The sequence below is a fragment of the Fibrobacter sp. HC4 genome (assembly GCF_023373925.1).
Classification (GTDB): Bacteria; Fibrobacterota; Fibrobacteria; order Fibrobacterales; family Fibrobacteraceae; genus Fibrobacter.
This window is the reverse complement of the sequence record NZ_JALCZV010000008.1, coordinates 1-57,671: the sequence shown is the minus strand read 5'-3', so window position 1 is coordinate 57,671 and position 57,671 is coordinate 1. Positions and strand designations below refer to the sequence as shown.

General features: G+C 49.9%; 43 protein-coding genes (1 of these 43 running past the window's edge). 18 read left to right on the top strand and 25 right to left on the bottom strand.

Going from position 1 to position 57,671, the window contains the following annotated elements; genetic code table 11:
* The 7 genes from MMG03_RS16070 to MMG03_RS06850 all read right to left on the bottom strand — a co-directional run.
* Positions 1–1,174, bottom strand: the 5' portion of a protein-coding gene (locus MMG03_RS16070; protein WP_249505951.1) for an RHS repeat-associated core domain-containing protein. The gene continues 599 nt to the left of window position 1, outside the view; the window shows 1,174 of its 1,773 coding nt (coding positions 1–1,174); it begins with the start codon at positions 1,172–1,174; the stop codon falls past the left edge of the window.
* Positions 1,175–1,411: 237 nt separating this feature from the next.
* On the bottom strand, positions 1,412–2,701 hold the full coding sequence (gene hisD / locus MMG03_RS06875) for a histidinol dehydrogenase (RefSeq protein WP_249505950.1): 1,290 nt from the start codon (positions 2,699–2,701) through the stop codon (positions 1,412–1,414).
* Positions 2,692–4,266, bottom strand: a complete 1,575-nt coding sequence (cimA, locus tag MMG03_RS06870) for a citramalate synthase (protein WP_249505949.1) — start codon at positions 4,264–4,266, stop codon at positions 2,692–2,694. Before cimA ends, hisD begins: the two co-directional genes overlap by 10 nt.
* Positions 4,267–4,419: 153 nt before the next feature.
* The gene (locus tag MMG03_RS06865; RefSeq protein ID WP_249505948.1) at positions 4,420–5,985 is read right to left on the bottom strand and encodes a peptide chain release factor 3; all 1,566 of its coding nucleotides are present in this window, start codon (positions 5,983–5,985) and stop codon (positions 4,420–4,422) included.
* Positions 5,986–6,128: 143 nt separating this feature from the next.
* Positions 6,129–7,238: a GGDEF domain-containing protein gene (locus MMG03_RS06860; protein ID WP_073238176.1), complete on the bottom strand. Its 1,110-nt coding sequence runs from the start codon at positions 7,236–7,238 to the stop codon at positions 6,129–6,131.
* 100 nt (positions 7,239–7,338) lie between these two features.
* Positions 7,339–7,800, bottom strand: a complete 462-nt coding sequence (locus MMG03_RS06855) for a 23S rRNA (pseudouridine(1915)-N(3))-methyltransferase RlmH (protein ID WP_073160870.1) — start codon at positions 7,798–7,800, stop codon at positions 7,339–7,341.
* A gap of 8 nt (positions 7,801–7,808) precedes the next feature.
* Positions 7,809–8,537 (bottom strand): metallophosphoesterase, encoded by a 729-nt coding sequence (locus tag MMG03_RS06850; RefSeq protein ID WP_073160872.1) that lies wholly within the window; start codon positions 8,535–8,537, stop codon positions 7,809–7,811.
* A 144-nt stretch (positions 8,538–8,681) separates the two neighbouring features.
* Between MMG03_RS06850 and MMG03_RS06845 the strand changes: the two genes are divergently transcribed.
* Both MMG03_RS06845 and rpiA read left to right on the top strand, forming a co-directional pair.
* Entirely contained in the window at positions 8,682–9,311 is a 630-nt protein-coding gene (locus tag MMG03_RS06845; protein WP_249505947.1) for a peptidylprolyl isomerase, read from the top strand.
* Positions 9,311–10,000: a ribose-5-phosphate isomerase RpiA gene (gene rpiA, locus MMG03_RS06840; protein ID WP_249269346.1), complete on the top strand. Its 690-nt coding sequence runs from the start codon at positions 9,311–9,313 to the stop codon at positions 9,998–10,000. The genes MMG03_RS06845 and rpiA overlap by 1 nt, the downstream gene beginning before the upstream one ends.
* Positions 10,001–10,331: 331 nt before the next feature.
* Here rpiA and MMG03_RS06835 read toward each other — a convergent pair whose 3' ends face one another.
* Both MMG03_RS06835 and MMG03_RS06830 read right to left on the bottom strand, forming a co-directional pair.
* Positions 10,332–11,036 carry a hypothetical protein gene (locus tag MMG03_RS06835; RefSeq protein WP_249505946.1) on the bottom strand — a complete coding sequence of 235 codons (705 nt, stop codon included), beginning with the start codon at positions 11,034–11,036 and terminating at the stop codon, positions 10,332–10,334.
* Between the two features lie 365 nt (positions 11,037–11,401).
* A complete protein-coding gene (locus MMG03_RS06830) occupies positions 11,402–11,581 on the bottom strand; it encodes a hypothetical protein (protein ID WP_139259155.1) in 180 nt (59 codons plus the stop codon).
* Positions 11,582–11,692: 111 nt separating this feature from the next.
* On the opposite strand from MMG03_RS06830, the gene MMG03_RS06825 reads away from it, so the two are divergent.
* A complete protein-coding gene (locus MMG03_RS06825; protein WP_249505945.1) occupies positions 11,693–14,344 on the top strand; it encodes a U32 family peptidase in 2,652 nt (883 codons plus the stop codon).
* A 9-nt stretch (positions 14,345–14,353) separates the two neighbouring features.
* Here MMG03_RS06825 and MMG03_RS06820 read toward each other — a convergent pair whose 3' ends face one another.
* From MMG03_RS06820 to MMG03_RS06810, 3 genes are read right to left on the bottom strand one after another with little or no spacing between them, the layout of a single operon-like run.
* A complete protein-coding gene (locus MMG03_RS06820) occupies positions 14,354–16,273 on the bottom strand; it encodes a nucleoside-diphosphate sugar epimerase/dehydratase (protein WP_073160882.1) in 1,920 nt (639 codons plus the stop codon).
* 52 nt (positions 16,274–16,325) lie between these two features.
* Entirely contained in the window at positions 16,326–17,945 is a 1,620-nt protein-coding gene (locus MMG03_RS06815; RefSeq protein ID WP_249269348.1) for a hypothetical protein, read from the bottom strand.
* Complete coding sequence (locus tag MMG03_RS06810; protein ID WP_249505944.1) at positions 17,905–20,049, bottom strand: polysaccharide biosynthesis tyrosine autokinase; 2,145 nt, start codon at positions 20,047–20,049, stop codon at positions 17,905–17,907. Before MMG03_RS06810 ends, MMG03_RS06815 begins: the two co-directional genes overlap by 41 nt.
* Before the next feature lie 164 nt (positions 20,050–20,213).
* Here MMG03_RS06810 and aqpZ point away from each other — a divergent pair, with 164 nt between their 5' ends.
* From aqpZ to MMG03_RS06770, 8 genes are all read left to right on the top strand, one after another.
* Complete coding sequence (gene aqpZ / locus MMG03_RS06805; protein WP_073160886.1) at positions 20,214–20,933, top strand: aquaporin Z; 720 nt, start codon at positions 20,214–20,216, stop codon at positions 20,931–20,933.
* Positions 20,934–21,139: 206 nt separating this feature from the next.
* Positions 21,140–23,425, top strand: coding sequence for a CotH kinase family protein (locus tag MMG03_RS06800; RefSeq protein ID WP_249505943.1), 2,286 nt, complete (start codon positions 21,140–21,142; stop codon positions 23,423–23,425).
* A 199-nt stretch (positions 23,426–23,624) separates the two neighbouring features.
* Positions 23,625–25,697 carry an FISUMP domain-containing protein gene (locus MMG03_RS06795; RefSeq protein WP_249505942.1) on the top strand — a complete coding sequence of 691 codons (2,073 nt, stop codon included), beginning with the start codon at positions 23,625–23,627 and terminating at the stop codon, positions 25,695–25,697.
* Between the two features lie 26 nt (positions 25,698–25,723).
* Positions 25,724–28,540 (top strand): FISUMP domain-containing protein, encoded by a 2,817-nt coding sequence (locus MMG03_RS06790; protein ID WP_249505941.1) that lies wholly within the window; start codon positions 25,724–25,726, stop codon positions 28,538–28,540.
* Between the two features lie 62 nt (positions 28,541–28,602).
* Positions 28,603–30,729: an FISUMP domain-containing protein gene (locus MMG03_RS06785; RefSeq protein ID WP_146741837.1), complete on the top strand. Its 2,127-nt coding sequence runs from the start codon at positions 28,603–28,605 to the stop codon at positions 30,727–30,729.
* 100 nt (positions 30,730–30,829) lie between these two features.
* The gene (locus MMG03_RS06780) at positions 30,830–32,524 is read left to right on the top strand and encodes a diphosphate--fructose-6-phosphate 1-phosphotransferase (RefSeq protein ID WP_088666310.1); all 1,695 of its coding nucleotides are present in this window, start codon (positions 30,830–30,832) and stop codon (positions 32,522–32,524) included.
* Positions 32,525–32,856: 332 nt separating this feature from the next.
* Positions 32,857–33,030 carry a hypothetical protein gene (locus tag MMG03_RS06775; RefSeq protein ID WP_249505940.1) on the top strand — a complete coding sequence of 58 codons (174 nt, stop codon included), beginning with the start codon at positions 32,857–32,859 and terminating at the stop codon, positions 33,028–33,030.
* A gap of 12 nt (positions 33,031–33,042) precedes the next feature.
* The gene (locus MMG03_RS06770) at positions 33,043–34,194 is read left to right on the top strand and encodes an acyltransferase (protein WP_112132465.1); all 1,152 of its coding nucleotides are present in this window, start codon (positions 33,043–33,045) and stop codon (positions 34,192–34,194) included.
* A gap of 69 nt (positions 34,195–34,263) precedes the next feature.
* On the opposite strand, the gene prfB is transcribed toward MMG03_RS06770, so the two are convergent.
* Positions 34,264–35,374 (bottom strand): peptide chain release factor 2 gene (gene prfB / locus MMG03_RS06765; protein ID WP_249505939.1). Its coding sequence is split into 2 segments (ribosomal slippage): positions 34,264–35,301 and positions 35,303–35,374, totalling 1,110 coding nucleotides; the frame shifts between segments, so codons are not numbered across the junction.
* Between the two features lie 129 nt (positions 35,375–35,503).
* On the bottom strand, positions 35,504–36,505 hold the full coding sequence (locus MMG03_RS06760; protein WP_073238204.1) for a peptidylprolyl isomerase: 1,002 nt from the start codon (positions 36,503–36,505) through the stop codon (positions 35,504–35,506).
* A gap of 165 nt (positions 36,506–36,670) precedes the next feature.
* Between MMG03_RS06760 and MMG03_RS06755 the strand changes: the two genes are divergently transcribed.
* A complete protein-coding gene (locus tag MMG03_RS06755) occupies positions 36,671–37,468 on the top strand; it encodes a hypothetical protein (protein WP_249505938.1) in 798 nt (265 codons plus the stop codon).
* 86 nt (positions 37,469–37,554) lie between these two features.
* On the opposite strand, the gene MMG03_RS06750 is transcribed toward MMG03_RS06755, so the two are convergent.
* Positions 37,555–38,166 (bottom strand): trimeric intracellular cation channel family protein, encoded by a 612-nt coding sequence (locus MMG03_RS06750; protein WP_073160969.1) that lies wholly within the window; start codon positions 38,164–38,166, stop codon positions 37,555–37,557.
* A 63-nt stretch (positions 38,167–38,229) separates the two neighbouring features.
* Here MMG03_RS06750 and MMG03_RS06745 point away from each other — a divergent pair, with 63 nt between their 5' ends.
* Complete coding sequence (locus MMG03_RS06745) at positions 38,230–39,297, top strand: hypothetical protein (protein ID WP_249505937.1); 1,068 nt, start codon at positions 38,230–38,232, stop codon at positions 39,295–39,297.
* A gap of 44 nt (positions 39,298–39,341) precedes the next feature.
* Here the strand turns inward: MMG03_RS06745 and MMG03_RS06740 are convergent, their stop codons facing one another.
* From MMG03_RS06740 to MMG03_RS06705, 8 genes are all read right to left on the bottom strand, one after another.
* Complete coding sequence (locus MMG03_RS06740) at positions 39,342–39,548, bottom strand: hypothetical protein (RefSeq protein ID WP_249505936.1); 207 nt, start codon at positions 39,546–39,548, stop codon at positions 39,342–39,344.
* Positions 39,549–39,583: 35 nt separating this feature from the next.
* Positions 39,584–40,321, bottom strand: coding sequence for an Rpn family recombination-promoting nuclease/putative transposase (locus MMG03_RS06735; protein ID WP_249505935.1), 738 nt, complete (start codon positions 40,319–40,321; stop codon positions 39,584–39,586).
* 376 nt (positions 40,322–40,697) lie between these two features.
* On the bottom strand, positions 40,698–41,993 hold the full coding sequence (locus MMG03_RS06730) for an FISUMP domain-containing protein (RefSeq protein WP_249505934.1): 1,296 nt from the start codon (positions 41,991–41,993) through the stop codon (positions 40,698–40,700).
* A gap of 141 nt (positions 41,994–42,134) precedes the next feature.
* Positions 42,135–44,648: a GH36-type glycosyl hydrolase domain-containing protein gene (locus tag MMG03_RS06725; protein ID WP_073160936.1), complete on the bottom strand. Its 2,514-nt coding sequence runs from the start codon at positions 44,646–44,648 to the stop codon at positions 42,135–42,137.
* 99 nt (positions 44,649–44,747) lie between these two features.
* On the bottom strand, positions 44,748–45,371 hold the full coding sequence (locus MMG03_RS06720) for a PadR family transcriptional regulator (protein ID WP_073160938.1): 624 nt from the start codon (positions 45,369–45,371) through the stop codon (positions 44,748–44,750).
* A gap of 184 nt (positions 45,372–45,555) precedes the next feature.
* A complete protein-coding gene (locus MMG03_RS06715; RefSeq protein WP_249505933.1) occupies positions 45,556–46,731 on the bottom strand; it encodes a multidrug effflux MFS transporter in 1,176 nt (391 codons plus the stop codon).
* 516 nt (positions 46,732–47,247) lie between these two features.
* Complete coding sequence (locus MMG03_RS06710; RefSeq protein WP_249505932.1) at positions 47,248–48,072, bottom strand: hypothetical protein; 825 nt, start codon at positions 48,070–48,072, stop codon at positions 47,248–47,250.
* 310 nt (positions 48,073–48,382) lie between these two features.
* Positions 48,383–50,245, bottom strand: coding sequence for a phosphoenolpyruvate carboxykinase (GTP) (locus tag MMG03_RS06705; protein WP_073160944.1), 1,863 nt, complete (start codon positions 50,243–50,245; stop codon positions 48,383–48,385).
* 333 nt (positions 50,246–50,578) lie between these two features.
* Between MMG03_RS06705 and glgC the strand changes: the two genes are divergently transcribed.
* From glgC to trmFO, 5 genes are all read left to right on the top strand, one after another.
* Positions 50,579–51,829, top strand: a complete 1,251-nt coding sequence (gene glgC, locus MMG03_RS06700) for a glucose-1-phosphate adenylyltransferase (protein WP_073160946.1) — start codon at positions 50,579–50,581, stop codon at positions 51,827–51,829.
* A 186-nt stretch (positions 51,830–52,015) separates the two neighbouring features.
* A complete protein-coding gene (locus MMG03_RS06695) occupies positions 52,016–52,822 on the top strand; it encodes a NifU family protein (RefSeq protein WP_249505931.1) in 807 nt (268 codons plus the stop codon).
* 129 nt (positions 52,823–52,951) lie between these two features.
* On the top strand, positions 52,952–54,004 hold the full coding sequence (locus tag MMG03_RS06690; protein ID WP_073160950.1) for an IMP cyclohydrolase: 1,053 nt from the start codon (positions 52,952–52,954) through the stop codon (positions 54,002–54,004).
* A 62-nt stretch (positions 54,005–54,066) separates the two neighbouring features.
* Positions 54,067–54,522 (top strand): hypothetical protein, encoded by a 456-nt coding sequence (locus MMG03_RS06685; protein WP_073160952.1) that lies wholly within the window; start codon positions 54,067–54,069, stop codon positions 54,520–54,522.
* The gene (gene trmFO, locus MMG03_RS06680) at positions 54,522–55,898 is read left to right on the top strand and encodes a methylenetetrahydrofolate--tRNA-(uracil(54)-C(5))-methyltransferase (FADH(2)-oxidizing) TrmFO (RefSeq protein ID WP_112132460.1); all 1,377 of its coding nucleotides are present in this window, start codon (positions 54,522–54,524) and stop codon (positions 55,896–55,898) included. Before MMG03_RS06685 ends, trmFO begins: the two co-directional genes overlap by 1 nt.
* Here the strand turns inward: trmFO and MMG03_RS06675 are convergent.
* Both MMG03_RS06675 and MMG03_RS06670 read right to left on the bottom strand, forming a co-directional pair.
* A complete protein-coding gene (locus tag MMG03_RS06675) occupies positions 55,864–56,940 on the bottom strand; it encodes an alpha-hydroxy-acid oxidizing protein (protein ID WP_101479230.1) in 1,077 nt (358 codons plus the stop codon). The genes trmFO and MMG03_RS06675 overlap by 35 nt on opposite strands.
* A 7-nt stretch (positions 56,941–56,947) precedes the next feature.
* Positions 56,948–57,454 carry a hypothetical protein gene (locus MMG03_RS06670; RefSeq protein WP_101479231.1) on the bottom strand — a complete coding sequence of 169 codons (507 nt, stop codon included), beginning with the start codon at positions 57,452–57,454 and terminating at the stop codon, positions 56,948–56,950.
* Between the last annotated feature and the right edge of the window lie 217 nt (positions 57,455–57,671).

Sequence of the window (57,671 nt, the reverse complement as noted above, 5' to 3'; positions counted from 1 at the left end):
TTTCGTCATCCAATTCCTTGCCTGTAAACGTTTCCGTCACCTTATCGGCGGGTTCCATGAGGGAGACCTGCTCGCCGAATGCACGGTAATCGTAGGCGGCCTGCACACCACCCTTGTAGCCAGAAAAATAGGTGTCGTTGTAGGCGGAGGTTCCGTATACGAGCATAGTGCTTCCGAGATGATTCTTGAGAAACCATTCGAATTTTGTGCTGGGGATGTATCCCGCGAGTTGCATCTTGTCGACACCATAGAAGGGATCCGTGGCATCTTCCACGCCGTAGCGGCCAAGACCCTGCGGCATATTAACAACAACCTTTGTTTCGCTGGGAGTGCCGTTGTGGAAACTTTCGCGGACCTCGGTGCCGATGCCTGTGTAGTGGGTCACGAGTTCACGTTCCCAGTCGGCGGCGTATGTTCGCTCGGATGTCGCGCCAGAGGATGTCTCGGAAATGCACGCCTTGCGCTCACGGGTCTTGGACACGCGCCTGCCGGAACCGTCGTATGCCATCAGCACCCTGACACTGTCCCTGCTGCAACTACGTGTATTCTCAAGCACGTTTCCTGATTTGCTTTCCATCCTAAATTCCACCGGCATTCCTCTCCAATCATAGGAAATTTTCAGGTTCTTGGAACGGTCCTCGATGAGATTGCCCTCGGAATCGTAGACAAAGTTACCGGCAGCACTCATATCGCGGTTTGCAGCAGACATTCCGCCCATGCCACCGGAGACCTTCTCGAGACGGTTCGTATTTGCATAGTAGCCGTACTCACCGCCGGTAGCGCCATCACCCCCGCGACCCTGGCCGCGGCGCTGGCTTACAATTCGGCCCTGTTCATCATACTTAAAGTATTCATTGAACATATCCTGTTCAGAATCCTCCACAGACGTGAGACGGTTCATGAAGTCGTACACGTACTTGCTACTACGTTTTTGTTCCCCATTAGCAGCAAGTTCATGAACCATGTAGCTGATGTTACCGTTGTACTGAGGAACACAATTGTGGTTGCCACAGTCTTCATAGTAGAGTTCTTCTTCAAATAGCTTCTTCCCGTCAGCATTTTTTGCAGTGGCTGTTTTTACAGCACCCGAGATATGGTAGGTATAATCAATTGTAACATTGTTGCCAAGCCTTACGGTCTTAACATTTCCTGTAGGGTAATATGCATAGGACACAAGTTCCGTAGACAGTGATGCACCATTCTTGACGAAAATAGATGAAATTCTTCCCAGACGATCATAGACATACTGGTCCGAAACGGCACGATTCTTGGCATAAATGTTTAAGCCGTAAGGATACTTTTCTGATTTTTGCGATTTTATTTAGTTATGCAACGAAAAAGCCGAGATGAACATCTCGGTTTTAAAGTTTTTCTTTATTCAAGAAATTTATTCTAAAGAAGCGGCGCTGAACTAAAGGCGCTTCAGCACAGCCTGTGCGTGATGGTAGAAGCCTTCTTCCATTGCAACAGCGGCAATTGCCTTGGCGTTCTTCTTGATGGCCTTTTCGCTGTAGCGGATGATGGACATACGCTTCAGGAAGTCGTATACGCCGAGAGGGCTGAAGAAGCGACCAGTGCCATTGGTAGGCAGCACATGGTTGGGGCCGGCAAAGTAGTCGCCTACAGGTTCAGAAGACCAGTGACCGATAAACACGGCGCCGGCGTTTTCAATCTGGGCAGCCATGGATTCCGCTTCGTCGGTCATGACTTCCAGATGTTCCGGAGCGATCTTGTTTGCAATGGCAACGCCATCGAACCAGTCCTTCACCACGAGAATTCGGCCGAAGTTGTCCAGTACCTTCTGAAGCAGTTCCTTCTTGGGGCTGTTTTCAACCTGGACGTCTACACAGGCAGAAATCATCTGGGCGGTTTCCATGTCGTCGGTAATGCAGATGGCGGCTTCGAAACCGGAACCGTGTTCAGCCTGGGAAAGCAGGTCTGCTGCAACGAAGTCAGGATCGGCAGTCTTGTCGGCCATGACGAGAACTTCAGAGGGGCCTGCCACCATGTCGATATCCACAACGCCGAAGACTTCCTTCTTGGCGACGGCAGCGAAAACGTTACCCGGGCCCACAATCTTGTCGACGCGTTCAACGATGGTCTTGCCCTTGGAATCCTTGGCACCGTAGGCCAACAGGCCGATAGCCTGTGCGCCACCGATGTGGTAGACTTCGGTAATGCCCAACTGCTGGAGCACGAAAGCCACGGCACGGTTGATTTCGCCCTTGATGGGAGTGACCACCACGATGTCTTCAACGCCAGCAACCAGAGCGGGTACAGCATTCATGATCACGGTGCTTGGGTAAATGCCTGCGCCACCGGGAACGTAGAGGCCTACACGCTTCATGGGACGGATACGCTGACCGAGGACAACGCCGTCCTTACCTTCCATGAGCCAGGATTCTTCCATCTGGTTCTGGTGGAAGTCGCGAACGTTCTTGATTGCCTGCTTGAGAGCCTTCTGCAAATCGGCAGGGCACTTGGCGGCAGACTTTGCAATTTCCTTTTCAGAAACGCGGATGTTCTTGCCCTTGAGGCCGTCGAACTTTTGGGCGTATTCCACAGCCTTGGCGTAGCCACCCTTCTTGATGTCAGCCAGGATGTCTACAACCTTGTTATAAATTTCGCGGCTGGGAGCAACTTCGCGACCGCAGATGCGTTCAATTTCCTTAGAGCTAGGAGTAGCCTTAATTATTTGCATTTCTTAGTTTCCTTCAAAATCTTGTAGCACAGACCGTCCATCAAGGCAAGCCAGCTGGCTTCGATGATGTTGGTGCTGACACCTGCCACATTCCAATGTTCCTTGTCATCGCCGAAGGTAGTCCACACGCGGACCAGAGCGTCGGAACCCACAGAAGAACCCAGAACGCGGACCTTAAAGTCGTCCAGGCGGACCTTGGCCATGTACGGGAAGAACGGCAGCAGAGCCTTACGCAACGCGGCATCCAGAGCGTTCACCGGACCGTCGCCTTCGCTTACCTGATGGCTGATCTTGTCGCCAATCTTAAGCTTTACAGAAGCTTGGGAAACAGAGAGTCCCTGAGGAGTCTTGTCTTCGGTGACGCGATAGTTCATGAATTCAAAAGGTTCAGTGAACATGCCCAGCTGGCGGTAGACCAGCATCTTGAAGCTGGCTTCGGCGGAGTCAAAGTGCCAGCCGGCGTTTTCCTTTTCCTTGATAGCCAGCAGGAGCTTTGCCACCATGGGATCCTTCTTGTCGATGCCCGGCTTGATAGCCTTCAGCTTTTCTACAACCAGAGAACCGCCAGCCTGATCGCTGGTGACGAACACGCGGTCGTTGCCCACGGAATGCGGGTCCACATGTTCAAAGCTGCGGGACACCTTCATGACGCCATCGATATGGGCACCGCCCTTATGAGCAAATGCAGCCTCGCCCACGTACGGTGCGCGAACGTCGCTGGCCAGATTCACAATCTGGTCTACGCTGAGGAACAGCTTACGGAGGCCGGAAATCTTCTTGGAGGCAAAGAACTTTGCGCCCATCTTGAAGACCAGGTCTGCCATGATGGTGGTGAGGTTGGCGTTACCGCAGCGTTCGCCGTAACCGTTAATGACACCCTGAATCATGGATGCGCCGGACTTCACGGCGTAGATGCTGTTAGCCACAGCAAGGCCGGAGTCGTTGTGAACATGGATGCCCAGAGGTACGTCTACATGTTCCTTGACGGCTTCAAAAATTTCTTCCAGTTCCCAAGGCATGGTACCGCCGTTGGTATCGCACAGAACGATAAAGTCTGCACCACCGAGAGCGGCAGCCTTCAAAGTTTCGATGGCATATTCCGGATTAGCCTTGTAGCCGTCGAAGAAATGTTCGGCATCGTAAATAACTTCCTTGGAATGTTCCTTCAGGAATTCGATGGAAGACTGGATCATGTCCAGGTTTTCTTCCAGAGTAGTATGAATGACTTCTGTAACGTGAAGGTCCCAGCTCTTACCGAAGATGGTCTTTACTGGAGCTTCGGACTTCACCAATGCCTGGAGCAGCGGATCCTTTTCGGGAAGAATCTTCGGGCGACGAGTACTACCGAAAGCAGCGATCTTGGCGTGCTTCAGCTTCAGCTTCTTTACTTCGCGGAAGTATTCTTCGTCGGTGGGGTTGCTCGGGTTGGGCCAGCCGCCTTCAATGTAATCAATACCGAAAGAGTCAAGAATTCGAGTAATCTGGATTTTATCGGCCAGAGAGAGACTAATCTTGCGATCTTGATTGCCGTCGCGCAGCGTGGTGTCATAGATAAAGCATTTCATAAGTGCCGTAAATTTAGCAAAAAACTTTGTTTTTTTTTCGATGTGTTCATACAATAAACAGTAAAGCAAGGTGTTTGCCTGATGTTTAAAAAAGAGATGCAGCGAATTTACTGCATCTCGTAATTTTTTTACCCGAAGGCCGATTCGTTGAAACTATCCCTGGGAGGTTTCTGCGAAGGTCAAGTTTTCGTAATTCTTGATAGCCTGATTCAGACGATATTCGTTGGGGAACAGACAAACTAAGTTGCGTTCCTTGTCCAGCATGCAGTCCATGGCATATTCTTCAGCGAACTTGTTCACGTCCTTTTCGGGGCCGGAGACCCAGCGGATACCGTGAGCGGGTACGCGATCCAAAGAAACGTCAGCGCCGTATTCACTCTGGAGACGGAACTTCAGCACGTCGAACTGCAGTTCACCCACCACACCGATCACCGGAATAGCGGACTTCATAGGTTCATAAAGCTGGGTAGCACCTTCTTCAGAAAGTTCAGCCAGGCCCTTGGCCATCTGCTTGGACTTCAGCGGGTTCAGGAGGGTGACACGGGCAAAATGTTCCGGAGCGAAGTCAGGAATGCCGGTGTAGCTCATCTTTTCACCATCGGTCAGAGTATCGCCGATGCGGAACAGACCGGGGTCGTTAATACCCACGATGTCGCCTGCCCAGGCATTGTCAATGACTTCCTTGTCCTTGGCCAGGAATGCGGTAGGAGCAGCCAGACGGATTTCTCGGCCGGTACGCACATGGAAAACTTTTTCGCCACGGGTAAAGCTACCGGAGCAGATACGCAGGAATGCGGTACGGTCACGGTGCTTGGGGTCCATGTTAGCCTGGATCTTAAACACAAATGCGCTAAAAGCATCTTCACCCGGATCCACAGGACGCTTGTCGGTATCGCGGATCATGGGAGGAGGAGCCAACTGAGCAAAGGCGTTCAACAGCTGACGTACACCGAAGTTGTTCACGGCACTGCCAAAGAACACGGGGCACATCTCCCCCTTCAGGAACTTTTCGTGGTCAAACGGGTCCATAGCGCCAGTGACCATTTCGTATTCTTCCTTGAACTGTTCCACCCAGTTCTCGCCGCACATTTCAACCAGGCGGGGATCATCGGGACCAGTCATCTGGATAAGCTGCTGCTCCCCTTCTTCCTTGTTAAAAGTATGGAAGGTATTGTCGGCGATGCAGTACACACCCTTGAAAAGCTTACCCACGCCAATGGGCAGAGTAAAGGGAGCCACCTTGATCTTCAGGACATTTTCGATTTCATCCAGCAGGTCCAGCACATGGCGACCATCAAGGTCCATCTTGTTGATGAAGGTGATAATCGGAGTGTGGCGCATGCGACACACGTTCATGAGGCGGATGGTCTGCTTTTCTACGCCGTTCACGCTATCGATAAGCACCAGGGCGGCGTCCACAGCGGTCAGGGCGCGGTAAGTATCTTCGCAGAAGTCCTGATGGCCCGGGGTATCGACCAGGTTGAACATGCAACCTTCGAAGGGAAAATTCAGAACGGAACTGGAAACAGAAATACCACGCTGCTGTTCGATCTTCATCCAGTCAGAAACCGTGTAGCTGCGGTTGGACTTGGCACGAACATGGCCTGCTTCACGGATTACGTTGCCGTACCACAGGAACTTTTCGGTAATGGTTGTCTTACCAGCGTCAGGATGGCTAACGATGGCGAAAGTGCGGCGTTTAGAAATTTCTTCGTTCATAAAAAAGGCTCTAGGTTCAAGGCAAAAGGTTTGAAGCCAGGAACTCAAGAATTAGGGTTCATTTTTTTGCGGCGGTAAAGATAGAAAAAACAGCCGACACCTCGACTGTTCTCCTTAAATTTGACAGGGCTTTTAACTGTTTATTACATCTCAGTGTAAATCTGGTAGCTGTTACGACCTGACTTTTTCACATCATAAAGGGCCTTGTCTGCGCGATCAAATAGGGCCTGATAGTTCATATCCAGGTCGTTTGCAAAGGCCGCCCCTATCGAAATATTGATGACATTCAATTTTTCGTCGTTGCAGAAAGCTTCGTCGGAATTAGAAATCAGATGGCTGATGCACAAGGTCAAATCGGCCATGCTCTTCACGTTGGGCAAGAGCACCACGAATTCATCACCGCCGAAACGGCAGATGGTCACAGATTCAGACTTGTCAAAAGTCTTCTGCAAGATGTTTGCAAACAACTTAATGGCCCTATCCCCTTCCAGATGTCCATAAGAGTCATTCACCACCTTCATATGGTCCATATCCACCACCAGCATGGCTCCGGAATTGTGCTGAACCACCATGAACTTGTCAAAGGCGCGTTCCATGTACCTGCGGTTCCACAATCCAGTTAGCTGATCTGTGTAGGCGGAATGCTCACTCTTATTGATATTCACTTCATTACTGTACATGGTCTTCAGGTGCTTAACCATGGCCTTGTTAATAAAGAAGCCACTTACGAACATCACCACGAACTCGATGGTCATTCCGTCAATGTGGGTAACAAACCATTCGACGGCATCCGGATTAGCAAGGGCGCTGGCCTCGAATTCTGAAATCTGCCAGTTGCTGACCAGCATCATCAAATAGCTGAGGATACTCATGGTGACGAAAGTCCTGCGCTTACAATACAGAAGGCTGGTCATGGGCACAAAGAAGTAGCTTAGCGAGATGTCCATGTGGCCAATACTCATGACGTAGATGGTCACCAAGGCACCTACCAGTCCAATGTACTTGATAATGGAACTTTCAGGCTTGAACTTATAAAGCACCGAATGGCCGATGGCGAAAACGAAAATCACCAAAAAAGACTGGAGACAGGCCCAATAAGTGACGCCAGGAAAGGCGGCAAAAAGAACGCCTAAGGCGATCGTCGGAGAAACAAGGCAGCAATACCAGAGGATTCGGCAAAAAATGCCATTCATCCTTTTTTCGTTGTTGTCTAGAAAATACGAGAAATGATTGTCATAATATTCGGAACCCATGGACAAGAATATAGATGATTACGTCGGGTTCAGAACATCTAACTATACAAAAACATCCCGAAAAACAGATATTTTTATTACAACCTGTATGGCCCAGCCACTATCTGTGGTGGTACGGGTGATTTTGCATCACCATCTGGGCCCGGTAGAGCTGTTCCGCAAAGATGATTCGGGCATGGTCGTGGGTAAAAGTCAGAGGAGACAGGCTCAACAGCATATCGGCGGTTTTCTTCAGATTCTCGTCTATACCGTATGCGGAACCGATCAGAAATACCACATTTCCCGGGAAGCGGTCACGGAGCGTGTCAGATAGTTTGACCGTGTCCATCAGCTTCCCCTCTTCAGAAAGAATGATCCGCTTGAAATCGCTCTTGGGGAATTTCTTCTCGAAAAGGGCAGCTTCCTGCGCCAGGGACTGGTTTCGGTCGTCCAGCTTCGATTCCTTGAGTTCCACGACTTCCAGAGGGATGGCTCCCCCACGGAGACGCTTGACGTACTTGTCGACTTCGTCGGCAACAAAAGGCGAACCTGCCTTACCAAAAACTGCGAGAACCCATTTCATGGAGGCTACTATCTTCCAACTGACAAGCGGTCGATCAGGAAGTTTGCCATTCCCTGCTTGCGCATGCGTTCCTGGGTCTTGGCGATGTCGTAATCCACGCGGATGATGCGCACGCACTTGGTTTCGGTATCCAGCAGGCACCAGCAGGAACGGGGATCGCGGTCACGAGGCTGCCCCACACTGCCGACGTTCACCAGCAGACGTTCCGTATTCTCGATGGTATATTCGTATTCATCCAGAATCTTGGGAATGGCCATGGGGCGGCTTGCCACGATAACCGGGCTATGGGTATGTCCCACAAAACAGTAGCGGCCAGAAAAATGATCGAAGGCGTCCAGAGCATCTTCCAGTTCTGTCACATAGACCCAGTCTGCAGGGCTCAGGGGCGATGCGTGAACGAAGCAAATATCGTTTTCTTCACGGATGTAGGTCAGGCTGCGCATGTATTCCACAGATTCCTTGGAAAGGTGGGTCTGGGTCCATTCGATAGCCTGCTTGGCATAGGGGTTAAAGCCTTCGCTGGATTCGTGCTTGATGGCGACACTATCGTGATTACCGATAATGCAGATGTCCATATTTTCACGAGCCAGGGCTACACATTCATCAGGGTCTGCGCCGTACCCCACCAAATCACCAAGACAAACCTTCCGATCTACACCATTATCTTCCATGGACTGGAGCACAGCCTTGAAAGCTTCGGCGTTAGAATGGATATCAGAGCAAATTCCGTAAAGCATGAGCCTAATTTAAATAAAAAAGAAGAAATATGAGAGAATTAGGTGGCGAGAAAAGCAAAAATTAAGTTTTCTTTTCTACAAAGCTAAGGCCTTAAACGTCATACGCATTTAAAAATACGGCTCTATTTACTATTTTTGCGTCGTATGGAAATTGTTCAAGACAAGCTGAAGGTCAGCATTGCCTACACTTTAATGGAAAGGTCCGGGAAGATTCTGGAAGAAGTGCCGGCATCCCACCCCTTCGTGTACATTCATGGGTTCAACAACATTATCCCCGGTCTGGAGAGTGCCTTGAATGGTCGCCGCGTTGGCGAGAAATTCACAATCGACATTGACGCGAATCTCGGCTACGGTCTTTTCCGCGATGACTTGATCCTGGAAGTCCCTAAGGACGAACTGAAAGAAATTGGTGAAATCTGGCTGGGCATGGAACTGGAAATGTATCAGGATGAAGACATCCGTGAGTTCCAGTTACCCGAAACGGCCGACGAATTTGTAGATGGACTGAACCTGGACAGCGACGACGATAACGAAGCTGACGGTATATACACCATCAAGGAAATCCGCAAGGAAACCGTAATCGTAGACGGCAACCACCCCTTTGCCGGTAAGGACCTGACCTTTGACGTGCAGGTCATCGCCGTAGAATCCCCCAGCTTTACCGAACTGGAATCAGGATTTCCCGATAAGGACGAATTTGACGAACAGGATGAGTTCGACGAATTCGGCGACGATCTTAACAACCCCGATAATTTCAACAGGAGATGGCGATAATGGCCAACATGGATGAACTGAAGAAAGCCGCAGGCGTACGCGCCGCTGACATGATCAAGGACGGCATGACCGTCGGTCTTGGCACTGGAAGCACCGCAGCCCACATGGTAAACCGCCTGGCAGAACGCATCAAGACCGAAGGTATCAAGGTGGTTGGCGTTTCTACTAGCTGGAGCACCACCCTGCAGTGCCGCGCTCTGGGCATCCCCCTGAAGGAAATGGGCGAAGTCTCTCACCTGGACATGGTCATTGACGGTGCCGACGAAATCGACGACAACCGCAACCTGATCAAGGGTCGCGGTGCAGCCCACCTGCTTGAAAAGATTGTGGCCTCCATGACCGACAACTACGTGATTATCGCAGACAGCGGCAAGAAGGTGAACCAGCTGGGTACCAAGTTCGCAGTTCCTCTGGAAATCATCCCGGGTGCAATCGCAGTCGTAACCGAACGCGTTGCCAAGCTGGGTGGCGAAGTCAAGGTCCGTATGGGCGCTCCCGGTAAGGACGGTCCGGTGATTAGCGATTCTGGCAACCTCATTGCCGACGCCAAGTTTGCTCCTATTGCTGATGCAGACAAGCTGGCTCGCGAACTGGAACACATCGTCGGTATCGTCGGTCACGGTCTGTTCGTCGACATGGCAACCAAGGTAATCCTCGCCGACGAAGAAAAGGGGCTGATCGAATTCTAAGGAACGAGGTTCTAGGTATGAGGGCGCTCGCAAAGCTCGCTTTCAGGTATGAGGACGGAGCCTTCGGCTCCTTTGAGCTAGATAATCGCGCCGAAGGCGCCTTACTTTAGCTCACAGCTCATTACTCACAGCTCATTACTCACAGCTCATTACTCACAGCTCATCGCTCACAGTTCGTATCTCATAATTTGAGTCTGCGCCACTAGATCCTTCGCTCCGCTCAGGATGACAAACGCAGACAAATATCTCATAACTCGTATCTCGTAATTCGTAATTAAAAAAATCCCCCGCATTTCTGCGGAGGATTTTTTAATGCTTTGAGCCAAGCTAATTAAGCTTCGTCGTCAGCCAGTTCCGGAGCCTTCTTGATCACGTTGCGGCGGCCATAGCGAACCTTGGACGGATCGAAAGTGGTTTCAACCGGAGCAATATCAGCTTCGTTCACAACCGGTGCTGCAACAGCTGCGGGAGCTGCGGCGGGGACTTCAACTGCGGGTGCTGCGGGAGCGGCCGGAGTTTCAACCGGGATGCGAGGAGCGAGGGGACGGCGTTCAGCAACAGGAGCTTCAGCGGCGACCGGTGCAGCAGCTTCGGTAGCGGCAGCTACGGGAGCGGCGGCTTCTGCGGCAGGAGCTGCAGCGGCGGCGTTGAATTCACGACGGGGACGTTCCGGGCGGCCTTCGCGACGGTCGCGGCGGTTGCCACGTTCGTTGCGTTCAGCGCGCTGTTCACGCTGTTCATTACGGGCAGCCGGCTGTGCAGCGTTGGCGGCCTTGTTTTCGCGATTTTCGCGGTTTTCCTTTGCAGGACGTTCCTTATTTTCCTTCTGGCGATTTTCCTTGTTGTTGCGTTCACCGCGCTGAGCCATTTCCTGAGCGTTAACGGGGCGGCGTGCGCCCGGCTTCAGGTTCATGTCGGGGGTGAGCTTCTTGAAAATCGGGGTACGAAGCATAGTAAGGAGCTTGTTAACCTTAGTCAGGATAACGATGCTCAAGATCACTGCAACGAGTGAGAGAGCGATTGCGATGTATTCCATTCGGGGCACCTCATAAATAAGGGTTGACCGCGACTACAGGCTGGAAGAACCCGCAGGCGGTGTGGCGTTGGGTTAATGTAATCCGTATTCGGATTTATGCTTAAAGCCATCTTACTAGCGCCTCCGGAGAGGCTTGACTGGCCATAAGGCTTCGGGCAAATTGGGCCGGCGAAGCATTTAAAGGGGTCTCCGCCGCAGCGGTAGACGAGTTTTTGCCACGAGGCCAAATATACAAAATATTCACAACGAATCCCCCGCACCGACCGACTAGAGGTGGCAGTTCAAGTTGGAATATCAGACTTTTTATATAAAAAAAGCGGGCATAACCCGCTGTTTCCTTAATTTTCAGGCCGAAGGCCCCAAAGTTAGAGGTGCATATCCAGCTTTTGTAAAGATTTCTTCACGGAATCGCCGTAGGCGTTCAGGGAATCCAGGGTATGCTGAAGCGAATCTACAGAGTGCTGAAGACTGGCGTTATTCTGTTTCAGGCGTGTAATTTCGGCCTGTGCTTCCTTATCGGCGCAGCCCATAAAAGAGAAAGCCATTAGAATAAAAATCAAAGACAAAAGGGAATAAAACTTCATGTTCCCAATAATAGAAATTAGAATGGATGGTAATTTCTATCTTGTGGAGCGTAATTTAAAATCCGGTACGCAATGATGAAAGAACAAGAACTTTTGATGCCTGTTGGAACCTGGGAAATGCTGGAAGCCGCCGTCAAGAACGGGGCCAACGCCGTGTATTTCGGGGTTCCCCACTGGAACGCTCGCGGCCGTACCGAAGACTTTTCCTTTGAAGATGTAAAGGCCATGATCGAGTATGCCCGAAGCCGAGGCGTCCGCAGTTTCATGGCCATGAACGTTCTTGTTTTCGAGCGTGAGCTGCAGGAGTTGCCGGAATTCCTGGCCCAGATTATCGCCTTGAAACCCGACGCCTTTATTATCCAGGACATTGGCCTCGCCCGCTTGATTCGCGCAATTTGCCCGGAACAGGAAATCCACGCCAGCACCCAGATGACCCTGGCCAGCGCCGAGGGCGTAAACCTGGTAAAATCCATCGGCTTTAACCGCGCCGTTTTGAGCCGCGAACTTTCGGCCAAGCAGATTGCCGCCGTCAAGAGCGGAACCGACCTTGAAATCGAAGTGTTCGTACACGGAGCCCTTTGCGTCTCCTATTCCGGCCAGTGCCTCACCAGTGAAAACTTCGGCGGAAGATCCGCAAACCGAGGCCAGTGCGCCCAAAGTTGCCGCCTCCCCTACCGCATTTTTGTAGACGGCAAGGAATTCACCGAAACCGACGCCCAGTATTTGTTCAGCACCCGCGATTTGTGCGCCCTCCCCAAGCTTGAGGAACTTGCCGAAATCGGCGTGGAATCCCTGAAGGTGGAAGGCCGTCTGAAGAGCCCGGAATACGTGGCTGCCGTAACGAGAGCCTATAGAAAGGCGTTGGACAACATTTCCGCAGCCACCAGCAAGCGGGGCGATCTCGGTCTGGAAAGTTCAGACTTGGAACCGCTGGAAGTCTTGTTCTCCCGCGGGTTGACTACCGGCTGGCTTGATGGCGACAACCACCAGGAACTGGTGAACGGAACCTTCAGCAATCATCACGGTCTTTATTTAGGTAAAGTCGTCAAGGTAGAGCGTTCATCTGTTTTTGTAACCGCCGAAAAGGAATGGCTCCCCCGCCCCGGCGACGGCATCCTCTTTGAAGATTACCGCTTTGGCGTCTCCCTGGGAAGCCGCCTGTACGGAGCGCAGATTGTACATAACGCCCACAGCAAGCGTGGAGACGGCATGCGCGGCATGGGTCCGCTGCTGCGCCTGGACTTCGGCTACGATTTCGACACACGAAAGATCGGCCGCAACATGGACGTTTTCCGCAACGACTCCCCCACCCTGGAAAAGGAACTGCGCAAGACATTTACCGACCGAAATCAGGAAACCAAGCGTGCGGTGAACATGGAACTTTCCGGTGCGGTGGGCGAACCTCTGACCTTGAAAGTCTGGCTGGCGGGAACCACCCTGATGCAAGGGATGGATAAGGCCGCAGAAGTACAAAGCGAACAGATTTTGGAACAGGCGAAAAATGCAGTCGACCCTGCAGCTCTGGAAGCGCTGGCCCGCAAGGAACTTGGGGGCCTGTCGGCCACGCCCTATGAACTTGGAAGTCTGATGGTCCACGTGGCCGGCGCACCTTTCGTACCCGGAAAGGTGCTGCGCAACCTGCGACAGTCCGCAATTCAACAGCTGGAAGCCTCCTCCCTGCAGTGGAAGGAAATGAATATCAGCGCCGCAAACGGAAAAAAATTCCTGCAGACAATTTCCGCAAAGTTCGCCGTTGCCACCAAGAAGTCCGCAGCTGCTCAAGATCCATCGGCTTCGCTCCACTCCGCTCAGGATGACACGCAAAAAGAATTCGGCATCGTCCACAAAGTTGCAAAGCCCGTCATCTCCGTGCTGGTCCGCAACCCGGAACAGATTGCCGCCCTCAAGGGATTAGACATCGACAACGTCATCATGGATTTCGACTGGGGCGTCAAATATGACGAACCCCTCCAGCAGATTCGTGAACTTGGTTTTAAGGCTGGCATGGCCACCCTGCGAATCCACAAGCCCGGCGAAAATCATTACCTGAAAAAGATTCTGGAACTCTGCCCGGATTTCGCCCTTGTCCGCAATCTTGGTTCCCTGTCCATCCTCAAGGATAGCGGGATCCCTCTCGTAGGCGACTACAGCCTGAACGCCGCCAACTCCGCCAGCTACGAATGGCTTCTGGATCAGGGACTGCAGACAATCCACCCCTCCTGGGATCTAAACAGCACCCAGCTTTTCGACCTGCTGAAAAACATCGACGGCAGCCGCCTGGAACTGACCCTTCACCAGTACATGCCCGCCTTCCATTCGGAATATTGCGCTTTCGCCCGCAGCCTTACTACAGGCCGCCGCTTCCCGGAATGCGGAAAAATCTGCACCCAGCACAAGGTGGAAATCCTGGACCACAAGGGAGAACGCCACTTCCTGCAATCCGACGCAGAATGCCGCAACACCCTATTCGTAGGCCGTCCCCAGTCTGCGCTTAAATTGATGCCTCAACTCCGCACCTCCGGCGTAAACCATTTCCGCCTAGAAATGCTCAACGAAGATCCAGAAACAGTCCGACGCAAGGTGCTAATTTACACCCAGGCCATCCGCGGAAAAGTCTCCATCGAAGATGCCATCCGTGAAGCCGGCATTCAGGAAAAGTACGGCCTCAGCGAAGGCCAGCTCTTCAACGAAAGCACCTGGCAGAACCGCAAGAAATGCGATTAAGTCGACCCCCTATAGGGCCTTCATCATTACGGTCTTGTTGAATTCTTCGGGTGTAGTAAAAGTAGGCACTATGTCATGCAGGGCGCTGATGGCAGCCTTGTCGTCATTTTTCTTGGCCGCATTACGCAAGGTCCACAGCGCCACAATAAACTGATCCATGTCGATTTCGATCTGCTTTCCGATAAAGATCAGCTTGTTCTTTGTGCGCAGCAACCCCTCTTCGTTCATGAGGAGTTCTTCCTTGATCTTTTCGCCGGGGCGTAAACCGGTAAACTTGATTTCCACATCCTTGTAGGGCACCTTGCCGTACATGCGAATCAGGTTCTCGGCCAGGCTAACGATCTTGACCGGCTGACCCATGTCCAGCACAAAGATTTCGCCACCCTTGGCAATGGAGGCCGCTTCCATCACCAGGCTCACCGCCTCGGGAATGGTCATAAAGTAGCGGATTATGTCGGGGTGGGTCACGGTCACGGGGCCGCCCTTTTCGATCTGGCGCTTAAACAGGGGGATCACGCTACCGTTGCTGCCCAGCACGTTTCCAAAACGGGTGGTCACGAACTCGGTCTTGCTGCCGGCCTGCTGGCTCAGGTACTGCACGATCATTTCGCAGCAGCGCTTGCTAGCCCCCATGACGTTGGTGGGGTTCACGGCCTTATCGGTACTGATCATCACGAACTTCTGTACATTGTTGAACAGGGCCAGGCAACCCATGTTAAAGGTACCCATCACGTTGTTCTTGATGGCTTCCATGGGGTTGTGTTCCATAAGGGGCACATGCTTGTGGGCGGCGGCATGGAACACCACGTCGGGCTTGTAGGTCTTGAAGATTTCGTTCATGCGGAAGTAGTCTCGCACACTGGCAATCAGGGTCACCAGGTTCAGTTCCTTGCCATATTCCATGACCAGTTCCTGCTGGATATCGTAGGCATTGTTTTCGTAAATGTCTATGATAATCACCTGCTTGGGATTGTACTTGGCAATCTGGCGTACCAGTTCGCTACCGATACTGCCACCGCCGCCACTAACCATGCAGACCTTGCCTTCGATAAAGTTGCGCACATCCTTGTTGTTGAACTTGATTGGTTCACGGCCCAGCAGGTCTTCTACCTTGATGTCGCGGATCTGGCCCACGTAATTGCCGGATTCCACAATATTGCCCAGGAAGGGGACCACCTTTACAGGCAGGTTGGTGTCGTTACAGATTTCCAAAATTTTCTGGCGGTCGGGGGCCGGGCAGCTGGGAATGCAGAAAAGGATTTCTTCGATGCGTTCGAGCCTTGCGATTTTTGGGATTTCGCTGGTACCGCCGGCAACAAGAACCCCTTCAAAGGTCTTACCGATCTTATCACGGTCATCATCAATCAGGCAAACAGGATTGATCTTGCTGGCCGCATTGTCAGATGACATATCTTCCGAGGCCACCTTGAATTCACGGAGCAAAGCCAAAGAGGCGCTGCCGGCACCAATGATCATGGTGCGCTTGCGGTGGGCTTCGTCTATGCCGGTCTTAAGGAGCACCATAAAGGCATCCTTGAACAGGTAGCGGAAAGCGCAAATGCCAAAGGTCGCCACGATAAAGTGGAGGATCTGAAACTCAATGAATACTTTTTCGGTAGTCAGGTACAGCAAGAAGTAGCCCAGGAACATGCCCAAAAGGCAGCCATAGATACAGCTCAGGTAATCCTTCTTGCTAAAATAGCGCCACAGCTTATTGTAGGCCCCCATAAAAATCAGGGAACCAAAGCAGGTCAATACAGTCAATGCAAAAATGACAATGAGGTCGGGGCGTCCGATACGTTCTGCAAACAAAGGGAGAGGAACATTCGCTACTAGCCCTGCAAAAACAACGATGCATGCATCCGCTACAGCCAACAAACGCTTTCGCAACCTGAAGTTGGCAAACAGTAGACGAATTTTATTTAGCATAAGCCACTCCCTTTTTATATACCCATGCTCCAGGATTCGTAAAATATAGAAACTACCACATGAGTGTGGTGCGCACATTTACTGCAGGGTCGCTTCCAAAGGTGTATTCCCCCATGAATCCAACATACACGCCCCTAAAATCAAGGGCGACGGTGCCATTGTAGTGCATTTTTGCACCATGTATAAAGTGCTTTTCTGCCCATTTGTAGGGGTCATCAATGCTGCTGCCGTAATCATCACCCTTCCAGAGCCACTGACTACGGTAACTCATAAATATACTGCGAGTCGTCGCAGACTTATCTAAAGTCATTCTACCATATATGGCCCAGTCGATACTCAAGCTATTCGGTCCATTGGGATTTCCTAGAGGCATTCCCAGGTGAGCCATCTGGGCCATAGCTGTATCATAATGACCATAGGTGTATGGTTCTACACGGGCAATTTCTGCGATAGTTCCGGCTTCAATCTTTTTTTCCTTAAGATAAAAGTCATGGGACACTTGCATACCCGCCATGGCAGCCCAACGGTTATTGCTGTACTTGTTTTCGTATACGGCCATGGGAGACTCCAGGTCATCCAAGAAGAATTCACCATAGATTCGAGCCGTATTGAATAGACGATAATTCAAATCCATAGATAGAGCGCCGTTATTCACTCGCTCGGTGTAATTGCCCTTTTCGATAAACAGGGGTACCACGGGAACAAAGAGCCAAGGTTTATTTTCGTTGTACAGGATTTGCAATTCGCTTATGCCAACCACCAAGTCGTTTTTGAACAAGTTAAGTTCGTAACGGTGTGCATACAGATTACGATCATTCAGGTTATCCTTGCTGTAACTCCAGCTGTTGACACGGAGGTCTGCGTAGGCGCTTAGTACATGGAGGGGACCAAACTTAAAATCCAGGGAAATCATGTTATAAGGGAGCGCAAACTGGTTTAAAGACAAATTATTGTAATAACCGGGCCCCCAGTGCATTACATCTCGGGCAAGTTCCAGCCTGGCAAAAGCATAGTTCAAACCAAGGTGGGCGCGATAACGGGAATAGCTAACGTAATCGGCTCCGCCGTCATTGCTATTTTCACTTTGAACATCAAAGACTTCCCCATCATAACTCTTGGGTTTACGTTTGGCGCCCTTATTGACTCCTGCACTGTGCGCTTCAGAATACATACGGGCATCAAGGTCAAAATCCAGGGAATCGGCAAAGCCTCGAATGTAAAGACCAGCATCAACACCAGGCCAAATAGTATCGTCTAGGGCTTCGCCTCCGCGAAAGTCAATTCCAAGTATAGGAGAAACGGCAACTGCATAAACGTGGGGACCGCCAACGAACACATCGCCGATAGTATCCGCAATGCTTGCCATGGCGCGGGCTTCCGTTTCATTGAAGTGTGTGCGGAAGGTGGTATCGCGGGCAGGGTATGCAAAGAACTGTCTACCCTCCCCTATGGTATGCCTATGGTATTCCAACAACATGGGCATATAATCCAGCCCACGAAGGTTACGGTTATGTTCGGTTCCGTGTACAGGAGATGCAGCAAAAGCGGTATTTGCCAACAAACCAAGCAAGGCAAAGGCTACAGCAACCGCACCCAAGAAAGCAAAAACGCCACGGGTCTCGGAATCATCCTTACTTTTTCTTGGAGTAATACCCATAGTATCCATAACCATAACCGTATCCATAACGGCCGGTTTCACGTTCGCAGTGGTTCATCACAAAGGCCTTTGGCTTTTCTCCAAAGCGATTCATCTTGGTCATCGCCTCGGAAATTTCATCCATGCTATGCTTTCCATAATGCAGAACAAACAGGCTGAAATCGGCAGCAGGGTAAATCAATTCGGCATCGGTCACCATGCTCATGGGTGGGGTATCCACAATAATTACATCGAATTGTTTGCGGGCCTCATCAAGCATGCTCCTAAAGCTTTCACCACGCAATAGTTCACTGGGCGACAGCTTCGTGTGTCCAGCAGAGATAACAAACAAGTTTTCAATATCAGAGGTTGCAACTGCAACTCCAAATTCACACAAACCTCCCAGCACTTCAGCCAGACCCATTTTACTACTGCTACGATGCACGCCTCGACGCATATCCGCATCAATCAGCAAAGTGCGCTTGCCAGACGTAGCGTGTAGTGCAGCCAAGTTAGAAGAAACAAAACTCTTACCTACACCAGGAATAAGACCAGACACCATGATTACAGGATGGGTCTGAGACGGAACCGTAAAATCCACAGAGGTAAGCAAACTGCGGAAGGCTTCGCTTGCCGGATCTTCAGGTTGAGAAACAACCAAGGGAACCAAATTGCGACGACGTGCCTTCATGACCTTACCATGACGTTCAGGAATCTTTGCGAAAACACTGATACTCGTAGCCTTTTCCACCTCAGTTGTACTACGGACGCCGTTGTGGAGCATACGCATAAGGAACACCAGCAACACCGCAACCATGAAGGATGCGGCAACGCAGCAGATAAGGATGTTCAACTTCTTGGGTTTGCTGGGGCGATCTTCCACCATGGCATAGTCCACCACGCGTACGTTACCCACTTCGCCGGCACGAACCACGCGAAGTTGCTGGATGTTGTTGAGCATGGTATTATAAATAGCATTGTTCACCTGCACATCTTCCTGCAGGCGCATCACTTCTTGCTGAGTCAAGGGCATCTTAGCTGCGCTAGCCTTCAACTTAGAAAGTTCGCCCTTCAACTTGTCCTGCTGCTTAGCAATGGTACGCACTGCCGGGTGTTCATCTTTGAACAAGCGAGTAGCTTCCTGATATTCCTGCTGCAGCTTCAGCAACTGCTTCTGCAAGTCCACTTCTTTCTGCAAATGAACCTGAGTTTCACCAGTCATGTCCACAGAACCAATCTTATGGCGGTAATCGGCCAGGATCTTTTCGGCGGTGTCCAACTTGGCCTTAACACCGGGTAACTGTTTTTCTAGGAATTCCAAAGTCTTTTCGGCTTCGGCACTACGCTTTTCTACATTGTGGCGCACGTAGGTATTTGCAATGGCATTCAGGATTGTTGCAGAACGATCAGCATAGCGATGTTTAAGGGAAACGGCCAGAATACCGGTCTGCTTCCCCTTTTCGCTAACAGATAACTTTCGGGCTAGGCTACGAATGGCGGCCAGCGGCTTAAGTTGCTGTAGTACAAATTCCTGACCGACGGCTGCGCGAATCAGGCGCACACGCATCACCAACGTATCACCGGCATAGGGAGCGCGAACAGTTTCGCCGACTTCAGCTTCTACAAGTTTTGCCCCTTCGGGAGTAATGACGGCATAGGAATTAGCGCCCGTCACCGTGGCAGTCCAGCGGTCACGGCGGGCAATTTCTGGAATATCCAGTTCGTCGATGTCCATGCGACCTTCGCGATGGAGCAGGCGATCCATCTTGCCTACCGGAATGGCATTAAAGCGCAGATGCTCCTCTTCAACCACATAGGCAAGCACGCTACGGCTCTTAACCAGTTCGATTTCGGCGTCGGCGGGGCTAGTCATATCCAACAGGGCACCCATTTCGCCCATGGCTCGGGTAGCCTTGTTTCCGCGAATATCAATCTGCAGCATGGCGTCGCTTGTAAATTCGGGACGAATCCAGTTCATGACCAGACAGCCAATCAGTGCGCCAACAACCATAAAGGCTGCAATAAAAAACTTCTTAGACCAGAGAATACCAATGGCTTCTATCAATGTGATGGTATCCCCAGCCCTCTGGGGAAGCAGACCTGCCAAATTGATAGTCGCTTTCTGTTCGTTCGTTTCCATACAATACTCCTAGTGGTGCCAAATATAATATTTATGTAATATTTTGGAGAGGTGATACTAGTCACTAGCCAGCGATATACACAATTTGTATTTTAGAAAACAACCAAAAAACACTGCCCCCACCCCCATCCTAACCCCACGGGGGCAAAATATGGAGATGTAACATGAAACTGTTTTCTCGTGCAATTGCAGAAGCAATCGGTACTTTCTGGCTGGTCTTGGGCGGCTGCGGCTCCGCAGTCCTCGCTTGCGGCGTCCCCACAACCGGCATCGGTTACGTTGGCGTTTCTCTCGCCTTCGGTCTTACCGTTCTGACCATGGCCTATGCCATTGGCCATATTTCCGGTTGCCACCTGAACCCTGCAGTTACCCTGGGCCTTGTCATGGGCGGCCGTTTCTCTGCCAAGGAAGCTCCGGCTTACATCGTCGCACAGATTTTGGGCGGTATCGTCGCAGCAGGTATCCTTCTGCTGGTGGCATGCCCCAACCTGACTAACGCAGGCATCGGTGCCTTCGCCACTAACGGCTGGTCCGATTCCCTGGTAAACGGCGTGAACGCCTTCGGTGGCAAGGCCACTGGCATGGGCACCGCATTTATCGTCGAAATGGTCCTCACAGGCATCTTCCTGTTCGTGATCATGGGCGCAACCGATAGCCGCGCTCCCGCAGGCTTCGCCCCCATCGCCATCGGCCTCTGCCTCACCCTGATCCACCTGATTTCTATCCCCGTAACCAACACCTCCGTGAACCCGGCCCGTTCCACTGCAATGGCCGTATTTGTTGGCGGTGCAGCTATCAAGCAGCTGTGGCTCTTCTGGGTAGCCCCCATTCTCGGCGGCTGCATCGGCGGTTTCGCCTACAAGATGCTGGGCAAGTCCAAGTAATCGTCAAACGTACTAGCCCGCTCTAAAGGCAAAATAACGGAACTTTTAGTTTCTAGATGGCGTGACTTCGGTCATGCCATCCTTTTTTTTATGCCCAAAGAATGTAAAGAAAACCTTATAATTGTACTTATATGGGAATCTTTAGTTAATTTGAGGCTTGGTAGTGTGTGGTTTTGGATTGATTTAGTTTCACTTTGAGGTGTTTTGTGAATAAGAAAATCGTCCGTATGTCTGTAATGGCACGTTATGCCCTGGCAGGATCTTTAATTTTGGGTACAGCTCTTGGAACAACAGCCTGTTCCGACGACAGTTCAACCGGCGCTGATGATAGCACCACCGGAGAGCTGATCAATTCCAGCGAATCTAGCGAACCTATTTACGACGAAAACGGCAATATCATTTCTAGCGCAAGCGGAGATGTTTCCCCTGTCGACCCAAACAATCCTGCCCCCCTCAGCAGCGCCGGTGTCGTGGACCCGAACAATCCCTCCCCCAATTCCAACGGTTCCACGGAACCCACCCCGGTGGACCCCAATAATCCTGTACCTACCAGCAGCGCAGGCGTCATTACGGAACCTTCTTCCAGCGCCCTCAAGGAATATGACGACAACCACGCTCCCAAGGAGAGCTTCTTGCCGCCGGCAGGTTTCTATACCAGTTTGACCATCGATCCGCCTACCCCCCAAAAGGGAGGCCAGATCAAGTGTACCTTCGATGGCTCCTTCCCCACCCAGAATTCCGAAAGCATTACAGCAGCCAAGCCGATTACCGAAAACACCGTGATCCGCTGCTCTGAATTTGTAAATGGGCAAGCCGCAGATACAACAACGCAAACATATTTTATTAACGAAAATGTGACCATGCCTGTGGTCGCCCTGACGGTGAATCACCACGACATGTTCGACTCCACCGATGGCCTTTATGCTACAGGCCCCCTGACCAACAACCAGGGCGGCGGCATGTGGGATATAGGCGGTTTCGGTGCCACCGACAACAACAATCCCAAGTGCAGCGAACCCTGTAAGCAGGCCAATTTCTGGAAGGATACAGAACTCCCTGTCCATGTAGAATTCTTCGAAAACGGAAGTTCCACCAAGACCAAGAACTGGGAATTTGATGCCGGCATCTCTATTATCGGAAACTACAGCCGCTATAAGCCCAAGAAGAGCGTCGCCATCAAGATGGATAATGACAACTATGGCGACAAGACCTTAAAGTATTCCCTGTTCAAGACCCGCCCCGAAGCCAAGAAGTTCAAGGCATTCAACCTCCGCAACAACGGTAACCGCTTCTGGACAGACTACTTTGGCGACCCCATGCTGGTAAGCCTCATGGAAGGTACCGAAGTGGACTACCAGCGTAGCCGCCAGGTGGTGGTATTCTACAACGGCGAATACTTCGGCATCCACGACATGCGCGAACGCCTGAACCGCAGTTTTGCCGAAACCAACTACGGTGTCGACAGCAAGAGCATCAACGTTGTCAAGAACTGCAGCAACGGCGACGAAGGCTATCAGAATGGTTGGTGCCCCAGCGGTACCAACGGAGCCTCGGCTAATGAATTCGCACAGCTGGTAAATACGATTACCAGTGGCAACTTCGAAGGCGAAAACAACCAGCAGTACGAAGAAGTCAAGAAGAAACTGAACATAAGCAGTTTCGCCCAGTATATGATTGCCGAAATGTATATCCACAACGGCGACTGGCCCAACAACAACATCCGTTTCTGGGGTAGCCCCGCCAATGGCCAGCCCTTCAAGGCCATGATCTTCGACGTGGACCATGGTTACGGCTTTAGCCCGGGTATTACCGGCTTCGATACCGAAAGCCAAAATATGTTCCAGTGGGTTCTGGGAAGCGCAACCATGGATAACAACAATGGAGGCAACCAGGGTGGCAACCAGGGCGGCATAGGTGGTATCGGCGGCTTCGGCGGCGGTATGGGCGGCTGGGGCATGGGCTCCACCACCACACTGGGCAACATGCTAAAGAAACTCCTGGCCAACCCCGATTTCAAGCGTCTGTTCATTAACCAGTCCTGCATCTTGCTGAACAGCTACCTGACTTACGAAAAGGTCCAGGCCGCCGTACAGAATATGCTGGCCACCATTCCCAGTAGCGAACAGTCCCGCGACGAACAGCGCTGGCCCCGTAACCAGAGCAGCTTTACCTGGGCCCCCTCCGGCAGCGATTTGCTGCGATTCGCACAGAACCGCACCGAAACCACCCGCCAGGAACTGGCCAACTACTTCGGCCTTTCCGGTGTAGTTTCTGTAACCCTGTCTGCAAGCGGTAACGGCAAGATCTATGTCGATGAAATGGCCCTCCCCAGCACCACTTACCAGGGCAAATTCCTGGCAGGAAACCCGCTGAAGCTTACCGCCGTGGCCGTATCGGGAGGCGTATTCACGGGATGGTCTGACGGATCTACTGAGAATCCTCGCCTGGTTGAACCTAGCGCAGGTATGACCTTGACGGCTCAATTCAAATAAGATTTCTCTATCGGTTTAGAAGATTTCAGAAAAACGTGGTGCTTCGGCATCACGTTTTTTGCGATTTAAAGCACAGTTTAACACAAAAAAGGTTAACGTCCCTACCTTTTTTGTTAAAAAAAAATATCTTAATCAAGTGTGAATGGAGAATTTTATGATAAAGCATTTAATTTTTCCCTTTTTAGTTTTTTTGACGGCTTTGTGCTTTACGAACTGTAGTACAATTGAAATTAGTGCTGCTGACAAAAATATCGAAGATGCAATTGGTATTCACCACGATACCGTGTATACTACTGACTCCCTGAGACAATTCTACATCCTCAACGATTCCATCGACAATGTCGACACGGTAAAGTTGGATTCAATTAGGGCAGTCATTGTCACTCACAACGATACCATCTATCTAGATAGCATAACTTACCTGGTAGATTCCTCTGCCGCCAAGGAATTTGAAAAACTGGTAAGCCTGGATTCCTGCGCAAAGGAATGGGAAAACTTTAGGGTAAACATCCCCAAGGGAAAGACATACATTTGTAAAGATGGTTCCTGGTCTGTCTATGTAGACTACACCTTGAATAATGCGGCAGTTACAGGCATGGCCCAGAAGGGGCCTCTCGCCTACCAGTCTAACGTAACCATTACCGAATTAACCCTGGATTCCCTTAAAAAGACGAGTAATAGTTTCAGCGACAATATTTCTGGTAATATGGGGGAATTCGTGATTCCCAAGGTCACCCTGCAAAATCCCATTGTAGAAGTAGAAGCCGAAGGAACATTCCTTAACGAAGTTACCGGAAAGTGGAGTTTACAGAAGGTGACGCTCCAGGCAATTTCCAAGTTGAGCCACAAGGATTCAACTATCAGCCGCGACAGTGTCAACGTGAATCTGCTGACCCACCTGGAGTACCCCCGCGTAAAAAGACTGTATATGAAGGGCTACAGCGTTGATGCCGCCAAGAAGCAAGCTCAGCAGGAAATCATGAATGCACTAGGACTGGGAACTACCGTAGAACACGCCGAAGACCTGAACTTGTATGGCGAGAAAGAAGGTGATGGCCTGCTGATGGCGGTTTCGTTACTGTTCCTGAGAAATCTTGACGATTCAACCGCTTTGGCAAACATTGAATCCTTCCGCAATGACCTGGCGATCAATGGTGTCTGGAACGATTCTACATTGAAGAAGGATATGGCCGACTGGGCCTACAGATTTTACGTCGACGTTAAATCCGTCAATATATCCGTAAACCTAAGCAGTTGGAATATTGCGGGAATCTCTTCATATACAAATTATCTGAATCAGTTCTGGTCAAATAAGTATGGCCTGGGCCAATGCAACTCCTACAGAAAAAACATCATTCTTCACAACAAGTCTGTAGCGGCAAGTTCCACTGAACAGTACTATATCTGCAATGGCACCAACTGGCGCGAGGCAACCACCATTGAAAAAGACACTTATAAATGGAATTCCTGCAAAACCGGAGACATCAAGAAAGGTAATGTTACCGATTCAGTCTATGTTTGCGGATTAGGCAACAATTGGACATATGACTACATGCAAACCTTGTTCCAGATTTGTGATGAGTCCTCAATTGGCAAAGTTGTGGAAGACTCCACTGAAACCCTGTATATTTGTACGGAAGAAGGCTTTGTCCAATATGATGTTGATGGCGCATACGTACTTGACACTCGTGACGGCCAGATTTATAAGACGGCCAAGATTGGAACTCAAACCTGGATGGCTGAGAATTTGAATTTCGTGCCTACAGCTGAATCAGACCAAAGTTGGTGTTATGAAGGATTGGGCCCTGTTCAATCAACATCTCCTTGCTCCGAAAGAGGTCGATATTACCGCTGGAATGCCGCACTAAATAAGACAAGATCTTCTTGTGGATATGGAGTTAGTTGCACTTATTCAAACCCCATTCAGGGATCATGTCCTGTAGGTTGGCATATTCCCACATTAGAAGAATGGTATACTCTCATTAATTTTGTGATGAATGAATATTCCAATGCCGTTTTTGCATTAAACTCCACAACCACATGGACAAACTCCAGCTACGCCACCGATATTTATGGATTTAGCATTAAAGCATACGGAAGTAATCCATATGGAAATACTTCGTTCAGCAATGTGGGAACCCATGCAGAATTCTGGACTGCAGATCAGATATCCACAAGCAACAGCTATCAAATTTCATTCAAATACAATAACTACACAATAGAATCCTCAGACAAGGATGATGCCAGAAATATCCGCTGTATCAAGGATTAACCTAAAGGCGAGAAAAAGGATAAATTATGTTGAATAGAAAGATTTATACGATTTTCTTTGCTTTCAGCCTTTGGGCAGCTTTGTTCATTTACGGATGTGGCGATGACTCAACATCTAGTGCAACTGAACAAAATGGGAATGCATTTATATATGACACCGTGTATGTCAATGATTCCGTATTCAATATTGACACGTTAAAAATTCTTGATACGCTGTATCGTATCGACACGGTTTTTGTGGATTCCATCATTGGTGTCCTGGTGTTGAATCATGACACTATTTATTTAAAGGATTCCGCAGTCATTGCGGATACGGCAAAAATGAAATCCGTCCTGTCGTTCAAGGAACTCAAATACTGCTTTGATGAATGGGAAGGAAACCGCGTATACACCGTCACCAGTGGATACACCTATGTCTGTAAAGATGAACAATGGGTTCTTGACCGCACAGAACCTTATGCCCTGACAAACGGTACCATTACTGGCGTCGCCCAGAAGGGCCCCTTCATGTTCCATAGCGTAATCAATCTCACGGAACTTTACGGCGATTCCCTTTCAAAGACAACCCGTTCCTATACCGACGAAGTTTCTGGCAACAAGGGTGACTTCGTGATACCCGCCGTAACTCTTGAAAACGGCATCGTGTCCATGGAAGCATCCGGCCGATATTACAATGAAGTCACCGGCACATGGACGACAACTTATATGACATTACAGTCCCTTGTAGAAATTTCTGCAGGCGACCAGAAAAAGGTTGGACGTACCAAAGCGAACATCAATATCCTCACCCACCTGGAATATGACCGCGTATTAAAACTTTATCGGATGGGATATTCTTTAGCTGCTGCAAAAAAACAGGCACAGCAGGAAATCATGAACGCATTCGGGTTCCCCACCAAGATTACCAACGCCGAAGATCTTGACCTGTTCAGCACAGCCAACAACAACGGCGTACTGATGACAATCTCGCTGCTGTTCCTCAGGGATCTGAGCGATTCTCTTACCGCAGAAGAAATCAGTCATTTTAGGCAGGACATTGCCGAAGATGGCCTCTGGCAAGATTCTGCGCAGAAAATCGCCATGGCCGACTGGGCCTATAGTTTTGACAAGAACATTGTTCGCGCTTCGGTGTCCAGCTGGAACATTGCGGAAATCGCATATTTCGATAACAGTATGAATGACTTCTGGCAGAACGCCTATGGCATCGGAAAATGCACCTCTACCCGTAACGCCGAAGTCATGAAGAATCAGAATCCCAACAGTTCTAACAAGGACCGTTACTTCATTTGTCGCTATGGTTCCGCCTGGGATTCCGCAACCACCTACGAAAAGGATACCTATGGCTGGAAGAATGATGAAATGGGAGCCGTTAAAAAAGGTAGCGCAACAGATTCATTCTACGTTTATAATGGCACATGGAGCTATGACCCCTTGCAGACCTTGTTCCAGAAATGCGATTCAACTAAGATAGGCATGATTCTGCTGGACACTCTAAGCAATCTTTACAAGATCTGTAGAGAATCCGGTATTGATGATGCTACCGCCTTGGAATACAACACTTACCAATGGGAAGCAGGAACCCCAGGTGAAATCAAGACTGGTTCCGTCAACCCTGATTATTACTACTACTATGTAGCCGACAGCGCATGGCGAGAAGCCAAGACCGTCGAAGTAGACACCTACCAATGGGAAGACGGTGTTGATGGCGATGTGAAAATGGGATCCGTGAATACCACATACTACTATGTCTGGGATAGTGACGAATCCGCGTGGAGAGCGTCGGCATCAACTCAGGAATCCGACTTGGGCGCATGCACCCAGACAATCGAAGGGGTCTTAAAGACCTACGGTTCCACCTATTACACATGCCATAGCAGGACATGGACTTTATCCACTGATCTTGAAATAGATACCTATGGATGGGAAGCTGGTACGGACGGCGAACTGAAAATAGGATCCGTGAATACAAGAAACTGTTACATCTACAGCGTGGATTCCTGGCAAGCTACAGCAACAACCATGTGCGACACTTATGGCTGGGCCGACGGTACCGAAGGCGAATTCAAGGCAGGAAACATAAATACCACCATCATTTATGTTTGGGATAGCGATGAATCTGCATGGCGCGAAGCTAAGGATGAATTCGAAAAAAATTATGGCGCATGCACCACAAATCGAGAAGGCGAGGAACTCACGATTAAAGCATACACGGTTTCCTGTACAGAAAAGGAATGGGTTCGCGCTACATTTACAGACTCTAGAGATGGTCAAAAATACACCTACGTCACAATCGGCACTCAAACCTGGATGGCAGAAAACCTGAACTTTGTACCTACAGTAGAATCAGGACAAAGCTGGTGCTATGCAGGATCTAATCCCGTCCTATCCACATCGCCTTGCACAGAAAGAGGCAGATATTATCGCTGGAATGCGGCACTGAATAAGACAAGATCTTCTTGTGGATACGGAGCCAGTTGTTCTTATTCGACCCCCATTCAGGGATTATGTCCTGCAGGTTGGCACATTCCCACAAGAGCAGAATGGAATACCTTAATTTCATTCGTGCAAACAGAATACTCCAACGCCGTATATGCTCTCAGAGCCACTACCACATGGACAACCTCTGATAATGCCACAGACGATTACGGATTTGATCTTAAGGCTTACGGAAGCAATCCTTATAGCAATGGTTCGTTCAGCAATGTAGGAGCCCGTGCAGAGTTCTGGACAGCAGACCAGAGTTCATCAAATTACGGTTATTACATTTACTTCACATACAGCAGTAATTCAACAACTACCGCCGACAAGGACGATGCCCGTCCAATCCGTTGCGTGAAAGATTAAAAAAAGATTCTTTACAAAGTATCAATCATAAGACCTTTGGCGGGATTTTATATATTTACACCATGATTCCGTTCAAACTAATACATCCCCTCGTCATCGCCTTCACCCTCCTAACAGTAGCCGCATGCACCGACGACAGCAGTTCAAGCGTCGAATTCAGGGACGACTCGGACTCCAGCACCTCGGATTCGGGCAAGTCCGGCAAGAACGACACGTTCAACGAGGATATCAAATACGGCTCCTTCACCGACAAGCGCGACAACGAGCAGTATAAAACCGTGACCATCGGGACACAGACCTGGATGGCGGAAAACATGAGGTACAAGGATTACATGCCTCGTGGTTCACTTGTGATTGAAAATATATACGATTCCTTAGGAGAATGCCCCTACGGGGTAGCCAACTGCGATAGATACAGTCAATTTTTTAAAAAAGACTCTCTAAAGAACCATTGCCCCGATGATATAGAACATGTTCCCTACGAGAGCTTGATTGGCGGAGATTTTGATGCATATATCGAATTTATCACCGAATTTGATCGGGAAAAATTAGAGAATTGTCAAAAATACGGTAGGCTATACAGCCGTAAAATCATGAACGACATCTGCCCTGACGGATGGCACTTGCCAAGCGACGACGAATGGCAGCAACTGATTGATTTTGTCGAGATATATTCACAGGACGAAGCCGGAACCGTGTTGAAATCAAAATCAAAATGGAAAATCGAACACGAACATCCTGGAAAGGATTTATTCGGTTTCAACATGCTTCCCGTAGAAGATTCTTATTTTGGAACACGTACATATTTTTGGTCAAGTTCCAAGCATATAGATGATTTGGGAGATACAGCCTGTCAATCTAAATGGAAAGCGGTTTATTATCAGAACGGTTTATACAAGCTATGTTCATCCTCTGATTATGACAGAATTGCTATTCGTTGCATCAAGGATGCAGACAAACTAGAAACCGGAACAATAACCGATTCGCGCGACAATAAAAAATACAAGACCGTCAAGATAGGCGAACAGACCTGGATGGCCGAGAACTTAAACTTCGACACAGAAAAATCGTATTGTCCCGAAGACAATTGTGAATCCAACTCGCGTCTTTACACATGGAATGCGGCCAAGGAAGCCTGCCCCGACGGATACTATTTGCCAAGCGATGCCGACTGGAACAAACTTTTTGAAACTATCGGTGGCGCATCCGGTGCCGCAGGCATCCTAAAAGCTGCAGACAAATGGCCTGGCTATATCAAAAACAGTGATATTTACGGTTTCTCGATAGTCCCATCCGGTTTCCGGAACAACGACCAGATAAAGAAAACAGATCATTTTGCATTTTTCTGGAGTTCTTCTGAACAAGACAAAGAGCAAGCAAGCCATTGGTTTATTACCGACTACAGCAGCAGATTTTTCCACTCTAAAAACAACAAGGATGTGGCGTATTCGGTTCGCTGCATCAAGGGCTCCTTAAAAGAAAGCAGCGCCGATACCACGACACCGGATTTTACAGACCCCTCAAGAACGGTTCTCGGCACATTCATTGACAAACGCGACGGGCAAGAATACGCAACAACCACAATAGGTTCGCAAACCTGGATGGCAGAGAACCTCAATCTGGATTCTGTTGGCGGCACTTGTTTCGAATGCGAGAAAGAAAAATACGGCTACATTTATTTCTGGGGCGAAGCCGTAGACAGTACCGGTCGATACAGCGACAACGCCAAGGGATGCGGTTATGGAGTCAAATGCAATTTGTCCGAAAAGGTAAGAGGTATTTGCCCTGAAGGCTGGCACCTGCCAAAGCAAAAGGAATGGAGAACACTCATAGACGCCCTTGGAGGCCCCGCCATCGCTGCCGACCTAATCAGAACTATACCAGATCCCGAGACATGGGAGCCTTATACAACTAATGATAACGCTCCAAATCTAGACTATTACGGATTTGACTTAATTGACGTCGGATACAAGGTTGCAGACCCGCCCGACTCCAGCTGGCTGGGACAACAAGGATTTTATGGAAAATTCATGGCTGGCTATCGTACGCAATTTTGGACTGCCGATGAAATAGACGCAACGCTCGCATACGTAGTCGAAATCAGCATCTATTCCGATGAAGACGAAGAGCAGGCCGCCTATGAAACATCTAAAAGATTGGGCGGCTCGGTCCGCTGCCTAAAAGATTAAACCGGCGTTGGCGCAGCGATTGCAAATTACTATATTTCTCTGCGTATATTTTTTAACCCGTCTGTCGAAAAAGGCAGACTTCTAACCAAAGGAAGAAACAATGGCTGACAATCTGTCCGTCCTCGGCAAGGCTCGCAAGGCCTACCAGCCGAAACTCCCCGTCGCTCTCCGTAAGGGCGCCCTCAATGTCGCACTCAACAAGGGTAAGGCAACTGAATCTGTCTCTGATCAGAAGAAGATCAAGGCTCTGTTCCCCAACACCTACGGTGCTCCCTACATTCAGCTGAAGGCTGGCAAGGCTGCTGGCGAAGCTAAGGCTCTGAACGTTGGCGTTGTTCTTTCTGGCGGTCAGGCACCTGGTGGCCACAACGTTATCGCAGGTCTCTTCGACGGTATCAAGAGCATCAACAAGAACTCCAAGCTCCTCGGCTTCCTCGGCGGTCCGTCTGGCCTCGAAAACGGCAAGTTCATCGTGATCAACGAAAAGATCATGGACTCCTACCGCAACACTGGTGGATTCGACATCATCCAGTCCGGCCGTACCAAGCTGGAAACTGAAGAACAGTTCAAGAAGTGCATGGCTGTTGCCAAGGCTCAGAAGCTGGACGCTATCGTGATCATCGGTGGTGACGACTCCAACACCAACGCTGCTGTTCTCGGTGAATACTTCCAGGCTAACGGCGCTTCCTGCGTTGTTTGCGGCTGCCCCAAGACCATCGACGGCGACCTCAAGAACGAATACATCGAAACCTCCTTCGGTTTCGACACCGCTGTGAAGACCTACTCTGAACTCATCGGCAACATCATGCGCGATGCCAACTCCGCTCAGAAGTACTGGCACTTCATCAAGCTCATGGGCCGTTCCGCTTCTCACATTGCACTCGAAGCAGCTCTCCAGACTCATCCCAACGTCTGCTTGATCTCTGAAGAAGTCAAGGCCAAGAAGATGAAGCTGAAGCAGGTCATCAAGTATGTTGCAGACATCGTTGCTGCACGTGCTGCTGACGGCAAGAACTTCGGTGTTGCTCTCATTCCGGAAGGCCTCCTGGAATTCATCCCGGATGTTGGCGTTCTGATTTCCGAACTTTCCGAAGCCCTCGCTCACCACGAAAAGGAAGTTGAAGGCCTCGACACCGCTGCTAAGGTTGAAAAGCTCTGCCAGTGGGTTTCCAAGGCTTCTGCTGAAGTCCTCGTTTCTCTGCCTTCCTTCGTTCAGGCTCAGCTCATGCTGGACCGCGACTCTCATGGCAACGTTCAGGTTTCCCTCATCGAAACCGAAAAGCTCATCATCGACATGGTGAAGAGCGAACTCAAGAGCCGCAAGAACTTCAAGGGCAAGTTCTCCGCTCTCAACCACTTCTTCGGTTACGAAGGCCGTTGCGCAGCTCCGTCCAACTTCGACGCTGACTACTGCTACAGCCTGGGCTACACCGCTTCCGTTCTCGCTTTCAACAAGATGAACGGCTACATGAGCTCTGTCCGCGACCTGACCAAGGGTATCGAAAAGTGGACCGCTGGTGGCATTCCTATCACCATGATGATGAACATGGAACGTCGTCACGGTGCAGACAAGCCGGTTATCCAGAAGGCTCTCGTCGTTCTCGACGGTGCTCCGTTCAAGTTCTTTGCTGCTAACCGCGAAGAATGGGCCAAGACTGAATCCTACACCTATCCGGGTCCGATCCAGTACTGGGGTCCCAGCGAAGTTTGCGACGTCACCAACTTCACCATCAAGCTGGAACGCGGCGCAATGAAGGTTGCTGCTGCTAAGAAGGCTCCGGCCAAGAAGAAGTAATCGTTTCGATTGCCAACTTTAAAAGAGAGGTTCCCTCGCAATTGCGCGGGAGCCTTTCTTTTTTACCCTAAACACCTTTCTTTTGAAAAAAGGCAGTGGATATCACTGAATATCAAAGCAAAACACCGCCTTTTTATTAGTTTGTACACAAAATCAAGCGTATATTGTCCCAAAATCTTGTCAACAACTCCTTAAGGGCAGCACTTTTAGGGAAAAAAGTCATTCTCTGGTCATTATTTTTCAATTTACAATGCCGAAAGGCAGTGGAATTCCTTTTTTTTGCAGAAATCCACTGCCTTTTTTTTAATATTTCCCAAAACACGAGGTAACTTATGGCATGCGATAACTGCAAAATCCGCGCACAGTACGACAAGAATCCCAAGTCCCTGATTGGACGATTCTGGCATTTTCACACCAAGTTCTGCCCAGGATTCAAGAAGTATTTCAATAGCCTCAGCGCAGAACAGCAAGAAGAAATGCGCAAACATTACGATTTGAAATTCTAAATTTCAAACACGATGAATTCAGCTACAGAACAGAAACAGTATAAAAAAGCCTCGCGCGAAATTTACGCCGACTTGCTGCGCATACTAGCCGCATTCGTCGTTGTATTCCAGCACACGGTCACATCTGTTTGGTACACGGTTCCGGTTGACTCCAGTGACTTTGCCGCATTAAACTTTTTGAATAGTTTGAGCAGGTTCGGCGTGGGTGTATTCATCATGGTTAGCGGTGCTTTTATGCTTTCACCCAAGTACCCTCACCCACCTCGCAAAATTTTCACCCATAATCTCCCCCGTACTTTAGTACCGCTCCTGTTTTGGGTGATTGTGTACGGAATCATCGAGCAAGTTATTGCCGGCGGTGACGTTCTGGATTTGCTGTTGGCGCCCCTATTGCTGTTTACCAAGCCCGCTTCACATTTGTGGTTCCTTTATACCATTGCGGGCCTGTACGTTCTGACGCCGCCTCTGCGGGTGTTTACGGAACACGCCTCACGAAAGATGGTCCTGTATGTAATCGCCATCTTCTTCGCCTTTGGTTTGCTACTCCCGACTGCGGATCACCTCCTTGTAAAATTCGCCCACTTCAGGATGTACAAGAACTTGAGTATCCAGGGCGTAACCTCTTTCGCCGGTTTCTATCTCACGGGTTTCTACCTCGCCCACTTCGGGATTTCAGCCACCGCCCGCAAATGGCTGTACGGCGCCGCACTGGCTTCATGGATCATCGCCTTCGTGGCGGCCACCTACATTAGCGAGATGCGCAATACGCCCAACGAATATTTCTTCGGGAATTTCAGGCCCATGACCTTCCTAATGGCCGCAGCCATATTCGCCGCCGTCCGCGCAAAGTTCAGCCGCAAGCTCGACAAAACCCAACACGACAATGCACCCCAACACTGCGACAATGCCCAACACGGCAATGAGCCCGAACACGGCAGCCGTATCGCAAGCTGCCTCCGCTGGGTTGCCGCACTCACCCCTTGCATGATGGGCGTGTACTTGATCCACCCGCTGTTTATCAAAACGTTCTACGGCCTCAAATTGACGGTGCTGGAGCCCCACCCCATCATTACGGCACCTCTGGCCGCCATAGGCTTCTTCGGAATTTCGCTGGGGGCCGTTTACCTGCTCCGCAAGGTACCGGGAATCAGGAAGGTGTTGTAAACAAGAAAGCCCCGGACGAATCCGGGGCAAATTCTAGTCGTTGCCGAGCACCCTCGGCGAAACATTCACTTAGCCGTTCTGCTGTTCGCTGGTGCTAAGCAGGTATGCGTTAATGAAAGGCTTGATCTTGCCATCCAGAACGCCGGCGGTGTCAGAGGTTTCTACGCCAGTGCGCAGGTCCTTTACCAGCTGGTAAGGCTGCAGAACATAGCTGCGGATCTGGCTCCCCCATTCCACCTTCTTCTTTTCAGCCATGCGAGCGTCGCGCTTGGCTTCTTCTTCGAGGCGGTAATGTTCGGCCACCATGGTCTTCAGCATCTTGTAACAGGTTTCGCGGTTCTGGATCTGGGAACGTTCCGTCTGGCAGCTAGCCATAATACCCGTAGGCAAATGGGTCATACGGACTGCAGAGTCCGTCTTGTTGATGTACTGACCACCGGCACCGCTACTGCGGTAGGTATCCACGCGCACATCAGCCATATCCAGGTCGAATTCCACGTCTTCGTGTTCGGGGTACAGGTACACTGCGGTAAAGCTGGTGTGGCGACGGGCATTGGCATCGAAGGGGCTAATGCGAACCAGGCGATGCACGCCGATTTCGGAACGGAGCAAGCCGTAGGCGTTTTCGCAGGTCACTTCGATAGTTGCGCTCTTAAGGCCGGCATCTTCCGCTTCCTGGAAGTCTACCACCTTGAAGTCCATGCGTTCACGTTCAAAGAAGTGGGTATACATGCGGAACAGCATCAAGGCCCAATCCTGGGATTCGGTACCACCGGCACCCGGGTGGATAGACAGCAAGCAGGCGCAAGCGTCGTCAGGGCCATTCAGCATCTTCTTGAATTCCATCTCTTCGATCTTGGCCTTAAGGTCAGCGATATCCGTTTCGATGGACTTGGTCAAATCTTCGGACTCTTCGTCCTTGCTCATTTCATAAAGTTCGGCCAAATCATTGCAAATGGAAGAAACTTCAGTCCACTTGTTCAGAAGATCGCGAAGGTTGCCGATCTTCTTCATCATGCTCTGAGCCTTTTCCTGGTCATTCCACAGGTTCGGGTCGTTGGAGTCCTTTTCCAACACGTAAAGTTCTTCGGTCTTTGCCTCTAAGTCAAAGATACCCCCAGAGCTTATCGATACGCGCACGCAAATCAATCAGCCCGATATGTGTAGTCTGGAAAGCCATTCAAAATCTCCATTCAAGGTTCGAGGCCACAGGTTTGAGGCCCGGAGTAAAACTTCTATTAAAAAAAGCAACGGCTTGAATCCACCGCTGCCTTTTTCAATTATTTAAGCGGACTAAACCGTAAGCGGATTAGTTATTGCCGCCGATTGCCTGAGGCGGAGTGTACTTGGCATCAAGGTACTGAACCTTGTAAGTCTTGCCAAGGCCATCCAGGTAAGCCTTCAGCTGAGCCTGGCGATCCTGTTCAGCCTGCACGCGCAGGATGTAGTCGATCTGGTGCTTGTAGCTATCATACTTACCGTCATTACGTTCGGTAAGCATAAAGATTGCAACGCCGTCCTTGTCGGTGTAGACTTCGGTAATTTCGCCCACCTTGATCTTGGCAATGGCCTTGCCCAGAGCGTCGTTACCCTTAACGAACTTGGGAACCACACCGCCGGTCTTCTTGGCAGTCTGGTCGTCGCTGTACATGGCAGCCAGCTGTGCGAAGGTAGCCTTCTTGGAGCGAACCTGTGCTGCAAGACCCTTCAGCATATCCTTGGCGTCAGCCACTTCCTGAGCAGACTTGCCTTTGGTGCTGATCACGATACGGGCACCGCTAACGGAGTCATTAATGGCAACCTTAGACTTGTTCAGTTCCCAGAAAGCTTCACGCTGCTTTTCGGTAGGATCCTTAGGATACGGAACCTTCTTTTCGAGAATAGCTTCGCTCTTCAGCTGATCTTCGATCTTTTCCTTGAACTGAGCCATGGTGGTGTTGGACTTCTTCAGTTCCTTCTGGAAAGCGTCTTCGCTGGGGAACTGAGCCTTGAAAAGCTTGGTCAGGCTGTCGACCTTGGCTGCCGGAACCTTAATGCCCTGCTTCTTGCATTCCAGCTTGATAAGTTCCTGGCCAACCAGGTTGTCGATGACTGCGTAACGGAGCTGTGTCATCGTCTGGTCGTCAATCTTCTTGCCGCGGAACTGCTGTTCGCCGAGCATCTTGGCAAGGCTATCGATCTTGCCTGCAGAAATACCAGTCTTTTCGACACGAATCACATCCAGGCTCTTGGAATTCATCAACTGTGCAGAAGCGATGCTAGCAGTCAAAAGCAGAGCGGCAGCACCACGAGAAATCAATTTAAGGGACATTATATCATCCTTGTTAAAAATTTTCCGGCAATAAAGATAGCAAAAAAGAAGATGGGAAAGTCGCAAGACAAGGGCGTTGAACTTGTTTTCATTATTTTTCGTTAATAAGGGATGTAATTTTTTATTTTTCGCAGACAAGGAACGCAAACCTATAAGGAGAACATTGTGGAGCTGCAGCACAAGGATAGCACCCAAAGCAAGGGAACCTGCACATGTTCCTGGTGCAAGGGTTCAGGAAAGCGTGGTCGTAGAACGTGCCCGGATTGCAATGGTTTAGGAACCCTTTACCTGGTGGACTGCCCCGACTGCCTTGGAACCGGAGTTTCAAGAGACAGAGGCGTCTGCAAAACCTGCAAGGGCAAGAAAGCCGTCTCCAGCGTAGAAGCCGATAGAATCCATACAGCACGAGAAAAATACGACGGCTACTTGCAGAATCCCGCAGGCGTGTTCTTCAAATCCATCGCTTGCTATATCGCGATCGCCTTTACCGCCAGATCGGTATGGGACCAGATGTGCGTCACTCTAGAGTTCCTTTTTGATGCGGAGATGATATTCCCCTCCGGATTCATATTGCTCTTGGCACTAAGCATTCTCTTCAAACAATGGAATAACCTTATCAAGGGCTCCACCAACGATGCCGACGGCTCAAAACCGCGCACCATAGGAACAGTCCTTTTTATCGTGGGAATCCTGACCGCCATCATTGCAGGCCCCGTTACGTCAGACGGATTCGGCTGGATGGAAAGCAAGGCCCAAAACACTCTTAACGACAAAATCCTTAAGTCTAGTTCAGTCCAATGCCTAGAGGTAGAATTATCCAGAAAGGTCGACTACACCTACTTCGGCAAGGCCCAAATGAGTAACGGAGAATCAAAGGATATTGTCGCCCGATTCGTGAAGACAGGCCGTTCCCACACCAGGCACAGTCATCTAAAATTCAAAGTAACGGTCGACCTTCTGTAAAGAATCAAACAAACAACATAACAAAGCAAGCCTGTCAGAAAAGACAGGCTTGCTTTGTTTGATAAAAAAGTCAAATTTTGAACGATCTAAAATGTTTTTTCACGTGTCTTAGGCAATTCAAGTTTTTTGCGCATGGCCAAAAGACGAAGGCTAAAGGTAAAAGCCGTAGTGATTAAAATTCGCGGAGTACTGCCCAGGTTGGCAAACTCTAACACATAAAACAATATACCGCCAATCAGGGCCGCCGTTGCATAAAAGTCGCTTTTTAGCACCTGGGGAATTTCGCTGACCAGCAAATCGCGAATCAACCCACCACCAGCCGCAGTAATGGCGGCAAACAAAATAACAGAGTAAGGTCCAGCCGCCATAGCGCTAGCCTTTGCTGCACCAACCGCAGTAAAGAAGCCTAGCCCCAAGGCATCGGCCACAAGAATAAAAACTCGGATTTTCCGAATCTTCTTGCGCATGAGCAAGTAGAAAAAAGCTCCCACGATGCAAATAGGAAAATAAATCGGATTGGTCAGAGCCGCTGGCGGAGTAGCCCCCAGCATCACATCGCGCAGGATACCTCCCCCAACTCCCGTAACCGTGGCAAGCACAATAAGGCCAAGCCAATCCAGCCGGTAACGAACAGCCTTTTCCGCCCCAGAAATCGCGAAGGCAAAAGTACCCAGAATATCAAGAATCAAGAGAAGCATAAGTGAACGCAAATATAAAATAAACTATCTTGTGTTCGTTGGGAAAAGGAGTCGCAATCAGCCATGATCAACCAGGTAAATCTGAAAGACGAAAAGTATCTGCAGGAGTACGAAGCGCAAATTAGCAAGCTTCCTCTTGAGGAACTTTACGAAATCCTGGACATGATCCAGAAAGATCCTTCCCCGGAACGAATCAACATTGTAGAAGCACGCATCCGTTACCTCGAAGAACATCCTAGCGAAAAACCTGAGGGTCTGTTCCCCGACTTGGAAGAAAATGCAGAAGATTACATAAAAACTTCAGACTGCATCACTTGCCCTAAATGCCTCGGTCAGAAAAAGAGACTTGAATGGCTATTCGGCAAATGCAAGAAATGCGATGGAAAAGGGTTCATCCAAATGGCAATCTGCCCCGACTGTCTTGGGGAAGGCAGAGCATCCGACCAAACCATCTGTAAAACCTGCAAAGGCAAAAAGATCATTCGCGCAAACGAAGCGAAGCAGATTAAGTGGTATCAAAGAATGTGCCCTGAATTTGTCGCCAAGCCCGAGATTTTAGTTCTTTCCAGCCTGGCTACCATTGGAGCCTTGGCGTTCTGCGCCAGAATCCTAAGCGGGTTGTATTTTTTAGACCGGCATTTTTTGGAAACTACAGAAGGGCATTGCATCATTGCAATTCTAGTAATCGCCCTCATCTGCTTTGGAATTATAGCAGAAATACTGCTTCTTGGATCAAAGCAACTGCCCGAAAGAAATCACATCAGAAACATCTACATTCTTCTCATCATTGCCGCATTGGGAGCAATGGTCATTGCGGGCCCTATCACGGGAAGCACCTGCGTCCTGGAATACAAGGCAAAGGAATACCTGTGCAACAAGATGGAATGTACACGAGTTACAATCCATAAAGAACTATCCGTTTCCGACAGGGAACAAGAACTTCTCAAGGACAGCCTGAATTTGCACACGCCATCCTTCTACAAAGGTACCGCCTATTTCAAGAATGGCGATTCAACGGAAGTCTCTGTAATATACGATCGAACATCCCTCACCAAACATTCGGTAACAGGTCGTTTCTCTATTCCATATTACACAATTACATATCGAATCTACGCCATTCCGGGTAAGTAGGATTGATTAAGTAATCAGCAAAATCGAATACTTTCAAATTTTACTTAAGACAGTTCCTTTTGAATCTTAAGGACCTCGTCAAGAGGAAAATCGTTATCTTCGGCGATTTCCTCAACTGTAAGCTTACCACGTTTCAGAGACTTGATTACAGCGGAATGCTTAGCTTCGGCAAGACCTTCGGCACGGATTACATCGGCAACAGACACAAAGCCGTTGCGCTTGCGTTCTGCCATAATTTCTGGACGGTCCATGATAGCCTCCCTGTATTCCGAAGATGATTCCTCCCCTAAGTATAGCAAAACTTCTTGGATAAAAGCGTGCAAGGTGAAATTGCAAAAATAAACTTGTTTATTTTTATAATGGAACCGTAGCCGCGGACGCCAAAGGCGTCAAAGCTATCGTCAATTTTATTTTTCGGGTTCGTAAAATATGCCACGGCCTTGTCCATGAGGGGCTTGTACTTTTCGGCGTTGAACACATACTTCATGGCAACAAGGGCAAGCGAAACGTATGGATCCAGCCGGTTGAAGTCAATGTTCCCCACCTCGTTACCCACATTGATCATCTCGATTTTGAAGGGATAGCCAATATCGTGAAAATATTCCGGGTACTTGGCATAAAGTCTTGTCTTCAACGGGTTCCACTTGATTTCGCCGTTATAGACGATTACAGCGACCATGGGGCAATCTGGGCGGCTGAGGCGGAACAGTTCGTAAAAGTAGTGTTCCAGCTGGGAGACCACTTCGTTATCGGGATACGACTTGTGTTCCAGAACAAGGCCTACAAACAGTTTGGCCTTATTGTTGGAATTCTTGATTTTCAGGGTGAAGGTCAGGTCGGCGGAACCTTTGAGGCCATGGCGGTTGGTTTCGGTGCGTTCAGCACGCATGGTCTTGAGGTCAACCACCTGCAAAAAGCGGGCTAAACTTTTGTTCTTCTTTGCGGCGAGTTTAAGCAGCGAAGCTGCGCGTTTGGGTTCCTTGAAGGCTGTCTTGAAGATGCCATCGTGGTCTTTTGCATTCATAGATTTTCCTTTCCTTGCAAACAAGCGTAAACTGCAAGGCATATTGAGTTAAGTGTGTGCGATGGATTCGCACGGAATGTAATTTAGGAAAAGTCAAATGACAAAAGATGACATTTAAAGAAAATTGAAAAAAAAAGGCTATGTTCTTTCAAAGTGTAGATGTAATATAACTATCTAAAAAAACACACCCTATTAGAAACTGAGATTTACCTACCTAAAAACTGTATCTTAGATACTTGGTCTAACCTAATTTTTGTTGGGTTAGACCATTTTTTAGTATTTTTTCAGCAAATTCAACATAAAATGGCAGTCCTACACATTAGTAGAACATAGCCTATTTTTTTGTTAAACTTTTTGGTAGATGATTATTAAAGGATTAATAATCCTTTACGCAACGAACACTATAGAGAATATGCTTCCCTAAATGATCATTATCCCCGAACCAAACATATTTATCTGTAATGGTAACCGCATAAGTTCCAATAGCACTAGACTCATTAGGGAGCAAGAAATACGCTTGCATCCAACTAAGTTCATACGCTCTCATTTTGAAAAGAACCGACAAACCAAGCAAATTAGCGCCAGCCATATCCAGCGGAGCCCAGTTCACTTTCGAGGCAAGACTAAGCCCCCCTCTAGACGTAAAATTTTTCCACTCATAACCGTTCATAATATGCCAACCTTCTGGGCAAATTCCCTGATGTATGCGGGTATCGCCACCAACGGGATCTTTCCAAAGAACGGAATCATATTTGGCAGGCAACCCCATTGCCTCGCTCCAGGCATATTGACCACCCCAGCCATTATTACAAAACCATTCATCATTTAAATCACAGTATTTTTCCACCTTGTTGTCATCGCGTACAAGGACACTAGTATCTATCATCACCCCGTAATTCAAATTTTGTGCAAAGGCCTCAATCACAACACCGTCAACAATATTGCCATCATCATCATGCTTATGAAGAATTAAAGTTTTATACTTTTGATGGTCACGGGGATCTTCAAACTCTCCATATTCTGTATACTTTGTATCAAAAAGGCTATCCATATTGGGGTAGACCTTGGGTAAATCAACATAGACAATTGTATCTACAACCCAGTCGTTATTTTCACAACGATAATATTTTATTCCCCAATCCTTTACAACCGTATCCCGATCACCTTCGTTACAAAAAAGATACTCAGAAGAACTCGACTCAACCACCGACGAACTACTATTCTTGCCACTTACAGAGCTAAAGTTCATTTGTTCACTACTTGAATCAGACTTAACAGACGAAGACGAGACCAGACCACCACCAGAGGATGTTTCTTTGTCCGTAACAGAACTAGAGGAGATTGCGTGTTCACCATCGCTACTGCTTGAAATTTCCGCCACAGGTTCCGGTCCGGCACCGCTGGAACTGTCGTCACAGGCTGTAAAAAAACAAAGCGCGGCAAATAAAGCACCGACAAAGATCCTTCGACTCCACTCCGTTCCGCTCAGGATGACACTAGAGGAAGAACTGCCGGGATCCTCGGTCGGAGACGAAGTTGTCAAGATTGAAGAAGACGACACTTCAGCGGGATTTTCATCCCCAGACGAACCATTCGCAGAAGTACTGTCATCGCAGGCCACAAGGCCCAAAGCAAACGCACAAGTTCCAAGAGCAAGAAAATTCTTTTTCATGAGAGACCTCTAACCCACAATTTCAAAAATATTCTACGGACAAATCTACAAACTCCAAATAAAAAAGAAGCCCGCCTTTGCAGACGAGCCTCTTTAATGTCTGGATCCTTCGCCTTACGGCTCAGGATGACACTTCTGGAATTATCCCAGAGTTACTTCAACCTTATGAACGCCAGAAGTGAACACCGGTGCGACGTTGGAATCAACTTCCTTACCGTCGACGACCATCTTGGCAACGCCCTTGCAGACGTGCTTCGGGTTCTTCACGGACACTTCGTAGGTAGCGCCACGGAACTTACGGGTCACCTTGAATTCGCCCCATGCGGACGGAATGCAAGGATCAACGATCAAGCCCTTGAAGCTTGCGCGAACACCGATGATGAACTGGGTAGCAGCCTGGTAGGTCCAAGAAGAGGTACCGGAGAGCCATGCGTTACGGCCCATACCGAACTGCTTGTGTTCGTCACCGAGGATGTTCTGCGGATAGCAGTACGGTTCGGATTCGAATTCGTCAAGCTTGACGTTCTTTGCAGCGGGGTTAATCTGGTTGTAGTACTGGAATGCCTTGTCGCCACGGCCCAAGATGGTTTCAGCGATCATCACCCACGGATTGGTGTGGAGGAAGATACCGCCGTTTTCCTTTGCTCCGGGAGGATAGGTGGAGATGCCACCAACGGTCGGATCGAAGCCGCGGTAACCCGGAGTAGAGCTCTTAACGCCGTTAGCGGTGTTCAGGAGCTTGTTCAAGCTGTCCATGCCCTGCACTGCACGTTCGCCATAAGCGATACCGGACATCACAGACCAAGACTGGCTGTTACAATAGATCTTACCATACTTGGCCTTGTTGGTACCGTATGCGGTGCCGTCCTTGCCAAACCAGCGGATCCACCACTTGCCGTCCCAAGCGCAGTCGTTGAATGCCTTCTTGACATCTTCGTACCAGCCCTTGTACATTTCGACAGATTCCTTGTCGCCGAGAGTTTCGCAGATGTCCATCATTTCGAGAAGGGCCTTTGCGTACAGACCGGTGTTGAAGGAGGATTCTGCACCCAGCGGCAGGTTCATGCAGTCGTTCCAGTCAGCGAAGCCGAGGAGCGGAAGACCGTGCTTACCGAGGTGAGTGCGGCTGAAGTTGACAGAACGCTTGAGGTGTTCGAGCACGGTGCCCTTTTCACGCTGAGCGCGCTTCTTGCCAGCTTCGTAGAACGGAATTTCTTCCTTGAGGAGTTCCAGCTTGCCAGTTTCCTTGAGGTAGTTGGCAACGGTGAGAACGATCCACAGGTGGTCGTCACCATACCAGTCAGCGTAAGCCGGGTTGCCGTTTTCATCGAGCACGCCCTTCTTTTCGCGGGAGTCACCGGCGTTAGCTTCGTTGCCGTTGTCTTCTTCAAGAGCAAGCGGAGCGTACTGGTGCATAGCGTTACCTTCCGGACGCTGTACGGAGAGCAGGTTCTTAGCGAGAACCAGAGCTTCTTCCGGCATGTGGCTCATAACGCCCATGAGGTCCTGGCTGGAGTCACGGTAACCGATACCGCGGCTGGTGCCGTAGCCTAGCTGGTACAGGGACAGGTAGCGAGACCAGTTCTTGGTGGTGTGGCACTGACGAGGATTGTGCACGTTCACCATGGAGTTGAAAGCTGCATCCGGGGTTTCCACCTGGATGGTAGAGAGGTACTTGACCCAGAACTGAGCCAGATCTTCGAAAGCCTTGTCGACGTTCTTGAGGTCGCGGTACTTCTTGATAGCCTTAGCAGCAACCTTGAGAGACTGTTCCTGACCGAGCTGAGTGCAGGTACGGAAAGTCTTCTTGGCAGCGATCTTGCCAGCGTGGATCATGAGAGCTGCGATATTGTCGCCGCGGTCGCATTCGCTGTTAGAAAGTTCCTTGTTCTGGAGAGAGAGCGGATTTGCCCAGGAACCCATTTCGTTGGAGCCCAGGAACACGCGACGGTCGCCGTCGAAGCTCTTGATCGGGCAGTCAGCGGTAACGTAGTTCACGGCGAAATCACGCTTCATGTAAGCGTACTGTTCGAGAACGACGTGGCCAGACTTTTCGGGATGAGCCTTGAGAGTCATGGTCTGGGGAACCCAGTCAGCGTTGGTGAGCTGCTTTTCAGCTTCGAAGTGGCTGAATTCGTAAACGGGGATGATATCCACTTCCTTGGCGGCACCACCGAGGTTGGTCACCTGGATGTCCTGGAGGAGAGTGTTAGAGCCAGTCGGCACGAAGATGGTCACCTGAACGGCGAGACCGAAAGCTTCTGCATTCCAACGCATGTAGGACAGACCAACGTGGCATTCCCACTTGTCCATCTTGGTGAGGGTCGGAACTACGAACGGAGAGAAAATCTTGTAGCCCTTGCCATCCTTGACGCGGATGTACACAGTGCTTGCCTTGAAGTCAGAGCAGGGCATCTGTGCAATGTACTTGGTAATACGGTTCAGAGCCGGGTCGCCCTTGCAAACCAGGGTACCACCGGTAGTATCAACGATACCGCCGAAGTTCAGAGTACCAACATAGTTGCACCACTTGATCGGGGTTGCCGGGTTGGTGAGAACGTATTCTTTCTTAGCGTCATCGAAGTAGCCGTACTTAGCAGCGGCCTTAGCGGTCACCTTCTTTGCAACGGGCTTCTTTGTCTTTGTTGTAGCCATTTTATCTCCGTTAGAGGGGTTAGTAAAAATTTTGTTAAAAATTTAGAAATAAAAAAAAGAGGCATGAGCTTTTTAAGCCCAGGCCCCCCTTAAAAAACATTATTTTTCAGTGCTTTCTGCAGAAACTTCACCATCTTCCATGTTGAAAGGACGGCTGCCGAAGTTGATGTAGAAATAACCATCCAACTTCTTGCTGCGCAGCGGGTCACGCAGGATGCCGATAGCGGCACGCACATACTTCAGTTCAACAAGAATGTGGTCACGGCTCATGCAGTTCAGGAACGGTCCTTCGGGATACAAGGTAGGACGCGGTTCGTTGGCGATCATCTTTTCGAGAGCCTCGATTTCCTGGACCAGTCGACGTTCGTGAGCTTCCAGAGTGCGAATAACTTCCTTGTTTTCGGCACCGAACAGGAATGCAAAACCCAAGGTACGGGGATCATCATTGAAGCCGGTCAAGTGTTTCAGCACTTCCTTTCTCAGAACGTCCCTACCCTTATCGGTAATGTTGAACACCACACGTTCCGGACGGTTACCGTCGCGTTCGGTGCGGCCCTTGATGCATTCATTCTTTTCGAGAGTCGTAAGGCGGTTGTAGACCGTCGAGGTGCTCAAGTTAGCCCATCTATCAAGTTCACGTTCACGCACTTCGGTAATGATATCATAGCCGCTGCGTTCATGCTCAAGGATAAGTCCCAAAAGCACCAAGTCATAACGATTCATAGCCCAATTCCTTCTTAAAGTACCCTTACAAAGTACCACTTGCAAAACTATTCCAAGTTGTAATATAGGCTTTTTTTTAAAGAGCGAACAAGAAAGTGTAATTTTTTTCGCACTTTTTTCTAATAATCTGCATTTTTCGGTGCGATTAAACAAAAAAATGGGGCTTACCGCCCCAATAGAACCGCTAACCTTTTTTAGGCATTTTAGCCTTGGCCACCAGCATAAAGACCATGGTCAAAAATCCACCGGTCACCAGCATGGCCGAAGCACTCACGGCAATATCGCCCAAGCCAACAATCGGCGAAGCGATACCGCCCATCAGAAAGCCGGCTGCCCCCATGGCGGCGGATGCGGTGCCTGCATTCTTGCGTTCGGCGTTCAAGGCCAGGGCGCTGGCGGGCGGCTGCATCAAACCGAACATGAAGGTCGTGACCATGAAGCTCAACTGCAACAGAGGCAGCGGCGCATGGGTCAAGAGGCAGGCGGCAACGGCAAGGCTTGCAAAGAACACACCGAAGCCCGCAATCTTGATGGCAGTGCGATCACTGCGGATCTTGCCGGAAGAGGCGCAGCCCACCGCCGTACAGAAGGCGATCAAGGCAAAGCAGAAACTAAAGCCCATGGGAGAAAGGCCATAGAGTTTCTGGAAAATAAAGGGCGACGAAGCGATGTAGCCAAACAGCACGATCATGGAAGCGGAACAAACCGCAAAATAGCGGACGAACTCCCTGTTGCGGAAGACGTCTACATACAAGGTAAAGCTAGAAAGTAACGGCCTCTGACTGCGACGGCGAGGCGCAAGACTTTCCTGGAACTTCCCTGCCATAAACAGCAAGATGAAACCGTAAACGAGAAGCACCGCAAAGGTTCCCTTCCAGCTCATAAAGTTCAGCAGGAAGCCGCCCAGCACAGGTGCTGCAATAGGAGCCACCCCATTCACGGCGCTGACCATGGCCAGGAACTTGGTCAGCACCGGGCCACGGTAAGAATCCGCAGAAACGGAACGGGCGATTACGATGCCGCCAGATGCCGCAAGACCTTGAATCAAGCGGCAGATATTAAAGGTGGCAATGTCCGGGCTCACGATACAGGCCATGGTACCGAAAACGAACAGCACAAGGCAAATCAGGAGCAGTCGCTTGCGACCATACTTATCGCTAAGAGGACCAATGAACAGCTGACCGATGGAGAGCCCCAGCATACTCATGGTAAGACTCAACTGCGAAGCAGAAGGCGTCGCCTTAAAGTAGTCAGCCAGGTTCGGCAAAGCCGGCAAGTAGAGGTCTGTAACGAAGGGCCCGAAGGCAGAAAGCATTCCCAGAAGGAACATCAAGAACGTGAATTTGGACTTGGAACTCACGAATTTATCCTTATAAAATCAACAGGAGCCTTACACCAAACAGCGGTTTCTCGTTGATTTCGCGTGCCAACGATAGAAATTTTCAGAAGTTCGTTCAAGGGAGTTTGCGGGCGATTCAAATGCGCGAAATCTCGCAGATTGGGCGAAACCACGCAAACTGGCGGTCTAAATGTTCAAAAAGCACTTCTTGACCGCCAAATTTTCAGTGTTTCTACCGCAGGGTGGCGGTCAAAACCACCCAAAACGACATTTTGACAGCCATTTTACCGCACAACACACGTCTTTGAGCACCATGCCACCCCAAAACTTGCGTGAACACATAAAAAATGGCGGTCTAAACGCCTAAATAACGTCTTTAGACAGCCATATTTCCACAAAATACCAGTAAATGTCCCCAAAAGTGGCGGTCAAATCCGAATAAAACCGATTTTCGACAGCCACTTCCACCTATTTTGACAGCATCTTTCGCCAAAAACACATCTTTACGCCTTACAGCTGAAACGTCCGCACAACGCCTCACAGCAGGAACTGCTGCACCAACAATTCAATGGTTTTCGAATTCACCGAGCGTACATCATTCTCCATGGTGTAAATCAAGTTGACTCCATGGATATAACCATCCATTGCATAGCTATCTAGCTTCCTAAAAGTTTTCACCTGGTAGTCCTCATCATTCATCCGCCCGAAGTGTTCCCAAATAAATTCTTCCCGAGTGCGGACGTTCAAGCATGTGAAATCCGGATAGACGACTCGCCCGCTTGATAGCCTCAACGGATATTCATAGCGGTACGGCACCCCCATCTGATTCAACATATTCGCGATGATGACTTCAGACTTTGAGCGGACTCGCTCCCCTTTGACGGTGGTCAGCAGAACTTCGTCTTCATAAAAAAGCTTCCCCTGATATTCCACCTTCTGCCAGCGTTCTGCGTAAAGATCGTCAGGTAGATAAATGGGACTAAGAAGCTGACAACGACCAGGTCCCTGTGCAGTGAAGCTATTTTCAATTTCTAGACGATTCAATTCCTGCAAGGCAAATTTCAACGAATCTGCACCGCGGGTAAACGCCTCCGTCATAGTCTCATTGTACGACCGTTGCGCCAACCCGCAAGCCAAGTTCCTCTGCGACGTCGGGATATAAGTCCCTCTTGATCCCACCTGCTTGCTATTCTCTGCCACATGAAAATACTGATATGAACCTCGGTGGGGCGAAACCCGAAGACGACCTATCGGGAAGGTCTTAAGCGTCGCACGAATTTTCTTTGCAGCCCCCTCCATTTCACGGATGCACGATTCCAACAGCGGCATAATCTTCGGAAAAGACATCTTCTGAATTTCCATACTTCTCATTTTTCCTCCAAACAAAAAAAGCTGCACTTTCTAGGCACCCAAAATCCAGTTCGCAAACCGTTATGGGGATATAGAAAATGCAGCTTAATTGACAAATAATTTGTCGTTTAATCTGGTATGGGTAATATAAAAAAAAACGGCTCGCAACCGTTAAGCTGCGAACCGTTTTAATGGCTAGATCCTTCGCCTTTCGGCTCAGGATGACACCTAAGACAATTATGCCTGGCGCTCTACGAGCGCAGTCATAACGCCTCGGTCATGCCGATTCAAGCGAGCTTGATCGGCGCGACACCGCGGCTGATTAAGCCTTATTGAGACGATCCTGGATCATGTCGATGATGTCGTTCAGTTCCTTCGGAAGGTGAGCGCCGAACTTCGGATAGTGATTTTCCTTAACGTCAGCGAGTTCCTTCTTCCAGCCTTCAACATCAACGGAAGTGATGGCGGGGAGAGTCTTCTTGTAGCATTCAGCGAGGCCTTCAACATTGAGGGCGCCGTCTGCCGGCATCAGACCAATCGGGGTTTCCTTAGCATTGTCAACGCCGTTGCAACGGTCGAAGATCCAAGCGAGGACGCGGCTGTTGTCGCCGTAACCCGGCCACATGAAGCCACCCGGAAGTTCTGCATTGTCAGCGTCCTTACGGAACCAGTTGACGTAGAAGATCTTGGGGAGCTTGTCTTCGGTAGACTTCTTACCGATTTCGATCCAGTGCTTGAAGTAGTCACCCATGTTGTAGCCGCAGAACGGGAGGATTGCGAACGGGTCGCGACGGATCTTACCGACTTCAGCAGCGTTAATGGTGGAAGCAGCGGTGATTTCGGAACCAACGATGGAGCCGAGGAACACGCCGTGGTTCCAGCTCAGAGACTGGTGAACCAGAGGAATGGTGGACGGACGACGACCGCCAAAGAGGATTGCGGAGATCGGAACGCCTGCCGGATTTTCCCATTCTTCAGCAATGCAGGGGCACTGATATGCCGGAGCGGTGAAGCGAGCATTGGGGTGAGCCATTTCTTCGCCCTTCGGAGCCTTGTCCTTGGGGAGAGCGTCACGGGTATTGCCCTTCCAGTCAACCAGCTTGCCAGTTGCAGGATAGCCGATACCTTCCCACCATACGTCGCCATCTTCAGTGAGAGCGCAGTTGGTGTAGATGGTGTTCTTTTCAGCAGAGATAAGAGCGTTCTTGTTGGATTCTGCGGAGGTGCCCGGAGCAACGCCGAAGAAGCCAGCTTCAGGGTTGATAGCGTAGAGACGGCCATCAGCACCAAACTTCATCCATGCAATATCGTCACCGATGGTTTCGACCTTCCAGCCCGGGATAGTCGGGATGAGCATAGCGAGGTTGGTCTTACCGCAAGCAGACGGGAATGCGCCAGTTACGTACTTAACTTCGCCCTTCGGGTTGGTGAGCTTGAGGATGAGCATGTGTTCAGCGAGCCAGCCTTCGTCGCGAGCGAGAACGGTAGCGATACGGAGAGCGAAGCACTTCTTGCCGAGCAGAGCGTTTCCACCGTAACCGGAACCGTAGGACCACACGAGGTGTTCTTCCGGGAACTGGGAGATGTACTTGAATTCGACGTCAGCGCAGGGCCAGATGCCGTTGTCCTTTTCGCCGTTGTTGAGCGGCTTACCAACGGAGTGGAGGCACGGAACGAAGTCAGCGTTCGGGTCAGCATTGAAGATATCGAGAACCTTCTTGCCGGCGCGAGTCATGATGTCCATGTTGAGAACGACGTATTCGGAGTCAGTGATTTCGATACCGTTCTTGGAGATTGCAGAACCGAGGGGGCCCATGCAGAACGGAATCACGTACATGGTACGGCCGTGCATACAACCCTTGTAGAGACCGGACATGGTCTTCTTCAGTTCAACCGGGTCGATCCAGTGGTTGGTCGGACCTGCGTCTTCTTCCTTAACAGAAGAGATGAAGGTACGGGATTCAACACGAGCCACGTCAGACGGGAGAGAACGGAACAGGTAGCAGTTTTCCTTCTTAGCGAGCTTAGTAGCGAGACCAGCGTCAACGCACTTCTGCATAAGAGTGTTGTATTCTTCAACGGAACCGTCGGTAACAACAACGTTATCCGGTTCGCACATTGCGATGACTTCTTCAACCCAAGCCTTGATCTTCGGGTGCTTGATGTCGTTCAGAGTAAGAGACATTATGAGCTCCTATTTGGTTAATGTTAAGGCGACCTGGACACGTTTTGCGCACAATTCGCCCTTTCGAGAATTTTCGAACGCTGAAAATGTATAAAAAAATCGGGTACGTCAAACGAGTTTTTTGTGAAAATGTGAGAAAAATCCTGTCCCGACCGCCCCCTGCAGTACGAGCCGAACCTATCGCATCCCCGTTTTAAAGTCTACTATTCCTGTATGAAACAAAAAATCTTACAAAAAAATTATTGTTTTTTCGCAAGAATCTCCCATTTTAGGCGAAAAATTGATAGATTAGGCAAGTAAATTTTTTCAAGCCATCCAACTATACGAGGCAATATGAGCTGGTCCTATTCTAGAGAACACCAGAAAAACATTCTCTGCATGATCATGGCCGGTGGCCAGGGCAGCCGTCTGCAGCCCCTCACCCGCGACCGTGCAAAGCCTGCCGTTCATTTCGGCGGTACTTACCGTATTATCGACTTCGTACTGAACAACTTCATCAACTCCGGCATCTTCAAGATCAAGGTTTTGACCCAGTTCAAGTCCGACTCCCTGAACAAGCACATTTCCGCCGCCTGGAACCTGAACGCCAGCCTGGACCAGTATGTGGACCTGGTTCCCGCCCAGATGCGTACCGGCGACGACTGGTATAAGGGTACCGCAGACGCCATCTTCCAGAACATCAACCTGATTACCGACGAACGTCCGGACCTGGTGGCAATTTTCGGTGGCGACCATATCTATAAGATGGACATCAACCAGATGATTGATTTCCACCTTTCCCGCGCAGCCCTCCTGACCATCGCAGCCATCCCCGTCCCGGTGGAAGAAGCTAGCGAATTCGGCATTATCGAGGTGGACCAGGACAACCGTATGATCGGTTTCGAAGAAAAGCCCAAGAATCCCAAGGAAATGCCGGGCAATCCGGGTTACTGCCTGGCTTCTATGGGCAACTACATCTTCACCAGCAAGTTCCTTGTACGTGAATTGATGAAGGGTGCAGAAAGCGGCGCTACCGACTTCGGCAAGCACATCATTCCGGCCCTCTACAAGGACTATCCGGTCTACGTCTACGACTTCAACACCAACATCGTTCGCGGCGAACAGTCCCGTACCAAGGGTTACTGGCGCGACGTGGGTACTTTGGACGCCTTCTTCGAAGCAAACATGGACCTTTGCTCCGAAAATCCGCCGTTCGATCTTTACAACAACTACTGGCCTATCCGTACCTTCAACTGGAACCAGCCTCCTGCACGATTCTTCGCAGGCGATAACGAAGCTCATCAGGGCGCAGCTATTGACTCCATCGTGTCTTCCGGCTGCATCATCGGTGGCGGTACCGTGGTCAAGAGCATCCTCTCTCCGGGCGTATCCATCCAGAAGGACGCCATGGTCGAAGAAGCAATCCTCTTCCCCAACGTGACTATCGGCCCGGGCGCAAAGGTTCGCAGAGCCATTATCGAAAAGGGTCTGCATATTCCGGCCGGTTTCGAAATCGGCTACGACCTGGAACGCGACCGCAAGCTGTTCCACGTGACCGAATCCGGCATCGTCGTGCTGGCTAAGGACACGATTATTAAAGCTTAAAGGTTAAAGGTTAAAGGTTAAAGAATGCCCCGCGAAAGCGGGGCTTTATTCGTTTAATCGCTGCTGCCGGAGCTGCGAGAGCTACCCCCGCGTGGGCTCCATAAAAAGAAAAAAGAACGGTTCTTCGAGCCTACGGACAAGAGGCGAAAGGATTTCTCTAAAGAAAAATTTCTAACTTTTTAGCGTATGAGTGAAGATGTAACAAGCACACTTTCTCAAAAGGTGCAAGATATTGCAAAGTCCCCCAAGTATCGCGGGGCAATCTTCCAGATCGAGGCCGACGAAAAGGGCCTGGCACTGGTGGATGTGAAGGAAGCAAGTCTCAAGGTCTACCTGATGATCGACCCGGACTGCGACAAGATTCTCGAAACACGTTTCTTTACCTATGGCGGTCCGGTATTCACGGCCCTGGCAGACACATTCTGCAAGAAGATCCAGATGGTGACTGTAGACGACGCCTGCAAGATTACCGCAGAATCTATCGAAGAAGAATTGCGAGACGTTCCCGAAGTTCGAGCCATTGCAGCAGACGCTCCTGAAATCGGTCAGATGAACAAGCTGACTGCAAGAATTCTTGAGGAATACCCCGAGAAGAAGGCTACAGCCATCATCATCCGCGAAAAGATGGAACGCATCAAGTACCGCACCCAGACCGCAGAAGGTCGAGCCGAAGCCGATGCCGAATGGAACGCCATGACCAAGATCCAGCAGATCGAAAAGATCGAGGAATGGCTCCACAAGTCTGTCCGCGGAACGCTGCAGGGCGACGGTGGCGACCTCGAAATTCTGGACCTGGTAGACGGCAACCGCCTGAAGATCCGTTTCCAGGGAGCATGCGCCGGCTGTGGTAGTGCCATGGGCGGAACCTTGTTCTACATCGAAGACGAACTAAAGAACAATGTCTATTACAATCTGGTTGTAGAACCCGAAGACCCCCTGGATAACATCAACCCGGATGCCTCCGTATTCGGCGGTGAACCTTCTGAAACCTAAAGGTTTCAATTATGAATTACGAAGTACGAGATATAGGCTTTCACAAGTGCGGCAGCGCCGTCAAACAAAATCTCATAATTCATAATTTATAACTCATAATTTTATTAACTAACCCCCAAAGAGGATAATATGTCTGAAGAACTGAATCTCAAATTCGTTGACCCGGTACCCATGCGCTATGGTGAAAACTCTCACCAGTCCGCCGTGTTCTACCGCGACCCCACTTGCACCGAAGCTAGCCTGGCTACCGCTAAGCAGCACTGGGGCAAGGAACTGTCCTACAACAACATTGTTGACGCAGACGCAGCCCTGGAAATGGCTCGCGAATTTGCAGGTTCCAATGCAGTCGTGATCGTTAAGCACATGAACCCCTGTGGCCTGGCTACCGGCGAAAACCTCCGCGAAGCTATGGAAGCTGCATGGGCAGGTGACCCGGTGTCCGCTTTCGGTTCCGTGATCGCTGTTACCTCCAAGGTTGACCTGAACACTGCCGAATTCCTCAAGGGCAAGTTCGTGGAAATCCTCCTCGCTCCGGCATTCGACGACGACGCTCTCGAATTCCTGAAGAACAAGTCCAAGGACATCCGCCTCCTGGAAGTTGGCGAAATCAAGAAGGCCACCACTTGCAAGGTTTACAAGCATGTGATCGGCGGTATGCTGGTTCAGGATCGCGACGTTGACGTTTACGAAAAGTTCGAAACCGTTACCAAGGCTCAGTTCCCGAAGAACAAGGAAGACCTGGCCCGCTTCACCTGGATCGTTACCAAGCACACCAAGTCTAACGCCATTGTCATGGGTTACGAATACAAGCCCGGTTACTTCCAGATCATGGGTCTTGGCCCCGGTCAGCCCAACCGCATCGACTCCAACCTCCGCCTCTGCCAGCCCCGCGTTCGCGACAACGTGGCCCGCATGGAAGAAGCCAAGGAATTCTTCGACGCCGAAGGCAAGCTGATCAACGAAGCTGGTCTCAAGGCTCTGGAAGCCAAGGTGTTCAGCGAAGTCGTTATGGGCTCCGACGCCTTCTTCCCGTTCCCGGATAACGTTGAAGCCGCTCACGACGCTGGCGTTCGCTACATCGTGCAGCCGGGTGGTTCCAAGAAGGACGACCTGTCTATCGAAATGTGCGACAAGTTCGGCATGGCCATGGTCTTCACCGGCATGCGTCACTTCCGCCACTAATTTCATTAATCAGTTGCGTCGCCTCGTGCGGCGCGACTCTTTCGAATTTTTAATAGGTATCCATGATTCCAGTATCCCAAAGGGAAGCAAACCAGAAAGAAAAAGATTTGTACTACGCTGTACTTTCTTTTTTGAAGAAGATTCGTAAGGCCGGCAAGACAACCGACAAGGAATGGAACGAATACCGCTCCAGTCTAAAGGGTATCGCCGCCAACTCCGACATGGGCCGCGCCGCAGACATGTGGACTATGGACAACCTGGACCAGTTCCAGCCCGACAAGTCTCAGCTTCCTCCCCTAAACGACATGGAAACCATCGCACGGGTTTCGCCCGAATTTCTGTCCCAGCTGATGGAAGCACTCTATTACGGCATGCTGAACATCACCCAGGCCAATATGATTTCTGATGAAATCCAGGATGCTGATCCAGATTGCGTCACCTCGGCATCTCTCGAAGAACTTCTCGTGAAGCTCTGGATCGGAAACGCCAAGACTTACAGAAAAATGGTGATGAACTAATGACTCAGAAAGTTCGTGTGATTGGCGGCGGTCTCGCCGGTTGTGAAGCAGCACTGCAGTTAGCAAGTCGCGGTTTTGAAGTTCACCTTTACGAAATGCGCCCGGTAAAGCCGACCCCCGCCCATCGTGACGGCCATTTGGCCCAGCTGGTCTGCTCCAACAGCTTTAAGGCCCTCGGTGTCACAAGCGCCCACGGACTTCTGAAACAGGAATTGAGAATGCTGGGCAGTTTTCTCATGGAATGCGCCGCCGAAGCAGCCGTTCCCGCAGGCGATTCCTTGACCGTAAATCGCGACATCTTTAGCGAACTGGTAGAAGCACGCATCGCGGCCTGCCCAAACATTACCATGCACCGCGAAGAAGTGACGTCGCTTGAAGGCGACTGCCCTACCCTAGTGGCCGCAGGCCCCCTAGCCAGCGATACTCTAGCCGACGATATTTTCAAGCGTCTGGGCAGCGACCGTCTGCACTTTTACGACGCCATCGCTCCCGTGGTAGAAACCGACTCCATCGACTTTGACCACGCCTTCTATATGAACCGCTGGGAAAAGGGCGAAACCGCAGACTTCATCAACTGCCCCCTAGATCGCGAAACCTACGAGAAATTCGTGGCAGCTCTTGTGGATGCAGAATCTGTGGAACCCCGCCCCTACGAAAAGCACGAACTGTTCGAAGGCTGCCTGCCGGTAGAAGAATTGGCTCGCCGCGGTTACGAAACTTTGCGTCATGGCCCTATGCGCCCCATCGGTCTGGGCCTTGGCAATAACGGCAAGCTTTGGTACGCCGTAATCCAGCTCCGTGCCGAAAACAAGCAGAAGACTTTGTACAACATGGTAGGTTTCCAGACCCGCCTCAAGTGGGGCACCCAGAAGGAAATCTTCACCATGGTGCCGGCCCTGAAGAACGCAAACTTTGCGCGCCTGGGCTGCATGCACCGCAACACCTTCATCGATTCGCCCAAGTTCCTGGACAAGACTTTGCGACTGCGCCCGGAACTGGAATGCGCCAAGGATATTCCGCCTACTTGGTTTGCCGGCCAGATTACAGGTTCCGAAGGTTACACCGAAGCAGTGGCCACCGGTTGGTATGCCGCATGGAACATGGCACAGACGCTGTTGCACGGTCATGCTGACCCGCTGCCTGACGAAAGCTGCATCGGTGCCCTAATGAACCGCCTGGTAGAAGAAAACGAAGATTTCCAGCCCATGAATTTCAACTTCGGCCTCCTCCCCCATCACGAAGGCCTGAAGAAAAAGAACAAGAAGGAAATTCTTGGAGCCGCTGCAGAACGCGCTGTGCGCCAGTGGATTGCAGAACGCACCATCGGCAACGCAAGGTTTATTAACCCGCAGGCAGACGAATCATCGAACGATTAATGTCTGCAATTTTTCGGGCACCGCACATGTACATGGTGTCCTCAAGTTCAGCCTTGATCTTGTCCAGGTAGATTTCGATGCCTTCCTGGCCTCCACCGTAGTACGAGATAAGCACTGGGCGGCAAATGAGGCAGGCGTCGGCGCCCATAGCGAGAGCTTTAAAAACGTCCAGGCCGGAACGGATTCCACCATCAACGAGAATCTTTGTCTGGTGAGCTGCGCCGGAAACTGCACCCGCTGCGCGACTTGCCGCGTTGGCACCTTTAACAGCGGCGACGATTTCCGGAAGAACCTCGGCGGTAGCGGGCGTATCCGAAAGAACTCGACCACCATGATTAGAAACGATGATGGCATCGGCACCGGCATCCACGGCCTTCAGGGCGGTACGTGCGCTCATGATGCCCTTGACAATAAAGGGAACCTTGGCATAAGCCTTCAATTCCTGCAGATCTTCGATGGTCTTGGTTCCGCCACCCTTGCCGTTAAAAGTCTTTAAGTGCGGAAGACCAGCGCTATCCACCACAACGCACATGGCCTGGGGCAAGCAATCCTTATACAGGTCCATCAAACCCATGATACCTTCGTTGGTTCCCGGATTGAAAACAGGAATTCCATTGTTCCCATGAGCCTTGCCCGATTCAATGGCACGGTCCCAAATACGCTGGTCGCGGCCATTGCCGTAGGCATGGAAAATTCCACGAGTCTCGCAGGCGGCCATGCACTTTTCGTTGAAATCCGCCACGTCGTCGGTGGGGTTAAACTGCATGGCAATAGACCCGATAGGAGCCGTAATCAAAGGGAAACTCAACTTCAATCCCAGCAAATTGGTGCTGGTATCGATAGGTGTATTGGGCACGAAAGTGTCCACATTCAGCTTGATCTTTTTCCAAGCATTATAGTTATCGTTAGCACCGTTTCCCGGAGCCTTGGAGCCAGGGCCCGGCATAGTGTTCTTGCAGGCCAAACCGTTGCAGACAGGGCAAACCTGGCAATTGGGGCCAATGTTCTTGCGGGCGTTTTCCAAAACTTCTGAATAATTCATAAAACCTCTAACGAACAGAAGAACCCTCTAAAGCCTTCTTCCGGCGCAAACCCTCATTAACAGAAACAGTGTCACCACTTTCACACACAAAATGCTTAATGGCCCCATCCGACACAATATGATCCATATCGCAATAACCAACAGTACGCTGCAAAGCATCGAAAGTCGAGCCCACATACTTGATGCTGCAAGTCTCATTCTTCTTGCCCTTGGCCGACAAGTCGCAATACCAATGATTAAAATCAAAATAGCTCAGGTGAATTTCTTTTTCGTTGTAAATCGTTTCACCAAGACAAATATCGTTGCATTCCTGCAAGTCATCGATATAACGAACGATATTCTCTTCGCATTCAGAATACGCCCTGCCAGACAGACGCTTCACATTAAAAACAGGATCGCAATGATAAGCCGGATCGGCACAAACTCCATTGCAAGAGTCGCCAGTACTATCAGAGCATGCCCCCACCAAAACGGCAAACGAAGCAAAGCAAATACCCAATAAAATCTTATTCATACCGCCAATATATAAAATATCGACCAATCAAAAAAAGCAGACACGGAATCCAAGCTTATTAAATGGGTGGACGTCAAAATAACAAGCGCTAACTATAAAATAAAAGGTGATGGTTTATATACCCTTCAAAAGATACATCTTTTGCGAAGTCCTTGTCAAGAAGGCTATTTGCCTTTTCTTCATCGATGGTTTTGTAAATTTATCTGCACTTTTGTAA

Excerpts from the sequence above, each read along its gene's own strand:
- hisD (WP_249505950.1), bottom strand. The coding sequence starts at position 2,701 with ATGCAAATAATTAAGGCTACTCCTAGCTCTAAGGAAATTGAACGCATC.
- cimA (WP_249505949.1), bottom strand. The coding sequence starts at position 4,266 with ATGAAATGCTTTATCTATGACACCACGCTGCGCGACGGCAATCAAGAT.
- MMG03_RS06865 (WP_249505948.1), bottom strand. The coding sequence starts at position 5,985 with ATGAACGAAGAAATTTCTAAACGCCGCACTTTCGCCATCGTTAGCCAT.
- MMG03_RS06860 (WP_073238176.1), bottom strand. The coding sequence starts at position 7,238 with ATGGGTTCCGAATATTATGACAATCATTTCTCGTATTTTCTAGACAAC.
- MMG03_RS06855 (WP_073160870.1), bottom strand. The coding sequence starts at position 7,800 with ATGAAATGGGTTCTCGCAGTTTTTGGTAAGGCAGGTTCGCCTTTTGTT.
- MMG03_RS06850 (WP_073160872.1), bottom strand. The coding sequence starts at position 8,537 with ATGCTTTACGGAATTTGCTCTGATATCCATTCTAACGCCGAAGCTTTC.
- MMG03_RS06845 (WP_249505947.1), top strand. The coding sequence starts at position 8,682 with ATGGAAATTGTTCAAGACAAGCTGAAGGTCAGCATTGCCTACACTTTA.
- rpiA (WP_249269346.1), top strand. The coding sequence starts at position 9,311 with ATGGCCAACATGGATGAACTGAAGAAAGCCGCAGGCGTACGCGCCGCT.
- MMG03_RS06835 (WP_249505946.1), bottom strand. The coding sequence starts at position 11,036 with ATGGAATACATCGCAATCGCTCTCTCACTCGTTGCAGTGATCTTGAGC.
- MMG03_RS06830 (WP_139259155.1), bottom strand. The coding sequence starts at position 11,581 with ATGGCTTTCTCTTTTATGGGCTGCGCCGATAAGGAAGCACAGGCCGAA.
- MMG03_RS06825 (WP_249505945.1), top strand. The coding sequence starts at position 11,693 with ATGATGAAAGAACAAGAACTTTTGATGCCTGTTGGAACCTGGGAAATG.
- MMG03_RS06820 (WP_073160882.1), bottom strand. The coding sequence starts at position 16,273 with ATGCTAAATAAAATTCGTCTACTGTTTGCCAACTTCAGGTTGCGAAAG.
- MMG03_RS06815 (WP_249269348.1), bottom strand. The coding sequence starts at position 17,945 with ATGGTTATGGATACTATGGGTATTACTCCAAGAAAAAGTAAGGATGAT.
- MMG03_RS06810 (WP_249505944.1), bottom strand. The coding sequence starts at position 20,049 with ATGGAAACGAACGAACAGAAAGCGACTATCAATTTGGCAGGTCTGCTT.
- aqpZ (WP_073160886.1), top strand. The coding sequence starts at position 20,214 with ATGAAACTGTTTTCTCGTGCAATTGCAGAAGCAATCGGTACTTTCTGG.
- MMG03_RS06790 (WP_249505941.1), top strand. The coding sequence starts at position 25,724 with ATGTTGAATAGAAAGATTTATACGATTTTCTTTGCTTTCAGCCTTTGG.
- MMG03_RS06785 (WP_146741837.1), top strand. The coding sequence starts at position 28,603 with ATGATTCCGTTCAAACTAATACATCCCCTCGTCATCGCCTTCACCCTC.
- MMG03_RS06780 (WP_088666310.1), top strand. The coding sequence starts at position 30,830 with ATGGCTGACAATCTGTCCGTCCTCGGCAAGGCTCGCAAGGCCTACCAG.
- MMG03_RS06775 (WP_249505940.1), top strand. The coding sequence starts at position 32,857 with ATGGCATGCGATAACTGCAAAATCCGCGCACAGTACGACAAGAATCCC.
- MMG03_RS06770 (WP_112132465.1), top strand. The coding sequence starts at position 33,043 with ATGAATTCAGCTACAGAACAGAAACAGTATAAAAAAGCCTCGCGCGAA.
- MMG03_RS06760 (WP_073238204.1), bottom strand. The coding sequence starts at position 36,505 with ATGTCCCTTAAATTGATTTCTCGTGGTGCTGCCGCTCTGCTTTTGACT.
- MMG03_RS06750 (WP_073160969.1), bottom strand. The coding sequence starts at position 38,166 with ATGCTTCTCTTGATTCTTGATATTCTGGGTACTTTTGCCTTCGCGATT.
- MMG03_RS06745 (WP_249505937.1), top strand. The coding sequence starts at position 38,230 with ATGATCAACCAGGTAAATCTGAAAGACGAAAAGTATCTGCAGGAGTAC.
- MMG03_RS06740 (WP_249505936.1), bottom strand. The coding sequence starts at position 39,548 with ATGGACCGTCCAGAAATTATGGCAGAACGCAAGCGCAACGGCTTTGTG.
- MMG03_RS06735 (WP_249505935.1), bottom strand. The coding sequence starts at position 40,321 with ATGAATGCAAAAGACCACGATGGCATCTTCAAGACAGCCTTCAAGGAA.
- MMG03_RS06730 (WP_249505934.1), bottom strand. The coding sequence starts at position 41,993 with ATGAAAAAGAATTTTCTTGCTCTTGGAACTTGTGCGTTTGCTTTGGGC.
- MMG03_RS06725 (WP_073160936.1), bottom strand. The coding sequence starts at position 44,648 with ATGGCTACAACAAAGACAAAGAAGCCCGTTGCAAAGAAGGTGACCGCT.
- MMG03_RS06720 (WP_073160938.1), bottom strand. The coding sequence starts at position 45,371 with ATGAATCGTTATGACTTGGTGCTTTTGGGACTTATCCTTGAGCATGAA.
- MMG03_RS06710 (WP_249505932.1), bottom strand. The coding sequence starts at position 48,072 with ATGGAAATTCAGAAGATGTCTTTTCCGAAGATTATGCCGCTGTTGGAA.
- MMG03_RS06705 (WP_073160944.1), bottom strand. The coding sequence starts at position 50,245 with ATGTCTCTTACTCTGAACGACATCAAGCACCCGAAGATCAAGGCTTGG.
- glgC (WP_073160946.1), top strand. The coding sequence starts at position 50,579 with ATGAGCTGGTCCTATTCTAGAGAACACCAGAAAAACATTCTCTGCATG.
- MMG03_RS06695 (WP_249505931.1), top strand. The coding sequence starts at position 52,016 with ATGAGTGAAGATGTAACAAGCACACTTTCTCAAAAGGTGCAAGATATT.
- MMG03_RS06690 (WP_073160950.1), top strand. The coding sequence starts at position 52,952 with ATGTCTGAAGAACTGAATCTCAAATTCGTTGACCCGGTACCCATGCGC.
- MMG03_RS06685 (WP_073160952.1), top strand. The coding sequence starts at position 54,067 with ATGATTCCAGTATCCCAAAGGGAAGCAAACCAGAAAGAAAAAGATTTG.
- trmFO (WP_112132460.1), top strand. The coding sequence starts at position 54,522 with ATGACTCAGAAAGTTCGTGTGATTGGCGGCGGTCTCGCCGGTTGTGAA.
- MMG03_RS06675 (WP_101479230.1), bottom strand. The coding sequence starts at position 56,940 with ATGAATTATTCAGAAGTTTTGGAAAACGCCCGCAAGAACATTGGCCCC.
- MMG03_RS06670 (WP_101479231.1), bottom strand. The coding sequence starts at position 57,454 with ATGAATAAGATTTTATTGGGTATTTGCTTTGCTTCGTTTGCCGTTTTG.